The sequence below is a fragment of the Polyangium sorediatum genome, from assembly GCF_029946465.1.
Lineage (GTDB): Bacteria > Myxococcota_A > Polyangia > Polyangiales > Polyangiaceae > Polyangium > Polyangium fumosum.
Genome location: NZ_JARZHI010000007.1, coordinates 286,832 through 342,915 on the forward strand (window position 1 = coordinate 286,832; position 56,084 = coordinate 342,915).

Below are 56,084 nucleotides of genomic sequence, written 5' to 3' on the forward strand. Positions count from 1 at the left end.
CTTTCCTGCCTGCTTGCGGGCGGCCAGGGCTTGCGTGCGCAACCCATTTCCATGGGGATTACGATTGCACACCGCCACGAGGAGCTCCTCCACGACGCGGGGCACGCCGTTCGGCTTCGGCACGAGGACCTTGATGTCGATCGTCTCTCCCTTGACGGCGACTTCGAAACGGTATTTCCCGCCAAGCTCCTCGGCGCAGGCGCCGACGGCCCAGGCGAACAGCCTCGCGATCTCGGCCTCCACCTCCGGTCCATCCTCCCGGTACTGAACCAGGAAATCGTTCCAGTCCCGCTCGAGCCTCTCCTTCTCGATCTTTTCGGCCTTCTCGATGCGCCCCCCGTCCGGAGGAGGGGGAGAAACCACCGGCACGGGTATCCCTGCGAATTCCACGAGCCGGCCTGCATCGATGCACGCCTCGCGAAACCGCTGGCACTCGTCGAGCACGTCGCGGACACGTAGCCCCTCGAGCCGCTGCACGATCGCGCGCGGGAAGGGGTAGATGGGATCCACCGTCCCCGCCCTCGGTTTGACGCCCGAGACCTCGTAGAGGTGTCCGAGTCGATGCGCGATGATCTTCTCGACTTCCTCGGCGCTCCTCGGCGCGAAGAGCTCGACGGGTGGTGGATCCCGCTCGAGGCGATCAAGCGTCGAGCGGGTGAGCCGCGGCTTGACGACCCGGTAATAGTCGCCAAGGCAGGTAATGACGATGATGGAGGAGGGGACCTGATCAGCGACGGCACAGAGCGAGGTCATGACGCGCCGGAATTGCGCCTCGGCGTCATCAGCCACGTAGCCCGTATCCTCGAACTGGTCGACACAAAGAACGAGTGAGCGATTGTCGAATGCAGCGATCAATCGCCCAAGCTGCTCGACGAGCCGCTGTGCGTCCTCCTCGCCGACTCTGGGCGAGATGTCTCCGAGGTATTTCCGGTCCCGCTCCGAGAGCGCCTCACACCGCAAGTATTTGATGACCCGCTTCTTGAGGGCGGGGTCCTGCCGTTGCAGGAAGAGGAGCGCGCGGACGAGGTCCAGGTCCAGGTCGGCGTAGCGTGGATGCGCGATGAGTCGGTCCGCCGCGCGCTCCACGAGGTCGACGATCTCCTGCATGGAGAGGGTCGGGGCCTCGCAGAGCGCTCGGATCGCGTCCACGTCGCCGCACCGGGTGGCGATGGCGGTGGACAGCCGCAAGAGGCCCGATGTCGTCCCCGTGGACTCGTAATAAGCCTGGTCGAGCGAGTCGATCAGGTTGCTGACGAGATAACGGCTGTAGCTCGTGATCGCCGTGGTCATCTGCATGTACCCGACGAACCCGAGCCCGTGGACGTGGACGTGGTTGCGGAAGGCGCGGACGAGGTGGGTCTTCCCGCTGCCCGATTCCCCGAGCAGCAGGAGGATCCGGCCCGAGTCGAGCCCCTGCGGGCCCGTCGCCTGCGCGAGCAGCTTCTGGAACTGCTCGCGCGCCTTCTCGTGCACGCATTCGACGTCGAACGGATCCTCCCGCCAGATCTGGGTCCGGTGCTCCACGGAGTGGAACAGGTCTTTCCTGGTGCTCGACAAGAACACCTCGAGCAGGGCGTCGTGCTCCGTCATGATTTTCATTCCATCCTTTCTTCGTTGTACGGCATCACCACGACAAGCCCGTGGCCCTGCCCGCGCCCCGCTTCAGATACGCACGAAATGGAACGTGGCGCTGAGGTACTTGGCCTCCGAGGCGTCGACGTCCTTGGGATCCATCGCTTCGATGAGATCGGCCCGATTCAGGGACAGGAGCCCCCGGCGATTGACGGAGACGAGCCGATCCTTGAAAACGCCCACGTCGCCGATCGCGAATCCATCCGCATCGAGCTGCCGAAGGACATGCGAGATGAACACCTTGTCGTCGCCGAACCGACCCGTCTTTGTGGCGCGCGCCGCCGCGAGCACACGCTGGGCGAACGCCTGGTCGTCCTCGGGCAGCGGTACCCCTTTGGGCGCCGGCGCCGGCGCCGGTTTCGTGGGGCGCAGGCGCTCGACGAAGCAGATCAGAAAGTATCGCTCCCGGAGGACCTTCCAGTTCGCCTTCGTGGGGGCCGATTTGTACCTCAGGATCACGAGAATGCACCGCTTCCCACTGGGCAGGAGCGCGTACGACGACCGCCTCACCCCTCCAATGAGCCCGGCCGCCTCCAGGGCGCCGAGCTCGTCGGGCAGCAACCGCCGGAGCTCCTCGGGGTCCATGACGCCCTGGAGCACTGCGCGCAGGGCCTTTTCGATCGCAGCCCGCGTCTCGCCGGTGCCCTGCGAGAGCAGCCGCAGGAGGATGAGCTCACCGAGGCACGAGGGCACATTCATTTCCGTCGATTTCATCGTTCAGGCTCCATGGTCTCGCAAATGTTTTCCAGAAACGTCGCGCTCCGCGCGCTCGCGAATGCACTCCCAGGCGTCGGTCGGTTCGAAGGGGTAGCCCACCCGTTTCGGCTCGACACCGCTGGCGAAGCGCTCGCGCATCGTCCGGAGCAGCGTGATCGCGTCGAGGCGCTTCTGGTCCACGCGCCCCTCGCGAAGAAAGGATTGCAATGCGTCGAGTTGCTCGGAGGGCAACCCGACCATGGCCGCACGCCGGAGCAGGATCGGATAACACCGGTCCGGATAGAACAAGCCCTGCGCGATCTCCTCCAATCGAACCCTCGTCGCGGTGGATATCGCGCTGACTTGCTCTGCGGCGCGTAGGGTCGCGCGGATGTTCACCAGCGCCTCGCTCAGCGGGCGGTAGCCCTCCTCGGCAAGCGCGTGGGCCACGGCCACCTCGTCGTCAGCCTGGAGGTCGCCGCGCGCGTACGCCTCGTAAATGGTCCCCACGCCCTCCATGCCGAAGGTCGCGAGCTCGGCCGCGCGCAGCGCACCCATGCTCGCCGCGCCGAGCACATGCACCCCCTGCGCCATGGCCCACAGGATCTCCTTGTGCGAGACCGCAGGGACACGCTCGAAATAACCGTCGATGATGCCAATGGCGACGGGTTTGGCGAGCGCGGCCCGGTAGACGTCGCCCTGGGCTGCGGGCGGGAGAAAGACGGCTTCGAGCCATCGTTCGCCTTCCTTGATGGAAACCGTGGGCCCGGTGAAGATGTAAAACGTCATGACGTACGCTCCGAAAGGCGCCTTTGTGCGCGGGCGCCGGGAATGAGGCCGGGAATCTCGTGAGGCGGCTCGAGGCCGGGGATGACCACGCGCACGACGGGGATCCCGAACTCGGACCGCGTGAGATCGACGGCGACGACCTGATGCAACCCCGCCGCACGCAGGCGGTCGATCTCCCAGGCGACGTCGGTGTCGAAGGTTTCACCCAGATGATCGGGGGCTTCGCGGAATGCACGTCGCCCCGGCGCCTCGCCGTGTTCACGCAGGAAGTGCCGGGCGGCGCGCAAATCGTCCTCGGGGCCATGGCCGCTGGCGCGGACGTCGTCGCGTGCGCCCGTGATCAGCGTGAGCCGTGTCTGGGCCGCCTCGGTGATCGCGCGGAGCAGCGCCACGCCGCGAGCCGGGTGGCAACCAAATCCGGTCATCGGCGCGACGGGCCGAAGCGGATTCGGGTCGCGGTCGACGATCGTGCAGCAGAAGGCCGGGACGCCGATATCGGAGGTGATCTCCCATAAACAGGTGAGTACGTCGGCGTCCTCCAACCGGTCGAGGAGCGTGCGGCAGGTGGCGTCGTCGACGGTCGATGGATCGAGCCGGGTACGCCGCTTCGCCTCGGCCCCCGACAGGTGCCACAAGGTGGCGGCGTCGCGCTCGACGAGCTCGCAGATGGCATGGCTCAACGCCTCGTACAGGTGGTTGCCCGAGGCGAGCCCGTTCGAGCTCATCACGAAGGCCCCGCTCGCGGCGAGCAGCGGCAAAGCGTAATCGGTATGTACGACCTCGAACGGAACCCAGGTGGGCGCGCCGGAAACGAGATCCATACCGGCCACCCAGTACATCCGGAGGTGATCGTGAAACGGCCGGACGGACAGACGCGGCAACCCACCCGCGTCGAGGAGGTGGTGCGAATGCAGCTCGAAGACGCTGCCGAGCTTGAGGGGGAGCAGGATATGCTCCGCGTGCCAATGCTCGATGGATTCCATCACGCCCGACGCTTGCGCGGCGGCCAGGGTCAGCCCCTTTCCGGGGGAGACCGAGATCGAGCGCGAACCGGGGCGAACGACCATGACCACCGGCACGCCGAGGTTGTCGAGGCCGGTGACGTCGGCGATACGGGTGATGCCGAGGGCCGGGAGGAAGGGCCGGACCCGATCCACCGTCTCCTCAGGGGAGACGGTGCGATGGGTGCCGGCCGTGAATCGTTTGGGGACCGCCGGCTGCGCGCCGGGGGAAGGGGGAGGGGGAGACATGGCAGGGCTCGCGGGGGGATCAGCGCGTGAAGCGGGACAGGTTGAGCACGTAGCAGGTGATGCCGAAGCAGGCGGGCTGCGGCGCGGCCTGGTTTGGCGGGAGGGCCTCCTCGGGTTTGTCGGGGCTCATGGAGAGGAAGTCATGCCCGTGGAGCTCCTCCAGCAGGGACAACATCTTCCTCGTGATCTCGACGAAATCGGGACGGTGGGGCTCCTCGACGATGAAACGCCCCCACGTCTGGCAAGGGATGACGTAGTAATCGCCGGCGCGTGTCGTCTGGCTCTCGCCGTTCGCGGCGCGCACCGTGCCTTCTTTGGCCTGGATGACGATGTCGTAGGGGGAGAGCTTTCGCCCGCTCCCGTTCTCCCGGAAGGGATCGACGCTGATCTCCATGTCGGCGAGCTCGGGGAGAATCTTGATGTTCTTCTCGCAGATCACGTACACCCCGACGTCTCCCTGGAGGAAACGCACGAAGGCGCCGGGCTTGCCGGTCTGCTCGAGCTCGACCACCTTGTCGCGGATCGCCTTCGGGATCTCCTTCTCGCTCCACCGATAGGCGTCCTGGGTCCAGGCGCTCGACTCCACCTGGTAGACCGGATCGGCCTCGCGGTTGATGGTGAAGACGAAACCCCTGCGATCATCGATATGCGTAATTTGGCACGTCATGTTCGTTCTCTTTCTTTCGTTCCGATGCAATGGACACACGATCGGTGTCCGAGGCCGCTTCGTTGGGCAAACGGGTGCCGTGCGGCCGTTCAACGGCACCCGTCGAGTCTAGGATTTGGCTTGGCCTGCGCTCAGCTCACGCGTAGCCGAGCTTCCGGAGGACGCGGAACGCCGCGCGGAGGTCGCTCACGGCGCGGTCCTCCTGCTGCTCGGCGAAGGCATCGATCGCTTTCACGAGCACGGACTCAATCGGCGAGGGCAGGCGCTGCTGATTCGGTGCGAGCACGGCCCGAAGCTGCTCCACGGCCCCAGGCAGGTCTCCGCGTGCGAGCAGCGCAGCGAAGAGCGGCAGTCTGGCCAACCATTGGAAGGGGAACGCGAGCTCACCGATGAGCTGCCATTGTGCGAGCGCCGCGCACCCGAGCCGTTCGGCCTCCGCGCAGTCGTCGTTTCGGCGCGCGACCCACGCGAGGTTCGCCAATGCCACCCCGATGTACTCGCGCATCTGCCCCTGCCGGGCCAGCCGGAGGGACTCCTCGGCGCGCTCCCGGGTCAGCTCGGTCTGGGCCTGCCGCCGCGAGATGACCGCGAGGTAGGCCGCGCTGCGCGTCTGGAACTCGTGATACTCTGCTCGCTTGGCACCTTCGAGCACCTGGAGCATCTGGAGGTCGGCTTTCCGGAGCCGCACGCCGAGCCACAGGATGATTCCGAAGTCGAATTCAGCGCCGAGGAGGTCATGCACGTCGCGCCCCTTCCGCGCAGCGGCCACGCTTTGCCGCATGCAGCGCAACGTCTCCTTGGACACCCGGTATCGCTCACATCGGAGGTTGAGCATCGCGCAGCGGTCGTAATAACGCGCGCGGATCTGCGCCGTGCCCCACGCCATCACGTCCGGCTCGACGGCCGCGCGCAGCGCGGCGAGCGCCTGCATGTTGCCTTGGAGGTAGTACACGAAGAGCCGCTCCATCTGGATGCGCAGCCATTCGTTCCACCATGCCCTCGTCCGCGGAGCGCCCGCGAGCGAGGCTTCGGCCCGCTGGTACAACACGAGCGCCAGCGACAACTGCTTGCGGGCCTTCCACGTCTCGCCGCCCTTGCGGAGCCGCCGAGCCCGATCCATGGGCGTGGCCGCCGGGTTCTCGGCCAGCGCCGCATCGTACGCCGAGAGGGCCTCTTCGTGGCGGGCGGCGAGCGCCAGCATGTCGCCTCTCGACTCCAGGAGGCGCGCGAGCTCCGCAGGCTTGCCTTTCGTGTGCGGCGCGCGGCGACGTGCCAGGATGGCCGCCTCGTAGAGGTGAATGGCGTTCGCGTTGGCGAACGTCTCCCGGGCGTGCGTCGCAGCCTGGGTGAAGTATCGCGCGGCCTTGGCGTGCAGACCTGCTCGGTCGAAATGGTGACCCAATTCCGCGGCATGGGTCTTCACCCTGCCAAACCGCGCCTCCAAGACTTCGGCGGCCTGGCGGTGGAGCAGAGTGCGCTTGCTAGGCTCGATCCGCAGATAGGCGATCTCCGCGAGCTTGCCGTGGGCGAACCCCCACGACCCATCCCGTTTGGGTTCGAGGATCCCCCGGAGCGTCAGCGCATCGAGGACCTCCGTGGCCACGTCGCCGTCCTGCACGCCCGCGCGGAAAAGCTCCTCGTCGAACGTCTCCCCCAGCACCGCGGCCCACGCCGTGAACGCCTGCCCCTCTGCGTCCAGCCGATCGAGCCGCCCCGTGATCAGCTCCTCCACCGTATGCGGCAGCGGCAAGGACGCCATCTCCTTCGCCGCGCCGAGCGCATCGAAGCCAAAGTTCCCTGCGGCATCCCGCCGAAGGATTCCCCTCTCGAGGGCCGCGTGCAGGTACTGTGCGACGAAGAAGGGGTTTCCGTTCGCGTGCTTCGTGAGGGCCTCGAGGACGGCGCGGGGCGGCTCGCGCGTCGCCAGCATGCCGACGGCGATGTCGGCGATCTCCCACGGCTTCAGCCGGTCGAGCGGCATTGCGTCGACGCCGGGCATTTTCAGCAGAGCGTCGACCTCGACGCGCGCGGCCTCGCTGCGGTACGTACCGATGAGCAGGACGCCGCAGGTCAAAGGCTCTGCCTTCGCGAAGGCATCGAGCACGCGCAGCGTCAGCTCGTCGGCCCATTGCAGGTCGTCGAGCACGACGAGGAGCGGCTCGCGCTCGCCGAGCGCGACGAGGACCCCGAGCATCGCGGCGATCACGCGCGCCTGGGCCTGTCGCGGCGGCAGGGGCGGCGGATCCTTTTGCTCGGCCTGTCCGGGCAGGTCGAGGAGGGAGGGCTCATAGGGCGCGAGGATCCGGCCGCGCGGGCCAAAGACATGCTCGGCGTCGGCCTGCGAGTTCCGCACGCGGTCGGCCGCGGCGCGCAGGAGCGGCAGGAGCGGGGCGAGCGGCCGCATCCCGACGGTCGCGCCGTCCTTGCCCGCGCTGACGGCCTGGCATTGCGCCGTGAGCACGTTCATGCGCGGCTGTGCGGCTCTGACGAGCTCCATCATGAGCCGCGTCTTGCCGAGGCCACTCTCGCCATGTATGAGCATGAGGCCGCCGCGGTGTTTGTTCTGAAGGGACTCCACGGCGCATCCACAAAGGGCCATCAGGTCCTTGCGTCCCTGAAACGGCGGGCGGTAGAGGTAGGGCCGAGCGCGCGGGCCATCTTCGTCGGCCTCGGCGCCCAGGGCGATGAGCTCTGCGGCGACATCCGCGGCATACCCCATGCGTTTGGCTGGGTCCTTTTCGAGCAGCCGGAGGATGAGCTTCTCGAGCGCCGGAGACACGCCCGGGGCCCGGCGCGAAGGCGGGATGAGCAACTCGTGGACGTGCTTTTCGGCAGTCGCCTTGTTGGAGGCGCCGACGAAGGGGGGCACACCCGTCGCGCACTCGTACAGAATACATCCGAGCGCGTAGAGGTCCGCGCGCGCGTCGACGAGGTTGCCGCTGAACTGCTCCGGCGCCATGTAGAGCGGAGAGCCGGCCCACGGCGGGACATCGAGCTCCTCGCGCGCGGGGGCGCCGGCGAAGTGTCCCGCGATCCCGAGGTCGATCAGCACGGGACGGTCGCCCTGCAGGAGGACGTTCTGGGGCTTGAGGTCGCGGTGTACGAGGCCCTCGCCGTGAAGGAACGCGAGGGACACGCAGAGGCGGCGGATCAAGGTCAGCGTCGGGCGGAGCGCGCGCGGGGACCGCGTCGGCAGCAGGCGCAGGTGATCATGCAACGTGGGGCCCTGAACGAAGGGCATGGCGATCCAGGGGACGCCGTCGTCCGTCACATCGTCTGCGAGGATGGGAATGAGGCCCGGGTGCTGGACGCGCCGGAGCATGCGGATCTCGCGGCGGATGGAGGCGACGTAGGTGGGGTCCGCCGCCTTGATCGTCTTGATGGCCACGACCTCGCGGCTGTCGACATGCATGGCCTTGTAGACCACGCCCATGCCGCCCTCGCCGAAGGCTTGGGCGTCGATCGTCTGGTAAGGCCCGAAGAAGAGGGGAGGGACCGGTTCCGTCTTTCTGTCATCGACCATGGCAAGGCACGATGGTACCGTGGTCGCGTACTGCGTAGAACCCCCAACCTCCGACGACGAACCAGAAGGCAGGGGCATCGTCGCGGAGAGATCACTCGCGTTCATGCCGGAGGCGATAAGCATGAGCCATGCCGTGCCTCGACAACCCGGTTTTACGGGGAAATGCGGGGGGTGACCGGGACAGCCGGCCAAGTTTGGCCGGCCATCGGCCAAACTTGGCTGGGGCTACTTCCGCGGCGGCCTTCGGACCGGCTTCTGGGGAGCCTCGATGCCGAGCTTCTTGATCTTGTTGCTCAACGTGCGGGCAGGGATCCCGAGGATTTCCGCCGCCCTCGCCTGCACCCCCTCGGCCTCCTGGAGTGCGTCTTCGATCTGCTGCTTCTCGGTCCGCGTCAGGTCCTCCTTGAAGCGGCCGCCTTTCGCGCCCTGCTTCTCCGGTTGCCCCTCGCGCATCAGATCTTCTGGCTGGATCAGATCCCCCTCCGCCAAGATGACCGCCCTCTGGATGACGTTCTTCAACTCACGGATGTTTCCAGACCAAGGATCCGCGTGGAGCAGGGCCATGGCCTCGTCCGAGATTCCTTGCGCACGCCGACCAGGCTCCCGGCTCACCTCCCGGAAGAAACGCTCGGCGAGCCGCGGAATCTCGTCCCGACGCTCGCGCAAGGGAGGGATCTTGACCACGATCGTGTTCAGTCGATGGTACAGATCCTCCCGAAAGCGCCTCTCGGCGATCATTGTCTCGATGTCGCAGTTGGTGGCGACAATGACGCGCACGTCGACCTTCGTGGGGGTCGTCGAGCCGACGCGGGTGACGAGGCCGTCCTGTAACACGCGCAAGAGCTTGGCCTGCGCCTGAAGCGACAGGTCCCCAATCTCGTCGAGGAACAGAGTCCCTCCGTCGGCGTCCTCGAATGCACCAATCTGCCGCCTGTCGGCGCTGGTGAAGGCGCCCTTCTCGTGCCCGAAGAGGAAGGCTTCGACGAGGTTCTCCGGAATAGCAGCACAATTGAACGCGTGAAATTTGTTCCTCGCCCTCCCACTGCTTTTGTGAATGTGATTGGCAAGGACGTCCTTGCCCGTGCCGGTCTCGCCAAGCAGCATCATGGGGACGCTCGTCGGAGCGGCCAGTTTGACGATGTGAAGCGCTTGCTTCATTTGCTTGCCGAAGATGGGGGCGTCATCGACGTTGCTCTCCTCCTGCACATCCATCGCCGGCTCACCGGGGCGTGCATGATTCAAGTTCCCGAGGGCCATGCCGATGATCTTTTCGACGCTGCCGGCGACCGGGAAATAACCTCCACCCACGCAGCGCGCGCTGTACGGCGCAGGCATCTTCTGGGCGAGCTTGGTTGCTACCTCCCTGGCTTCCTCCATGTTCCTCTCCGGAAGCATGATCAGTGCGATCGTGGGCGTATAGAGACACAACCGATCGATGGGGAGGAGGTGCTCCCGGAGGCGCGTCACCCACGCACCCGTCGGCGCGTCCGCGGCTTCCTTTTCGCCCGCGCGCACCGCGAGGACGGCAAAGAATCGGCGCGAGAATCGAGCTCGCTCGAGCTCCTCGGCGAGATGGCCGCGGAAAGCCGGCTCGCCAACCAGGCCCGGATCCTGCGCCATGCCGAGGGCGAGCACCAGCACGTGAACCATCCCCAGCATGACGTCGCCGCCGAGGGGAAGCGTCGTACTCTGGACCCACTGCCCCGCGCGCCACGTCCCGTTCTTGGAACCAAGGTCCTCGACGAGGACCCCCTCGTCGAGGAGCGTGAAGCGCGCATGCTCGTGGGAGAGCTTCGGATCCTGAATACGCACATCCGCCTGCGGACCTCGGCCCACAATCAGCGCCCTGCCAGGCGTGAGAGGCGCCGGGTAGAACTTGTCGAGGGAGAAGATCATCAGGGTGACGCCCGCCCGCATCGGGGGAGGGTCTCCTGATCCGCCCAGCGCCATCGGCTCCGTGCTCGTCTGTCCCGTTCCCTCGCTCTGCCCTTCGTCCTGCATCTTCTCGGTCACGCCTACCCCTCACACACCAGCCCCACGCCGGAACACAAGCCTCTACACCGATTCGTGCCCCCTGTCAGATTCCTTGCATGTCAAGCGCCAAAGTACACGAACGGACTTCACTTCATGGGAGAGGGTCCAGAGCTGCACTGAGCGCCGCGCAGGAGTAAGACGTCCGCAGGCAGACGCACTCAACCCGGTTGGCCCCCCGCGACACTCCCGACGTCCTCGTCTACGTGAACGGCCCGCGCCGCGTGCTGCTCGCCATCGAGGCGAAGATGTACGAGATTGTCGGTCCGAACGATCACGTGGGAAACATTGCTCGATGTCTACGCGGACGTGGGCGCGCCGTATTTCGTCGAGGTGCTGCGGGTGGCGCTGGCACGCTACCCAGCCCTCCTGGCCAAACGCGAAATGGTGTTCGGCGCGAATGCGGAAGCCAGGTGGACAGGCGAAGAGATCGTGCGGCAATACCAGGCAGGGACGCTCACGCACCCGTGGATGGGACGACGCAATGGCCTCGCGGGTGCAGAGCTCCGGGAGGACATCACGTCGGGCGCGTGGCGGACGGTCCGGTACGAATGCAGCTCGAAGGGGGTCGACAACCGGAACTGGTTCGCCGTGGCCGAGTTCGTCGCCAGGGTGCAGCCGGCGGTCGCGCCCGGGGGCGGGTGATACCTCTTCACGCGGAGCAGGAAACGAGCGTGGTATCCGAGCACGCGTCGGGTAGGCCGGGGAAGGGGTTGCCTCCGCCGGTCTACCCGACGAACCTCCCCACGCGCCTCCTCGAACAACGCCTCGGCTTCACGTCCCCCGTGCGTCCCCGCACTCCGTCTCGGGCCCGCACGAGCAGCGCGCATCCGCATTCCGGCCGACCCCCGAGACGTGTGCCGCAGTACCCGCATCATCTTCCATCTTCCCTTGGTCTGCCCCGTTCGACTAGGATGCGACCGTGAGCTCAGATCTGCCTGCATCGCGCGAGGGGCGCCGAGCGGCGTTCGTTGGGTTCTCTGCTGCGACGCTCGTCGTGCTGGGCATCTACGTCGGCAGCCGCAGGTTCAAGGACTTCGACACCGCGCTCGTGCCCTACGCGGCCGCGGCCGCGTTTGCCGCTTGCGCGCTCGGGTACCGATACGCCATGTGGCTCGGGCGTCCTCCGACGTACCGCTACTTCCGACAGACCCTCTCGCTCCTCTTCACGCCGGGGAAGATCCTTTCTCGGTGGACCGCCCTCCTTCGGGGCGCTTTCCGGACGGCCGGCTCGCAGCGCTTCGTCTACCGCCGTTCCCCGCTCCGCTGGGCCTCGCACCTTTGCCTCATGTGGGGGTGCCTCCTCTCGTTCGCGATCACGTTCCCGCTCTCTTTTGGCTGGATTCGGTTCGAGACGGCACGGAACTCCCAGGATGTGTACGAGGCGTTCGTCTTCGGCGTGCGCGTCTTCCGGACGAGCCTCGACAGCCCTCTCGCGTCGCTCTTGTTCAACGCGCTCGTCGGCTCGGCAGGGCTCGTGATCGTCGGAGTCATGCTCGCGCTCTATCGGCGCGGGCGCGACCGTGGTGTGCTCGCCATCCAGGACGGCGCGGCGGATCTCGTGCCGCTCGTCCTGCTCTTCGCGGTCTCCGCGACGGGGCTGCTCCTCACCGTTTCGACGCAGTTCATGAACGGCTACAAGTACGATTCGCTCTCGCAGGTGCACGCCGTGACCGTCGTGCTTCTGCTCCTGTACGTGCCCTTCGGCAAGCTGTTTCATCTCGTGCAGCGGCCGACGCAGCTCGGCATTCACGTGTATCGCGAGGTCGCGGCGGCGGGGGAGCAGGCCACGTGCGTGCGTTGCGGGGAGCCGTTCGCCTCCGCGATGCAGATCGCGGATCTGAAGCGAGTGCAGGCGGAGGTGGGGATTCGGTACGCGCTCCGCGCGGGCAAGCATTACCAGGATGTCTGTCCGCCGTGTCGCAGGAAAAACCTCGCCTTGCTCCAGGACGGGCTCTGGCGAGACGCGCGGCGCCCGAACGCCCGCGAGGAGGCTTGATGGCGAAGCTGCCGATCGCAAGCGAGCGGCTCATCGACGAGTTCGGCCCGCACCCGTACAGCCTGCCGCCCGGCGGTTTCTCCGCGGTGGGCGAGCCGGATCGTGTCGTCGAGACACACTGCTGCTTCTGCGGGCAGCAATGCGGGATCAAGCTCAAGGTCAAGGACGAGAAGATCGTCGGCTTCGAGCCCTGGGAAGAGTTTCCATTCAATCAAGGAAAACTCTGCCCCAAGGGCGTCAAGCGATACATGCAGGACGAGCACCCGGATCGGCTGAAGACACCCCTCGTGCGCGCGGAGGGCCGGGGCTTCTCGCCGATCGGGTGGAGCGAGGCGTTCGACCGCGTCGCCCAGGCCCTCCGGCGCGTGCAAGAGGCGCATGGCCCGGATTCGGTTGCCGTGCTCGGAGGCGCGTCGCTGACGAACGAAAAGGCGTACCTCGTCGGCAAGTTCGCGCGTGTGGTGCTGGGCACGGCAAATGTCGATTACAACGGCCGGCTCTGCATGGTCTCCGCGGCGGCGGCGTCGAAAAAGGTCCTCGGCATCGATCGCGCGGCGAACCCCTGGAGCGACATTCCCAAGGCCGAGGTCATCCTCATCGCCGGGGCGAACGTCGCCGAGTGCGCGCCCATCACGACGGATTACCTCTGGCGGGCGCGGGAGAACGGCGCGAAGATCATCGTGCTCGACCCGCGGATGACGCCCATCGCGCGCACGGCCGATCTTTACATCCCCGTCCGGTCGGGCGGCGACATCGGCGTCTTCAACGGGATGCTCCACGTGATGCTCGAGCGCGGGTGGATCGACCGATCGTTCATCGCCGAGCACACGACCGGGTTTTCCGAGCTCGAACGGGTCCTCGCGAAGTACACGCCCGAGTACGCCGGGAAGATCGCGGGGATCCCTCCCAAGCTCATCATCCGCGCGGCGGAGCTCTGGGGACCGGCGAAGTCGAGTTTTTTGCTCCACGCGCGCGGCATCGAGCACCACTCCAAGGGCGTCGACAATTGCATCGCGGCGATCCACCTCTGCGTGGCCACGGGCAGGATCGGCAAGGAGGGCTCGGGGTACGCGATGATCACGGGCCAAGGCAATGGCCAGGGCGGGCGGGAGCAAGGGCAGAAATGTGATCAGCTCCCGGGTGCGCGCGACATCGAGAACCCCGAGCACCGCAAGCACATCGCATCCGTATGGGGCATCGACGAAAAGACCTTGCCGGGCAAGGGCATCTCCGCGATGGAGATCTTCGAGGCCATCCACGCCGGCAAGATCAAGGGCCTCTTCTCGCTCTGCTTCAACCCCATGGTCTCCCTGCCGAACCAGGGGTTCATCCGCGAAGCATTGGAAAAGCTCGAGTTCTTCGGCGCGGTCGATTTCTTCATGTCCGAGACCACGCGCCACGCCGACATCCTCTTGCCGGGCTCGCTCATGGAGGAGGACACGGGCACGACGACGAACGTCGAGGGGCGCGTCATCCTGCACAAGAAGGTCGTTGATCCGCCGGGCGAGGCGCGGCAGGACTGGCGGATCCTCTGCGGCCTGGCCGAGCGCCTCGGGCAAGGCGAGAAGTTCCGATATGGTTCGCCGCAGGAGATCTTCGAGGAGCTCCGCGTCGCTTCGAAGGGCGGCATTGCCGATTACGCTGGCATCACGTACGAAAAAATCGAGAAGAACCACGGCGTGTTCTGGCCGTGCCCGTCGGAGGACCACCCCGGCACACCGAGGCTCTACGAGGGCGGCATCTTCGGGCACGCGGACAAGAAGGCGCATTTCCAGCCCGTCGAATGGAGGCCCGCGGCCGAGGAGCCGGACGAGGAGTACCCGATCGTGCTCACGACGGGCCGGGTCGTCGCCCATTACCTTTCCGGCAACCAGACGCGGCGGATCGGCGGCCTCGTCCGGCAGACCCCCGACCCGTATTGCGAGATGCACCCGCGGCTCGCGCAGAAGCTCGGCGTCTCGGACGGCGAGCCAGTCGAGGTCGAGAGCCGGCGCGGCTCGCTCGTCGTGCGCGCCATGATCGTGAACACCATCCGACCCGATACGGTGTTCGTTCCTTATCACTGGCCGGACGAGCGCGCGGCGAACAGGTGCACGATCCCTGCGCTCGATCCCGTCTCGAAGATCCCGGAATACAAGATCTGCGCGGTCCGCGTGCGTCGCGCTGCGGACCAGACGGACGCTCGGGGCCTGCGCCCCACATCCCGAGAGGGGGCGCGTTGAGCGAGCGGGTGCTCTTCATCGATTACGCACGTTGCATTGGCTGCCAGGCTTGCGTGCAGGCCTGCGAGGAGTGCGATACACACAAGGGGCAGGCGATGATCCACCTCGAGACCATCCGCCGCCGCGACAGCGTTCAGACGGCGCCGCAGGTGTGCATGCACTGCGAGGACCCGATCTGCGCGCGCGTCTGCCCCGCCGACGCCATCAAGCAGACCCCGGACGGCGTCGTGCAAAGCGCACTCGCGCCTCGTTGCATCGGCTGCTCGAATTGCGTACTCGCCTGTCCTTTCGGCGTGCCGAAGTATTTCGCCGAGATCGATCAGATGATGAAATGCGATCTCTGCTACGACCGCACCAGCATCGGCAAGAAGCCGATGTGCGCGACGGTTTGTCCCTCGCAGGCGCTGTCGTTCATGACGAACGACGAATTCGAGCGGACGCGGCGCGGCGTCGCCTTGAACCAATGGGTCTTCGGCGAGGGCGAGGAGGTCCGGACCAAGGTCTCCGTCGTCGTGCCGCGCGGGCGAGACCGCGTGCACGTGGATCTCATCGAGCTCGGCGGCCGGCCGAAGGTGGCCGAGCCTGACGATGTGGCGGCGCTGCTCTCGGAGGACGGCTGATGGCGGAACACGACGACACGAGCGAAGGCAGGCGAGAGCGCTGGCGTGAGGATTTTCCCATCGGCACGCAGGACGATCGATATGTCGCGCGACGCGAGTTTGCAAAATCGCTGACCATCGGCTCGGCGCTGCTCGTCCTCGTCAACGGTGCCATCGCCGCCGTCGCCCGCTGGGTGCGAAAGCCGGCGCAGATGGGCGAGGAGTCGCGGATCGGCAAGGCCTCCGATCTCCCGACGGGCGGCTCCATGCTCTTCCGCTATCCGACGGACGAGGACCCTTGTATCCTCGTGCGCACGCGGAGTGGCTCGTTGCGCGCGTATTCGCAGGTCTGCACGCACCTCTCCTGCGCCGTCGTGCACCAGCCGCAACAGGACGAGCTTCTTTGCCCTTGCCACCGAGGGCGCTTCGACGTGAACGACGGCCGTCCCGTCGCAGGCCCGCCTTTGCGGCGCCTGCCTCGGGTATGGGTCGAGCAGCGCGGCGACGATGTCTTTGCCGTCGGGAGGGACAGCTAGTGCTCTCCGGCCAGGGCTCGACGCTTTTCTCGGGCATCAACGCGATGATCGGCATCCTCTCCGCCATCCAGTTATGGCTCGTCGCGGCCTCGCTCGAGGCCCTTTACAGCAACGACCTCGTGACGCCCCAGGCCGCGTTCGTCGCTTCGTTCATCCTCGCGCTCGTCAATGCGCTGCTCTGCCGGCACGCGCTCTCCTTTGATCGCAGGCGGCGGGAGGAGCGCCGCGCCTCGTCTCTGCGGAGGGATCGGAGGGTAGGCGCGTCGTGAAGCGGATCCCAAAGAGCATCTGCCTTGGGCTGGGTCTGTCCGTGTTCGCCTCTTCGGGGTGCGGCGGCGGGCGTGGCGACGGCAAGCTCTCGCCGCAGGAGATGACCGACACGCTCTTCGCGGTGATCTCCGCCAATCGCGAGGCATACGCGACTGCGGTCGTCGACCGGCTTCAGTATCAAGAGCAGATCATGGAGGCCAAGGAACATTTCCGCGAGGAGAAGGCGCTGCCCTTGCCCGCGCAGATGCTCCGCATGAGCGCCGAAACGATCAACCAGAACAAGGACGCGCTCTTCAGCTATGCGCTCCTCTCACCCTGGCCGCTCAACAAGCAGAACGGCCCGCGCACGGAGAGCGAAAAGGTCGGCCTCCGGAGGGTCGCCGAGACGGGGAAAAGCCATTACACCGAGGAGACGATCGGCGGCAGGACGTATTTCTCTGCGTATTATCCCGACAAGGGTGTCGTCGAGGCTTGCGTCAAGTGTCACAACGATCACCCGGACAGCCCGCGGAAGGATTTCCGGGTCGGCGACATCCTCGGCGGCATCGTGATCCGAGTCCGGATCGACGAGTGAGCGCAGAGCCCATTCCACCAGCAGGAAGGACTCCTGCGCCGGCTCTTCGCGCATTTCTGATCGTGCAGGCGTACCTGCGTGGACATCGTCATGATCGGAAACGGAGCTCCCCTCGTCGTCGGGCCGATCACGCGGTACGCCGAGGTGTGGTGTGTGAGCGACCGGAGTCCGCGCCGCGGCGTTGCCTCAGCAGGCCCGCCGAAGTAGCTCGACGACCCGGTCGACGAGGATCCCTTCATTGCGGAAGAACCGGTCCTTCGAGCCCGGCTCGGGGATCCAGCCGCCGCTATGGTGCACGGCGACCAGCCGCCACTCCTTGTCGAAGACGGGCGAGCCCGAGGAGCCGGGGAGGGTGTCCGTCAGGTACTGCACGCGGCCCTCGCCCACGTACACCACCAGGTTGTGGAAAAACGAGAGCTGTTTCTGGTCGCCGCCGGGGTGCTGAATGCGTTGACCTGCTCGATGGCCCCTGCCAGATCGCCCCGCTCGAACAGCACGGCGCACAGCGGCATTCTGGCCACCCACTGGAAGGGAAACGTGCCCATGCCAGGTTTCCCTGCGCGACCCCGACGTACGCCTGCGCGTTCTCTTCTTGGGAGAAGAGGAGGCTCTCCTGCGCGCGCTTCTCCGTCTGCTCGACCCGGCCCTGGGCCCTCATTACCGTCGCGAGGTAGATCGAGCAACGCGTCTGGAGGTCACGAAGGTGATTGTTTTTGGCCTCGGAGAGTGTATCGATCAGCTCGCGCTCGGCCTTCGCATGCCTGCCGCCCATCCAGTGGATGAGGGCGAGGTTGAACCGCGCCCCGAGCAGCTCGTTTGCATCGCCAAATCTTCGCGCGGCGGCCACGCCTTTTCGGGCGTAATGCGACGTCTCGGCGGAGTACGCATACCGCTCCAGCCGAAGGTTGTGCTGCGTCAGCGCTGCGAAGTAATGCACGCGCACCTTGACCGTCCCCCATGCTTCCATCACCGGCTCGATCGCAGCGCGAAGCCGGGCGGTCTCCTGCACGTTGGCCAGTTGGTAATGGATCGAAATTCGCTCCAGTTGGATCCTCAGCCATTCGTTCCACCACGCCTTCGACCGCGGCCCCTCCCCGAGCGCTGCCTCCGCATCGTCGTACTGCGCGAGCCCCTCGGGCAAGGCTACCTTCAATTGCCAGGCCGTGCCGCGCTTGCGCAGCCGCCGAGCTCGGTCGACAGGCCGCGCTTCCGGGTTCGCCTCCAGCGCGGCGGTGTACGCCGCCCGCGCGTCCTCGTACTTCGCAAGGAGCGTCAGCGCATCCCCACGCCGCTCGTGGAGACGGGCCATTTCGGCCCGCCTGGCCTCCGTGCTCGCCGTCTCCCGCAGCGTGGCAAGAGCCGCCTCGTAGAGGGGAAGGGCGCTGTTGACATCCGGGGCGCACACCGCGGCCCTGGCAAAGTACTTGGTGGCCTTCTCGTACATCCCCGCGCGATCGAAGTGGTGCCCGAGCGTCGCCGCCTTCTCCTTTGCTCGCCCGAAACGCGCCGCGAGCGCCTCCCCCGCGCGCAGGTGCCACGCGGCCCGCGCCTGCAAATCGATCCGCGCATAAGCGATCTCGCGGAGCTTGTCGTGGGCGAAGCGCAGCCGGCCGGCCTGGGTCACCTCCAGGATCCTCCGCGCCAGCAGCATATCGAACGCCTCGATGGCCGCGGCCTTGTCCTTGGCGCCTTCGACGAGGAGCGCCTCGTCAAGATCCTCCCCCAGCACCGCCGCCCATTGCGCGAGCGCCTGCCCCTCAGCGTTCAGCCTGTCGAGGCGGGCCGTGATCAGCTCCTCCACCGTCTCCGGCAGCGGCAGCGAGGCGATGGCCGCGCCGGCGCGATGGGCGTCGAAGCAAAATCGGCCGTCGAGATCCCGCCGCAAAATGCCCCTCTCCAGGGCGGCGTGGAGATACTGCGAAACGAAAAACGGATTGCCGTTCGCCTGGTGCACGAGCGCGTCGAGCACGGCGCGGGGCGGCTCGCGCTGCGCGAGCATCCCGGCCACGATCTTGACCACGCTCCCGGCATCCAGCCGCTCCAACGCGAGGGTCGAGACGTGCCTGTGTTTTGCCAGTTCGCAGATGACGGGGCTCTCTTCCTCGCTGCGGTAGGTGGCCACGAGAAGGGTCCCGTACTGGGCGAGATCGGCGTTTGCGAAAGCTTTGAGCACGTCGAGCGTCAGGTCATCGGCCCATTGCACATCGTCGAGCACGAAGAGAACCGGCCCTTGCGCCGCAAGCGCCCGGAGCACCTCGAGCATCGAGCGGACCACCCGCGCGCGTGCCTTCTCCGGCGCCAGGGGAGGGGGCTCCGGCTGTTCGTCCTGGCCCGGCAACTGGAGCAGCGTGGGCTCATAACGCGAAAGGATACGGCCGCGGGGTCCAAAGACGTGATCCGTTCCCTCCCGGGAGTGCCTCACGAGATCGGCCGCGGCGCGCAGCCAGGGACGGAGGGGCGAGAGCGGGGCTGCGCCCGCGCCGGGGGAGGGGCACGTGGCCGTGAGCACGTTCATCGTGAGGGCGGGGTCATTGCGCAACCGGTTGACCATGGGACCGAGCTCCATGACCAGCCGGGTCTTTCCCATGCCGCTCTCGCCACGAACGAGCCAAAAACCGCCGCGCCTCTCGTGCGCCACGCCGTACACCGCCTTCTCCAGCGCGGCCTTGGCCTCTTTGTGGCCTTCAAACGGCGGCCGATACAGGTAGGGCTGCGACGGCGGCTCGGGCTCTGCCTTGGCGCCCAGGGCGACCAGCGCCGCGCCGACATCGACGGCGTAGCCCAGCCGGTCCTCGGGGGCCTTTTCGAGCAGCCGGAGGATGAGCGTGTCGAGCTCCTGGGGAAGGTCCGGATTTTGGTGCGAGGGCGGGCTCGGCGGGAGGCAGAGGTGCTGAGCGCAGACGACGCTCGTAGGCCCTACGAAAGGAGGTTTGCCCGTCACGCATTCGTGCAGGATGCAGCCGAGCGCATACAGATCTGCGCGCGCGTCGACGAGCTCGCCCCGGAGCTGCTCGGGCGACATGTACGCGAAGGTGCCCGCCCACGTCCCGATATCGAGCTCCTCCCGGCCGGCGGCGCCGCCGAAACGCGTGGCAATCCCGAGGTCGACGAGCACCGGGCGATCGTCGTCTTGGAGGAAGACGTTCCCGGGCTTCAGGTCACGATGCACCAGGCCCTCGCCATGCAGGTAAGCGAGCGGCGCACAGAGGCGGCGGACCAGGGTGAGCAGGTGGGCCAACGCGGGCGAGGCGGCTCTATTTGTCGAAAGCGCGTGAAGGTGGTCGTGCAGGGTGCGCCCGCGGAGGCGCTGCATGGCCATCCACGGCACCCCGTCCTGGTCCCCGTGGTCGACGACGGGCACGATCCCCGGGTGGCGCAGCCGCCGCAGCGCGCGAATCTCGTGGCGGATGGCGTCGAGGTCTTGGGAGGACGCCGCCTGCCCGTGCAACGTCTTGATGGCCACGAGCTCGCCGGTATGGACGTGCGCGGCCTCGTACACCACGCCCATACCGCCCTCGCCGAGCGTCGTGCCGGTCGTCTGATAGGGGCCAAAGAAGGGAGGGGGAGGGGGAGGGGGCGCTTTCAAAGACGGTTCGCTCATGGTAGGAGGCCAGGTGCGCGTGGAGTCAGGCCCTGTCGTGTCCCCAAGCTCCAGCGGCAGGGTCGTCGATACGTCGCTCGCGCTCATGCCCAGGGCGATATGCACCGCGCGTGCCGCCTCCCCCGCTGCGGATTTCCCGGAAAAACGCGGGGGTGGTTGGTCGCGTTGATCAGGTTTGACCAACGGGTCTGTCAGATCTGATCAACTCTCCTCCGGCTTGGGGGGCTTGATGCCGTACTCCTTCATCCGGCGCTGCAGCGTCTCGTAAGAGAGACCCAGCTTCTTTGCCGCCATGCGCCGATTCCAGTTCGTCTCGTGTAACGCCACCAGGATCCGCTGCGTCTCGAGCTGTCGCTTCTGTTGCTTCGTCTCTGCCTTCAACCCGCCGACCGATGGCGTCGCCGGCTCGGGCTGCACCAGGCGTACGGCCTTCGGCAAGTCCTCGGGCTGGATCAGGTCTCCCTCGGCCAGGATGACCGCTCTTACCGCGACGTTCTCCAGCTCGCGCACGTTGCCCGGCCAGCGGTGGCCGCGGAGCTGGGCCATGGCCTCGGCCGAGAAGCCCTGCACGTTCCGGCCATTCTCCCGGTTGGCATTTCTCCGAAAAAGCTCCGCGAGCGGTTCGATCTCGTCTGCCCGCTCGCGCAGCGGCGGGACCTTGACGACGATGACGGTCAGCCGGTAATAGAGGTCCTCACGGAAGCTGCCTTCGTCGACCATTTCTGCCAGGTCCCTGTGCGTCGCCGCGACGATCCGCACGTCGACCTTGTGCGAGCGTGAGGATCCCACGGGGGTGACGGCCTGGTCCTGGAGCACCCGGAGCAGCGTCTTCTGCGCTTCCGACGACAATTCCCCGATCTCGTCAAGGAACAGCGTACCGCCATCGGCCTCCCTGAAGGCGCCCAGCCGATCCTTGTCAGCGCCGGTGAAGGCGCCCTTCTCGTGGCCAAACAGCTCACTCGAGATGAGCGATTCCTGAATCGCGCCGCAATTGATGGGGACGAACGGCTTCTTTGACCGCGACCCGCTGTCATGAAGGCGTTTGGCCAGCACCTCCTTGCCCGTACCGGTCTCGCCGAGGAGGAGCACCGAGGCGCGTGCCTCGACCACGCGTCGCAGCAGGTTCAGCGGCTCCTGCATCTCCTCGCCGAAGATCGGGCCTTCGCCGCCGTCGCTCCCTTCCCGCGTACCCAGCGCGGGCTCCCCTGGGCGCGCCCGACTCAGGTTGTGGCGCGCCACCTCGATGAGCTTGTCGGCCTTGCTCGCGTCGCCTGGATGAAGTGCCATTCCCACGCAGCGGGGACCGATGGCCGGCGGGGCCCCGGCGGCGATGCTTCGCGCAACCCTCTGCGCCTCGGCCGCGTCGATCTCCGGGAGCAGGATCAGCGCGATGTTCGGCACGTAAAGATACTTTCGATGAATCCTGTCCCGAAGATGCTGTTCGAGACGCGTTACCCACGTCCCCCTTGGCCCCTCGGCCGCCTCCTTCTCTCCCGGGCTCACCGCGAGGACCCCAAGGGACCGGCCCGAGAACCGGATTCGCCTCAGCTCCTCCTCGAGCTGGCGTCGGAAGGTCGGCTCTTCGACCAGGTTCGGCTCGGCGGTCATGCCGAGGGCGAAGACCCGCACGATGACCGTGGCCAGGTAAATCTCGTCGCCCGGCACGAGCTTCGCGCTCGGGACCCGCTGCCCCGCACGCCAGACGCCGTTTCTGGACCCGAGGTCCTCGACCAGCACGCCATCCTCGTGGAGCGTGAACCTCGCGTGCGTGTACGAGAGCTGGGCCTCGTAGATGCGCAAGTCCGCCTCCTGGCCTCGGCCCACCACCAGGGGCTTTCCCGGTTCGAGCTGCGCGCGTTCGAGCCCGTCGCGGGTGAAGAAGACGAGTTTGACACCCACCGATAAAGGAGGCGCAGCAGGCGCGCCCGGAGGCATCGGCTCCGTGCTCGTCTGATCAGGTACGTCGTTGTTCTTTTTCGTGGTCATGGCAGCGTGGCGAATCCTACAAAATCCCGCCATACAAGTCAGCTTTTCGTGACGAACCTCAGCATCTCCCCGTGCTGGGTGAGCGTGCGCTCCTCGACGGCGACGCGCGAAGGTCCCCGAAGAGCACGCAAGGTGTTCGTCACGCACGAGCGTCACGACCGGCACGAGCGCCATGGATACGAAAGCGTGGCCCGTCCCATACCCCCGACGAGCCCCTCTCGCGGACGCCTGGTCCCTGTCACGATCCCCAACGACGTCGAGCTAGGTCGGACACGGGAGCGTGGGGGGGCGCAGGCGAGGACAGGTGAACGGGGACACGAGGGAGCGCGCCGAAGGGACGAGGCCGTGTCTCTGGAGACTCGAGATCGTGCCCTTCGGGCTTCGAGGCGAGCTTTCTGGAACACGGTCCCGAGGGGGGTGGGGCACGACGCCGACGCCGCGGGGCCACGGGAGCGTGTCTCCGGAGGCGCGAGGCCGTGCCGTCGCTCCTTCGATCTCGACCAGCCGACGAACGACGACGCCCGCAGCGAAGGACGAGGTCAGCCCGCACGGGCACGGGGTCCTGGCAGGAGCCCGTCTCACGCGACGCTCGCGCCCGTCGGAGGATGGACGCAGGTGTGGAGGAGGCTTTGAAAGAAGGGCGCGGCGACAACCCCCTGCGGGCGCTCTTGCGCAGGCTCACATGCCTCCGGTACGGTTCTACCGTGTCTGGGACGACAGAACTCGACTCGTTGATGGCACGTGCGCGGAGCCGCGTCTGGTCGCTTTATGGCATCGTCGCTGGCATCGTCGCTTTCATCTCGATGTACGTGATGCTCACCTACACGCCCGCGCTCCGATGGTTTCTCATGGCGTTCATCTGGTGTTGTGGGTGCGTGGCCGTTCTCGGGTTGGGCTATCTATGGGTTCGAGCGCGCGTCGCCGCGACACGACGATTGATGCAGCTCGTGTCCGAGGGAGCACTCAGGATCGCGAATATCGATCTCACGAAGATCGAACTCGAATTCTTGCCGTTCGGAGCCGAGGTCGACATCGAAATCACGTCAGGCGAGCACCTCGCCTTCGGGTTTTGGCTGCGCGACGATGCCGATGCGCTGGTTGCGTTGCTGCGGGAGCTTGCCGTGATTGGAGTGGCGTGTCGTCAGTAAGAGCGCGTCGCAGCGAGGGGGGGCGGGCGGCGAAGGAGGGTGACCGCATCTGCGCTGGCGACGTGCGCAAGGTGGGATGCGCTCGGCTGGCCGACATGCGAGGAGGGATACGAGTTGCCCGAGGGAGAGCTGGGGGTCATGGGGGACCTGTGCTTCACGGCACAAAATAGTAAACAAGGGGGGAGCGAAATGCTCTTGCGTTCGGGCTCGGCGAAGGCTAGGGTTCGCGCCCGCTTCACCGGCAGTACCCGTCCCCATCGTCTAGCCCGGCCCAGGACCCAGCCCTTTCAAGGCTGTTACGCGGGTTCGAATCCCGCTGGGGACGCTGAGTTACCAAGTTCGATACCGAACAGTCTGCCAGGGGCCGACACACCGACCAGCCGCATCCGACGCTCTCCGGGCGTCGGGAGCGGTGTGGCGGTCAGACCGTTCGGGAAGAGCTCTTCGATGAACCGCCGCGCCTCGACCGGGTTGCGCACAAGCGTCTCCCGCAGCTCTTCGAGGCGCCGTCGCGCCTCGGCTTCGAGCCGCCGGACCTCGAGGTCCATCGCCACCGGAACCGTCTTGGCCGTCCGGAGCCGCGCTTCGAGCGCCGTCAGCTCCTTCTGACGCTCGCCCACCTTGGCGAAGAAGACCCCCCGCGCCTCCGCGGGCGCTTCGAGGGCGAGCTCGGCGAACTTGTCCACGTCGGCGCGCAGCCTGGCCGCTTCCCGCTCCCAAGCCGCGATCTCATCGCCCTGAGACTTCGCCCGAGCCGTAAGCCGCTCCCGCAGCGCCGCGAGCAACCGGCCGAGGAGCTCCTCCGTCATGATCTCCCGGGAGACCCACGCGAGCACGGCCGTGTCGACCGTCTCGACCTGGCGCCGCAGGGTCGACGCGCAGACCTGCCCGCCCCGATCGCGACGACGGCAGCACGTGTAGACCTTGATCGGGTCGTAGCCCTTCTTCCCGTTCACGACCGTAAGCGGCCCGCCGCACTCGCCGCAGCGCAGGATCCCCGAGAGCAGGTAGCTCGCCGGCCTCCCGCCGTCGGTCGAGTGCCGTTCGTTCGACTGGATCCGCTTCTGGACGGCCTCCCAAAGCTCCTCGGGGACGATCCGAAGGTGCGGAGCGTCGACGACGACCACCTCGTGAACATGCGTCTTCGTCCGGATCTTGGTCCCGGCCTTGTAGGTCTTGTGCGTGTGCCCCCACTCGATCCGCCCGACGTAGAGCGGACGCCGGAGCATCGCGTGGATTGCCGCGGGCGCCCAGGCCCCGAGCCCATCCTTCCGCACCCGCGGAGGCGTGATCCCGCGCTCCGTCAGGTCCTTCGCCACGCTTCGCAGCCCCTCACCGTCCGCGTACCTCGCGAAGATTTCACGGACGACCTCCGCCTGCTCGGGCTCGATCTCACGCACTCGCCCGGAGCCATCCAACGCCGAGACGTTCCGATAGCCGTACACCGCGCCGCCCGCGACGAGGCCCCGCCGCGCCTTGCGCTCGACGCTCTCCCGCGTGCGGCTCGCGATACGCCGTCGTTCGCTCTCCGAGGCAAAACCGCGCATGACCGCGACGAGCCGCGTCATTTCGTTGTCGAGGACCATCTCCTCGCCCGTCGCGTAGAAGAGGATCTTGACTCCGGCGTCCGTCAGCTCTTGCGCGAACGTGGCGACGCGGAGCATGTCGCCGCCAAGCCTTGAGTCGTCGCGAACGACGACCACGTCGAAGTGCCCCGCGAGCGCGGCATCACGCAGCGCCGCGAAGCCCGGCCGCCTGTGAGGAGCGAACTCCGCCCGGCTCGCTGTGTCCGTGAATTCGTGCCCCGCGTCGAGCAAATACCCGCGTTTCAGGGCGCAGCGCCGCGCGTTGTCGAGTTGGGTGTCGAGGCTCTCGACCTGGTGCTCGTCCGTCGAGCGCCGCGCGTAGATTGCGGCACGGATTGTCATGACCGCGGAGGGTACCGCACGAGGTCTGCCTCGACAAGCGCAAGCAGCGCGCCTAGGACCGCATCCTGTCTTTGTCGTGGCAGATCATCCCATGTTCGAGGCCTCGAAGCGGTTGTCGGGCCACCCCCCGCCGACGAACCCGCCCCCTCGTGCTCGCCGCGCGGCCCCCGCGTCTTGCCACCAAAGGCGCGTTCCGTCACGTCGGACGGCTCGCCCCCTTCGGAGGGGGTTCTCGTATCAGGGGAACGTGCTCGCTGCATGGCGGACCGCGAGCAAGGTACCTACCGCGACGAGCACTTTGCACGCGGAAACAGCGCACAGATAGGACAATTTTTGTCATAGAGATCCGCTCGGATCCCGTGCGAACCGTCTGCCACAGTGGGCCCGCTGCCTGGAGCCATGGCTCGTGGGCCCGCTCGTGTTGTCGTAGACGAACTCGTCAACGGTCCACCCGACAGAAAACCCCTTCGATGACAGGCAGATGGCGCTCCCGGGCAAACGGCGCTTGCATCGCGGCCCAAACCGAGCGTAGCTTCGTGTGGTCCCGACATGCCCCGTCGCCTCGCCAGCCTCGCCGCCGTGCTCTGCGGGCTCACCCTCGCATCGCCCGCCCTCGCGGCGAAGCCGAAGGTCGCCTTCCGCTTAGAGTACGCGCCGCCGACGCCGGCCGATGGGTGCCCCGACGCCGAGGAGCTCGCGCTGCTTCTCGCGGGCGAGTTCGGATACTTGGTTGTCAGGACCGACGTCTCGCCCGTCGTCCGGATCGAGGTCCGCCGGGTCGGTCGATCCTTCGAGGCGGAGCTTTGGGCCCCCACCGCGGAGGGAGCCGAGCCCTGGCACGGCCGAACGGATCCGCAGGGGACTTGCCGCGAGCTCGCGTACGATGTCGCGACCCTCGTCGAGGCCCGCCTTGGTGCCCGCGCCTGGGGAAGCGAGGCACCGCCCCCGCACATCGCAGCGCCGCCTGAGATCGAGGTTCAATCCCCCGCGCTTCATGCCTTCGCCTTTCGCCCGTTCGAGTCCCTCGCAGCCCTCGTCCCACAAGCGGCAGCGTCCATCACCAGCTCGACGTCCAACAGCGAGGAACCGCCCTTCCAGGTAGAAGCCGCCGCCGGCCCGGCTGTGTCACTCTACGGCTTGCCCGGAGTCGCTGTTGGCGGAAGCGGCTTGCTCGGCGTGCGATGGCCGCTCTTTGCCTTCTTCGCCGAGGTCCGCGGCTTGATCACGCCCGCGTCTGGCGTTGGAGACAGGGACTTGCCCGGCCGAACCGCTGCTTGGACTGGCTCTGTGCTCCCTTGCCTTGCCTTGAAGCACGTCGACGCGTGCGGCGTGGTCAGCGTCAGTCAACTCCAATTCGACCTTGGTTCAGGCTACGACGTGACGGCCTCGGATGCCTTCTCGGTCGGATTTGGGGGGCGGGTCGATGGCCGGATTCGACTCTCTGAACGCTTCAGGCTGCACGGATACGTGGACCTGAACATGCAGCTCCGAAGCATCGTTGTTGCGCTTGACCCTACAGAGTCTCGCAATGCCGTGACCGATTGGAGATCGCCCCTCTTTCGAATCACTGCTGGTATCACTGTGTCGGCAAACCTATTGGAGTAACATTTATGGGCAAAACGAACTGCGTGCACAGGACGGTTTTTCTCGCCTCCGCCGTCATGGCAGTCCTCGTGACGGGGCTCAACGGTTGTAGTGAGGGACGCGTCACCTACCGCCCTATCGACGGCGAGGGCGGAGGCACGCCCGACGCGGGCGCAGATGCCTCTGATTCCGGCGACGAGGACGCCGACGTTCCAAGTACCGACGGGGTGGTCGACTGCGATTTCCAGTGTCTCGGCGACTGCGCGCCATTTCGCCCCGCCGGCTTCACGTTCCCTTTCCTTGCCTGGATCGGCCCGAACGATGGCACCGCGCCTGATTGCCCGGACGCCGCGCCCGTCGAGCAGTTCACGTGGCACGCCGAGCTCGTGATCCCCCCGAAGAAATGCGGCCCGTGTTCGTGCGGCCCGTCGTCGGGGACCTGCACCTTGCCTACGAACATCACCGCGCACGCGGCCACGTGCTGGCCGCCGGAGGGGACGATCGCGACGCCGACGAATCCCCCGGCCGCGTGGGATGGGTCCTGCGCCGCCGAACAAGCCATCCCCGCCGGCCTCTCTTGTGGTCCTGGCGTGCCTTGCGTGCAGTCGGTCACCATCAGCCCCCTTGGCGTCGAGGGCGAAGCGTGCGCGGCGATCGACCCCTCCAGCAACACGACCACGGCGCCCACGAAGCCTTCATGGTCATCGCTCGTTCGGGTATGTGAAGGGAGCGCGTTCGGCGCGTGCGATTCGGACGAGCACTGCATCCCGGCCGAGCAGAACGGTTATCGCCACTGTGTCGAGCGCCTTGGGATCCACGCATGCCCGGACGTAGACTACACCGAGCGCTTCATCGTTTACGATTCATTCGAGGACCAGCGCATGTGCTCCCCGTGCACGTGCGGCGCGCCCGAAGGGAGCTCTTGCTCCGCGTGGATCACCTTATACGAGGATGCCGTTTGCTCGGCCAAAACGTTCAACATCTCCGTCTCTTCCAGCAAGCCGACATGCCTCGACATCAACCCGGAAGGCCAAGGCATCGCAGCCAAGACAGCGAAGGCCCCGACCTACCATTCCGGGGTTTGCGAGGCTTCCGGGGGCGTGCCCTCGGGCGAGGTGGTCCTCGCTGGCCCCCGGACCTTGTGTTGCCGTCCGTGAATCCGCACCGCGTTTGCCGAAGGACCGAGGAACCACAGCATGGATGCACCTGATCAGGACCCGCTCGCCCTTCTGACGAACTACCAGGACGCCATCGATGCCTGCCTGCGAAAGCACCACATCCCGGCAGCCGACGTGCCGGACCTTCGGCAGGAGGTGTACCGGCTGGCGATCGAGTACCTCGAAACCCACGAGGTCCTGGCCATGGGCGCCTTCCTTCAGCAGATCGCCGCGAGGGTCGCGGCCGATTATTGGAAGAAGCGAGGCATCCAAAGCCGCAAGGCCCCGAAACTCACGGAAGAGGACGTCGCCCCGTCGAATCCCGAGCACGAGTACAACGAGGCCGAGATCCAGCGCCACCTCGACGAGATCCTCGCCGCCCTTGAGGCAAGCGATCCGCGCGGCCGCGCGCTCTTACGGGCTCGGTTTGGCCACAACAAGAAGACCAAGGAGATCGCGGCGGAGTTCCACCTGGCGACGAGCACCGCGCACCACTTGGTCACCAAGGCCGTCGCGACGCTCGCCGAGGAGTTCAAGAAGCGCGGGATCAGGAGCCGCAGCGTCCTGCCCTTCGTCGACAAGAGCCACACGCACGACGGCTCCACGGAGGCGGGCGGCGCGGGGGACAAGGCGGACGCGCCGGTCACCTTCGCGGCCCCCAGCCGGCCCTCCACCGCCCCGCCGAACGACCGAGTTCAACGTGCACTCTCGATGCTCGCCAGCGCCGCCGCCGGGGCCATCATCGTCTTCCTCCTCATGCGTGGCGCCCACCCCGTCGCGCGGCTCTCGCCCATCTTCGTCACGGTCGCGGCCTCGGGGGAGCCGAGCACGCCGCGCGGGATCCTCGAGAACGACCGCGCATGCGTTTGCCCCGAGGTGGTGTCAGCGCCCGTGCCCGCCACGACCCCGCAAGGTGGCGCTCCAGCGGAGGCGGACATCAACGCGACAAACCGCCACCTCGCGCGAATCATCAACGCAGCCGAGGCCCGGGGAGACTGCGAAACCGCGAACAAGTTCCGTCGCCGGCTCACGGGAGCCTTCGCGGCCGCGTTTGCGACCCACGGGCCCTGCAAGCCTACACCGTAACACCTTCCCCCACCCATCCAACACGCGCATGCGGTTTCTTTTGGAAAACCGCGCGCATCCTCCGACTATACAGGCGAGAGACCAAGAGAAGGAGGAGCCGGCGTGGCGCACTGGTCGACGCGCGGCCCTCTTCGCTTGTCGTGTATTTCCCGTGCGGCTCGCAAGGGGACACGTGTCTTTGGGCACCGTGATCCACCCGAGCAGCGGGCATCTATTCGCCTGGAGGTCTTATGTCCGCGCAACCGGTCGACACAATGAAAGAGGACGATCCCGCCGTGATCTCCGCGCGAAGCGCCGCGCCGCCGGCCTCGGGCGTTCGTCCCAGCGCGCCCCCCGAGGACAAGCGCGACACGTTGTACGATCCCCGGCCGCCGGTGCCCTGGCACCGGCGAGGGCTCGATCTCATTTTCGCCTTCGTAGCGCTCCTTGGCACCCCGCTACGACGAGCCCGCGAGCACCTCGCCGCGCGCCTTGACCCGCCGCCCTTGGCGTGCTTCCTGCCGCCTCCGCCGCTGCATCGCAAAGGCGAGATCCCCCTGGAGCACATCGGCGAGATTCTGCTCCATAACATCTTCCGGCTATCGCCCGCGTATCTGAGCGCGGCAGAGCACGTTGTCCGAGAGGCACAGTATATCCAGCGCCTCCCGGATCGCGACAAGCTCCCTTACTTCGTGCTCTTCGCCATCACACGCCTTTGCGCAACCACCCGCGAGCCGGTGCCGGTCGCTTGGGTTCGCGCGCGTCTGCCCGAGGTCCGCCGATCCGATCTGAACCGTGCCCTCGAACAGCTCGAGGAGCAAAAGGTCATCGCGCTCCTTTCCATCGAGACCAACAACCCGCACGAGGTTGCCCTCGGGATCACGAACCTCTTTCGCGGGTGTCTCACGCATATCGAACTCCGCCACCCGCTCTGACGGAGCGCAGCAAGGAAGGTAAAAAACAATGGCAAAGAAGCAGACCCAGCGAGGCGAGCCTGCGCCCTCGACGTCCCCCGAGGAGAAGGAATCGGAGGAGTTGACCACCGAGCTCGCGCTCGGCTCCGATGGCCTTGTCTACGTGAATGCGGAGCACCTGAGCGCCGAGCAGTGCGAGGGACGCCGCATGTTCCAGGGCTACGCATTGACGCCCGAGGAAGCGAAATGCGCAGCAAATGCGATGCACAAGATCGCCTTCAATATCACAGCGGAAGTCCGTCGAACGAACCCGAAGAGCAAGGGGAAGCGCTGACTACGATCCGCCCGGGGCTCCTTCGCCTTAAGGACTCTCCATGCCGCGCCGGAAAACAACCCAACCACTTCTCAAGCCCCTTGGCGACCGCATCCGGGAGTTGCGCCACAACCGGAAAATGTCGTTGGCCAATCTCGCCGATACGAGTGGCGTGAGTAAAGGCTCCTTGTCCAACATCGAGCAAGGGCGCGTCAATCTCACGGTCGAAACCTGCGTGAAGATCGCCGTGGGCCTCGGGGTCCGGGTCCAGGACGTGATTCCCAGCGGGTTGGAGGATCTGCTGTCGAGGGGTCGACAGAGCGACCCGGGAAGCCATGTCAAACGCGCAGGATGATGCCGCAAAACGCGACTTCGTGTGTGCGACGGATGGGCGCGTCTACGTGCGTGGCCGCCCGAAGCGGGATCGACGTTGGTTCATGGGGCTAGCCATTTCTCGACAAGAACTCGCGCGGCTCGGGCATTGGCCTCTCCTGGCGTGGGCAGTTACCGGGGAGATTGCGCTCGGCAGTGATGGGCGTGTTTACGTTTATTGGAGTATGCTGCCCGTCCCCGAAGAGGGAAGAGATATGTTCCTCGGGTACGAGTTGACGAATGAAGACGAGTTCCACCAGACGGTCCGCAGAATGGCGTCTGAGCTCCAGTGGAGCACTTGCCGCTTGATCAAGGGCTGGTCGAAGAAAGACGCCCGACGGGCCAGGCGCCCGAGCTCGTCCCGGAAGACTACCAAATCACCTGCGAAACGCTCCCGCCCCAAGCCGTAGGGCGCCACCGCGCGCCGGTCCCATCGTCGAAGTGCGTGAACTCCGCCCACGCCTGGCCGTTCGGCGGAAAGCCGACCATCGCGCTATCCTGCCGTCGGAACGTCGCCCCGAAGCCCGAGACCGCGAGGCGCACGACCCGGATTCGCCGCGCGCCCCCCGAGGGCTCTGCCAGCGTGTAGGTACGGCTCGCCGTCAGGATCGGCAGGAGGACGACGTTTGCCGTGTTCGCGTCGAGGACAGCGTCAGCATTCGGCGCATTCGCGAAGATCGTGTCCTGCGTCCCCGACTTGAAGGTGACCGGGCCCGCGAACGTGACCGGCCCCGTGAACGTATCCCCGGCGAGCGCAGCCTTCGCCTTCCCGAGCTTGTCCACCGCCTGGATCAGACCGACGAGGGCCGAGCGGACGGTTCCCGTAGGGATCGCGCCATGCTCGAAGAAGCCGATCCGAGACGCGCCGTCATCGACCGTCCCGGTTCCCGTCGCCGTTCCGCTCGGAAGCCCGAGGATCGCCGCCGCCGTCCCGCTCGCCGAGAGCGAGGAGCTCGCGCCCAGCGTCTTCGAGACGAGCACGAGCCGGGTTTCATCGTCGAGGCTCGCGTCCTTGTTTTTCGGCGCGCCGGCCTTGATCTGCTGTGCGATGTCCGCAGGCGTCAACGGAGCCACGAATTGGACCATTTCGGCCGACCCCGAGTCCTCGCCGAGGAGCAAAGTCTTCCCATCGAGCAGCCCGCCCGGCCCGAGCTCCCCGGTAGGGTTCGTCTCCGCGTCATATTGAGTGAACGTGGACAGCCGCTTCGAGCCGAGGAGCGTCGCCCGCGTCCCGTTGGCTACGCCGGCCAGCTCCGCGCGCGCCCGGCCGAGTGCATCGAGGAGGTACGCCGTCCGATCCGCGAGGCGGACCAGCCCGAGACGGTAAAGGGATTCGTGATTGACGAGTTCCCCGTCGTTCAGCATGCGAACGAAGGCATGAAAGACCATCGAGCCCATGAAATCGTAAGCCATGACCGCCTCCGTCAGATGTCGTAACCACCGCCGAGCCGGAAAGGCATCGACATTCCCCCAAGCATGTTCCCCGCGCCGATGGGCCAGAATGCGACGCCGCTCCCTTCCGAGCCGCCGAGCTTGAAGCCGAGCGCGAGCCCGAGACCGAGGATCGGAGCGTCCCGGAACCGGAGGATCACGTGGACGGGGTAGCCGTGCGCGTCCTTCCACTTGAGGATCTGCCGCTTGATTGCGCGGACTTGGTCCACGGTTGCCGTTGTTCCAAGTGTCAGTTCCCCCAACAGGAGCGGCATTCGCAGAGGCTCGATCCCGAGCGTCCCGAAATCCGGGCCGAGGACGACCCAAAACCGCGAATACCAAGACCCTTCAGCGAACCGCCCTTGCCAATCTTCGATCACGAGCACATCCGGGAGCCCGAAGGCCAGCAGACTTTCCTCGATGGCTCCCACCGTCCCCGCCCGTTGATGCGTCTCCCATGCCCGTTCCAGCCGAGCCAAATATTCTTCGTCCGTCTCCCCCTCGAAGCGTTCGATATCGAAGCCTTGGCCATGCCAGCGCAGCGCATCGGGCGGCCCAAGCCCTGGCCAGCGCGCTTTGATGGCCGCCCGGAGCTCGTCCAGCGTGGCGTCCTTGGTCTCGCCGAGCAGAGCCAGGAAGGCTTGCGCGTTCGGGCCGCGAAGCCATTCCGCATCGGTCCATTGCCCACCGTCGGGGATGTTGCCGCGCTGGAGCTCTCGAAACTCGTCCGCCATGCGTCCTCGGTTCGTCAAAGCAAGGTGAGGTGAGGGGAGAAGACGATGGCATCCGTCGCCTTCGGGAGGACGTCCCGCGCAGGCGACACGAGCCGGACGTCCACCGTCCCGCTGGCGATGTCCACGAGCTCCTCGATCAGCCGCGCGCGGTAGAGGGCCTCGCCGAGGGGGTAATCGGATTGCAGGGCGACGAGCCGGCCGATTGCTTCCGCCACAGCATGCGGATTCGTTGGATTCCGCAGGCTCGCGACGATCGGCACCTCGAGCAGCGTCGCCGAGAAGCACCGCAGCGGCCCCGTCCCCACGGCTTTCAGCCCCGCGAGGTAGCCGCGAACGGCCTTCACCTCGGAGGCGGATGCAGGCCCGGCGGGATTGGCGAGGTAGACGTCCACGCTCCCGGGCCCGTTCGGGTTGTCGTCGCGGACGCGGAACCGCGAGACGGAGAGCCCGAAGAGCTCTGCCGCCTTTCGGATCCGGTACCGGACCGCCGCGAGGTTCCCACCTGCGCCGAGGGAACCCCACTTGTCCCGGCACTTCGCGCGGAGGCTCGGATCGCTCTCCTCGTCCGCGCCGGCCCTCGTGATCCACGTGCCCGTCGCCGGCTCCGCCGGGTTGGAGATGCGGACGCCTTGGAGAGGCGTATTCAGAAACGAAATGGTCGACGGGGGGACGTTGTACCGCGCGCCGGGCGCCTCCGCGCGGAAGGTGAGCGCGAGGGTTCCGCCTTTCGGAAGCGTGCCCCCGTCGACATTCACGTACCGGAGCGGATCGGCAAGCTCGGGCCCGAACACCGCTGCGAGCTCACCCGGTTGGATGACGTGGAGAGAGTCGTCGGCAAACTCGGTCAAGACCATCCGCCCTTCGGTTGGAATGGCCTCGCGCCGCAACTCTTGAAACCAACCGAGCGCGACGAGAGCGAGCCACGCGCCAAAGGGGCCGTTTTCGTCGTCCCCGAGATAACCGCCGCGGGTGATCGCGATCCTCGCGGCCTCCCATGCCTCGACCGTTTGCGCCTCGATTTCGAGGAGCACGCGCCCGATCCGCTTTGCGTCCCAGCCCCGCGCGCGCAGCCCAAGCCCGTGAGCCTTTTCGATTAGGTCCTCGAAGATGACGTCCTTCCGGCGAGCCGCGAGCAGCGCCGCGAGCGACGGAGCGCCCATTACGCGGCCTCCCCGAGTGACCGGAACAGGACGCGCCGCGCTTCGCCCGTCTCGACCGTGAGGAGGTAGCTCCCTTCGGCCAGCTCGAGCCGCCCGACGATGAAGAGCACGCCGCCCCGTAGCTCCGCGCGCACCGAGGCCCCGACGACGCCCGGCTCCTGGAGCGCCTCGCCTTCGAGGAGCTCGCCGAGGCGATAAAGGTTCGTCGGCGAGGGGTCCGCGTTGATCATCCGGAGGACGTTGACGCCCTCGGCGGGCGACCAGGGAAGCGCGCCCGAACTCATGAGCCATCGACGCGCCACGGCCTCGAGGACGACGCGCGGCCCTTCTACGACCGCCTCGAAATCGATATCGATCGAGCCGTCCGGCCCGAAGGTGCTCATATCGTCGCCGTAGTCGATGGCCATAGTTATCCCAGCAGCGAGGCGAGCCCGCTCGTGATGATGCCCCGGATCGGCAATTCCACGACGGAAGGCCCGGAGACCTGAACGCCGAGGGCCCCGAGGACGATTGCGACCGCCGAGCCGGGCGGCTTCCATTCGATCGTGCAGAGGGCCGCCGGCTCCGTGACCGTGCGGAGGACGAGCGTCCCCGAATCCGTGGAATCGTCGACCCGTGCAACGGCCTTCGTTCCGCCGCCGAGGACGATCCGGATCATGGCCGCGTCCGTCTCCCATAGCCCCGCGAAGGGCTTGGCCGGATCCCCCTCGGAAAAGCCGACCTTCACGCGGGCGCCCTTCGCCACCTCGACGCGGATCCCTGGCAGACCAAGCCAGACAGGGACGCCCGACAAACCAGGCATGTCCACGCTGTCGAGGCGGAGGTCAAGCGTCCCGTCGGCCCCTTGCGCTACGACCGTGGCATCATGGCTCGCCAGGTATTGCAGCGGAACCGCGAGCGATTGCGCCACGAGCCGCCGCAGGATCTCCCGCTCGCGTTCGGCGCTCATGACGCTTCCTCGAAGAGGACCTCGGTCCGGAAGGCCCCTGCATCGTCGACCCGGTGGACCACGCGCCCGACGCGCCGCCCATCGAACAGGATTCCCGGCTCGATGTCCGGAGCGTCCTGCGCGTACACCGCGCGCGCATGCGCGCCGTCCTCCGAGACGCAGAACGGCCGGCCGGCGTATACTGGCCACGTCTCGACACCCACGAGGATTGTACCGTTCCGCCGAACCCTCCACGAGACACCCGCCCGTCGACAAACCACGTTGAGCGCTTCCGCGGCCCGCGCTCGCACCCGGACCCATCGCGCGAGAACCGGCAGCCCGTCGAGGCCTTCGAGTTCGCCCGCTTCCTCACCGGCCTCGCGGAGGATCGCCGAGACGATGAGCCGAGGCGGAGCGAGTTGATATTGCCGCGGAGGGAGTTCACGCCGGAGGCCTCCACGCCCGCCGACGATGAAGGCCCGCGCGCGACCCTCGAAGGCCCGGCTTTCGAGCACTGTCCCCGAAAACTCGACCGTCGCGGCATCCTCCACGCCCACGGCGATCACGACCGAGCCCGAAAGGGGTTCGGCCGTGTCCACCTCCGCCTCCGCCGTCCACGCCCCCGCGAGCGGCATCGAGAGGCGCAGCGAGATCACTTCGAGCGCGCCGATTTGAACGAGACTCACGGCCGGTTCGCTCCCGCCGCGGCCTTCGCCGCAGCCGTGGCGAAGAGCGCCCCGACGCCCTTGTGGGCAATCGTGCTCCCAGGCTTGACCTCATGCCACGGCTTGTTTTCGTAGGAGACGGCCGTGCTCGGGGTTTGGACCGCGTCAGGCTTCTTCGCCGTTACCTCGGCCGGCGGGGGAGGTGCCCATTCCTTGCAGTGCCAGACGATCGTCCCGACTTGGAACTCGTCCCAATCCGGCCCCTCGTAGGACTCGATGGATACCGCGTTGATCTTCGCAAGTCTGCATTTCGGATGACCGATCTTGTGCGGCCCGCTCCCTGGCTGTAGCCGTTCGATTGCCGCTTCCATGTCGGGCCATAGGGCCTCGGTGAAACGGACCGTGATCGTCACCTCGGCGAGCTCGCGCGCTACGTTCGTCGTGGTTGGCTTCTGTGCGCCGCCCTTCCGCTTCGTATCCAGCTTCGCCTTTGGCTGTACCTTGAGCGTCGCCGTCCCGTCGCGAGGGTTGGGCGGAAGATCGCCCGGTCCGAGGGTCACGGTGTCCCAAACGTCCGGATTATCGCTCGGCGCGGGAATCGGCATATCAGGCAGCCTCCTCGGCGAGACGTTGGAGCTCGGCCCATAGCCCACGGGCGACGGCCTCGCCGTCGCGCTCCGTCGCGCTGCCCTGGACCACGATCTGGATATTGTCGACATTGATCGTCACACGCTCGCCGCCGTACACGGCCCCGCGACCAGGCCGCGCGCCCGCACCCACGGCGATCGCCGCGCCACCGCTGCCGCCCGCCTTCGAGGGGCTGACGATGTTGTCGTTCGCCGCCCGCGTCGCTGCGAACGCCATGGCCTCCGCCGCGCGGACCACGCGCCCCGCCCCGCCCGTGATGCCCACCTCGGCGCCGCTTGCCATGTTCCAGCCGATCCCCTCGAAGACGCGCGAGGGGCTCGCGATACCGAGCGTGCTCTTTGCCGTGGCGATGGCCCCACCGGCCATGCTCTTCACCGCAGCCGCGACCGCAAGCGCACCGGTGCGGATACTGCCTACAAAGCCATCGACGATCGAGGTTCCGGCGGATTCCCCCGCCGCATAGAGTCCCTCGCCAGTGAATATGCTTTCGAGCATTTCGTAGAACGCAACGAGTCCGCCATACATGCCGAGGAGCCCTGCGTAGAAATAGCTGAAGAACGACGCCCACACGCCTGTGGCAATCCCGACCGTGCCGAGCACAACGCCAACCACGCCAGCGATGAGCCCCACACCCTTCGCCACGAGCTCGATCCACGGGAGGTTATCGATTCCCATCCACTTCGCAAACTTTGCGAGCGGACCCGTGGTCAGCGTATCGATTTTATCAAGGATGCCGATGACTCCGCCGAAGCCCGTCCGGAAGCCGGAGAAGGCTGCCGAAATGAGCGGCGCGGCAAGCTCCGCCTTTGCCAATATGCGGTCGATGAACTTCCCTGGATCTTGCTTGTCGAACAGCGTGCCGAACGTCGAGTTCAGCACCTTTCCGAGAACCCGTGTGATCCTGGTCCACCGAGGCCCCGAGGGATCGAGGCTATCGAGCAGGCCGCCCACAAACGACTTGAACGAGCGCATCCCCGGGGTCACGTCGAGATCCATGAGCAGGTTCTCGGGGAGTGCTTGCAGCCTCCCGAAGAGCCCGCTGATATCTTCGAGCGACTTTGCCCGAGCCGCGAGCCCTGGTGCGCGCCCGCCCGCTTGCTCGTTGATCGCCGCGAGGATCGCCTCGATGGTATCCGCCGCCCCGAGCTTCCCCGCGCCTTGCATGCGCTTGATCTCTTCCGCGCTCTTGCCGAGCTTCAGGGCAAGCTGCCCATAGACCTTGTCTGCCGAGAGCCCGGCCTCGGTGAGCATGGCGAGCTCGTCCCCCTGCAAGTACCCCTGGGCCTTGATCTTCCCCATTGCGCGGACGATGCCGTCGACGTTCGCGCTCGGGTTGACGGTGCCAAGATCGGCAATGGATCGGATGATGCGGTCGACTTCGGTGGTATCGAACCCCTTCCCGAGCAGATCCACGAATTGGCCAACCGTCTCGCGGCGCCCCTGACCAATGAAATCCGCGGTTCGGACCGCAGTTTGGTAGACCCGGTCCGCGTCCCCCTGGGTCCGCCGCAGGACGCCGAGCGCCCGCGTCACGTCCTCCCGAAACGCCGCCGCATCGACGGCCGCAGAAGCCATGGCGTAAGCCGCCCGCGCAGCCCCCGCGGCGGCTGCCGTGGCCATCGCCGCAAGCGCCGCCATCGCAGCGGCGCGCCCTCCTCCCGCCCCGTTCTGCCCGTTCCCCTGGCCGCCCTCGCTCTGGTCGTCGAGGCCAGCCCGGGCCTGCTTGCGCATGCTGCGGAGTTGCCGCTCCAGCGTCGCCTCCCGCCGCTCTTGCGCCGGGTTGAATCGCCGAATCGCTTCGGAGAGTCGCCCCTCTGTCTTACTGACGTTGGGGGCAAATCCTTTCCTGCGTCGCGCATCCTCCCGCCCCGCCGCACGCTGCGCCCTCGCAGCACGCTTCTCGGCAGCCGCGTCGACACTCCGGTGCGCCTTTTCTGCCGACGACTGCGCTCGGGCCGCAGAGGTAGCGCGCTTTTTAGCCGTTGCCTCCGCGCGCTCGGCAGCCGCCCGTTGCCGCGCCGCTTTCTCCCCGATCCGTTCCGCTTGCCGCTCCGCGGCCGCTTGCGCGCGCGCCACCGAGGCCGAGCGCTTCTTGGCCGTCTCCTCGCCACGCGCCGCGCTCGCTCGAAGCCGTGCGGCCCTCGTTGCGGCGCGCTCCGCCTCACGCTCCGCCTTGTCGGACTGGGTCCCGTTGTCGCGAAGCCGTGCCGCCCGCGCAGCGGCCTCCTCGGCCTTTTCGGCGGCCTTTGTCGCCCGTTCGCGGAGCTCCGCCGCTTTCTTCGCCGTCGCTGCCGCCCTGTCCTCGGCCTCGCTCGTCGCATTGGCTGCCCGTTCGGCCGCCTCGCGCGCCTTTTCCTCCGTTCTCGTCGCGGCCTCCCGTGTCGCAGCCGCTCGTTTCGCCGCTTCCGTCGCCTTGTCCTGCGCCGCGCTCGCCGCCTTCGCCGTTCGCTCGATCTTCGCCGCCGCACCAGCATCCACGTTCACGGAGCCGAGCCCACCCAGTGCGCCCGTAAGGCGTTCCACGCTCGCCGCCGCTTTTGCCGCGGGACGCGCCACATCTTCGCGCAGAACGACCTTTTCCGAAACCGTCATGGATCAGACCACTTGATGTTCGACTGAAGAAACGCCGCAATCATGAGTGCCGCCGCGCGTGCCGACTCGGAGTCGGCATCGGCGCCGCAGAGTTCGAGGAGCCCGTCCGCGACCAGGCTCGGATCCGTTCGCGCCTGTCGCAGCAGGCTTAGATCCCCCCCACGCGAAGCTTTGCCCCCGCGCCAGCCAGCTCCATCACCACCTCGCCGACGGCGCTCCCGAGCCCCGGCGAGCGCTCGAAGACGGCCGCCACTGCTTCAGCCGTAGGCCATTCGATCGCGTTGAGCGAGAGCCGATAAAGCCCGTCGAAGACCTTGCCTTGCGCGGTCAGCCGCCGCGACGCCGTGTATTGCGAGGAGCTCGGGCACTTCAGCAGCCAGAGCCCCGTCGGCATGCGCACCGCGACGCGTTGCGAGGTCCCGCGCGCCTCCGCCGCGAGCTCGGCGCACCTCGTTTCAGCCAGGCCCGCCGCTGCGAGCGCAATCCAGTCATCGGAACCGAGCTTCGCGAGGGGGATCGTTTGCAGCTCCTCGTCGGGCGCCCCCGCCAGCTCGGCCAGCACAGGCCACGCGAGTTCGGAGAGCGCCGGAACCTCCTCGAGCACCGCCGAGAGCGCCGCCGCGTCGGGCCAGGCCACGCAATCGATCAGCAGGTTGTGGAGCGCATCGGGGCGCCCGGCAGGCTTGGAGAGCCCATCGAACGCCGCCGCCCACGCCTTGCGCGTCGGAGGCTTCACCACGACCGCCACGCCCTCGCGATCCTCGACCTCGATCAGCCGCAGATCCCCGCCGTGTGTCCGCCGGAGCTCTGCCCGCACCTCGTCCGTCAGTTTGCGCATAGTCCTTCAGCTCCTCGGCTTCTTGAACGGATCGATCCCGTTCTTGATCACCTTGAGGCAATTCCCTTCGAGCTTCGTCATCGATGGATCCCCGGCCTGCGACGAGGTTTCATCCCCGAGCGGCAGCCACGTCTCCACGCGATCGATGATGTCCGGCCGGCCCGGGAGCGAATACACGATTTGCAGATCCACCGTCCGATAGATCCAGCCATCCCCCTGTTTTCCGCGAAGCTCGTCCTCCTCGCCGCGGGAAATCTCGATCTCGCATTTCGGCTCGGCCTTCCGGCCCCCGTGCGCCTTCGGCCCGGGTTGCGTCCCGCCGACTGTGCTGGAGGACAGGCCGTTTCCATAGGTGAGTGAGGAACACGTGGTGAACGTGTGTCGCTTGCCGTTGTGGAGGATCGCCGTGATCGTCAGATCATCGTGCGCGAATTCTCCGCGCGGGGTCGTCACGGTATGGCCCATGTCAGCCGCCCTCCTCCTCGTTGTCTGTCAAGAGCCCCGGCCCGAGTTCCGCCGAGACCCCGTAGATTTGCCCGCGAGGGACCACGGTCATCGTCGCCCGAAGGAAGTTCGTCTCGAAGACGTTGTCCGTGCGGACGACGTGCGCACGAACCGCGCTCGCGTGGTCTGGTATCAACGCGCTTGCCAGAGCGTTCGTGACCGCTCGGTCGATCGCGCCCGCGGTGTTCGTTTCGAGCGTGCCGTCCTCGTGCAGCGGTGGATCATTGTTGATCTCGTTGTCGAGGACCGGCTGTGCCGCGAGGTATGCCTCGATCATGACGCGCGTCACGTTCAGATCCCGATAGCGGCTCCGCTCATCCGCCATCGTGAGCCCGCGGGCGAAGTACACGTTCCCCCCGCTCGTATCCATGACCGTAAACCGCGCCGCCCGCAGCTTTACCGTCGCGAGCCCCTCGTCCACGGGAAGCGCGTCAACCTCTTTCAACGGCCCGTCATCGTGGTTGCCGAGGTCCGACGAGAACCGCACCGCAGCCGCCTTGTACGCGGCCGCCCACGATTGTGAGCGCAAGAACGACCCTTGCAGCGTTCCGCCGCGAAGCCACGCGCCGCGAGCACACACGCACACGCGCCGCGACGTGAAGCCCTCGAAGGCCTCCGCGAGCGCCTCGTCCGTCTCGCCGAGGGGCGCGCCGAGGATCGCGACGATCGGCCGCTTGAGCGCTTCGAGCTCGGCGATCTTCGTGTCCAGCGCTTCGGCGAGCGCCCTGGTTTCTGCCGCGTCAGCGAGCTCGCCGACGACGTGCAGGATCCGGAAATCCGCCTTCACCTGGACGAGCTTGTCGAGCGCCTCGATCACGGCCTCGATGGAGATGCCCGGCGCGGTGCAGGCGAACGCATATTCCGTATCCTTGACGAACGCCGCCGCGGAAAACTGGATCGTCACGCCGACGCCCGGAATCGTATGGTCCGCTTCGCGGCCCTTCACATCCGCTTTCGGAAGCCCGAGCAATGCAAGCGCGCTCCCGCCGAGGATCACGAGCCTCGACGCCTCGCCGATCGTCTTGCTCGAAAGCCGCAACTTCGACGCCGGAGCCACGAGCGCCGCCGCGACGTTGTTGACCTTCCCGAGGGCCGCGATGATCGCTGCCGGATCCGCGGGCGGATCCTTGAATTCGACGGTATGCGCCTCGCCCGTGTCTTCCTGTATATCGAGCGTCGCCCCGTCGAGGTCCCCCGGCTCGCCTTGCTTGAGCCCGACCACCAAGCCGAGCGCGCCGAGCGCAGAGCCGCCGAGGAGCTCGATCGTCGCCGCCTTCCCGATCGCCTTCGAGGTCCACACGAGCCGCGCACCCACATCGAGCGAAAACACGCACGCGGAAAACGCGTTCGACAACTGCGCGAGCAGCGCGGCCGCGTCCTTCGGGGCCTCGAGCACGCACGTCACATCAGCGCCGTTGAGCTTGGCCTCGATGTCCTTCCCATCGAGCAAGCCCCCGGGCCCATAGAGTCCCGAGGCCCCGAGGTCTTTGTCCCCTCGGATTTCCGCTGATTTCGCGTACATGAGCCGCGACAGATCCCGTGTGCCTGTCACCTCGGCCGCCTTGCGCGTCGGGATCACGAGTTCCGTTCCGAACCGCGGAACGACCACTGCGCCGGCCGCCGTCCCCGAGATCGAGACGCGGAATCGCCCGACGCCCTGCGCCCCGCTCTTCGTAATGCGCACACGCACGGCCGCCGTGTCCGTCGGAGAGCCCGCGAGCAGCAGCGCCGGCCCCGAGCCGGATTGCGTAAGCGACCCGAGCACGCCCGGAATGCTTGCCTCGATGGGAATCGCGAGCGTGCGCTGCTTTGAAACGCGCACCGCTTGCGCCGAGGCTTCCGTGAGCGGCCCCTCACCGAGCGCTTTCGCGACGGGGGAGGGGACATCGAAGGCATAAACGGTATTCGTCGAGCCCGCCGAGCAGACGCCCACCTTGGCGACCACGCGCGCAGCCGACGCCGGCTCGCCCGCCGGTCCGTATTCGGTGAACGTGATTTCAGCGCTGGGCATCAGAATTCCTCGCGTTTCGAGCCATCATGCGCAGTCGTCTCCCCCTCGGCCGAGGCGTTCAGGATCAGCGCACGCCGCAGCTCGACGTCCACCACCGGGAGGCGGATCGACATCGGGATGACCACCTTGACCCCCGCCGAACCCGCGCGCCCGGCCCCCGCGATCCACTGCACGCGCCCATAACCACGCGCCCGTCGGCTCACCCCGAGCTCCCGCACCGATTGCAACAGGCGGAGGTAGACGCTTTCCGCCTCGACGGGCGAGCTCCCCCAGACCGTGAACGTCGCTTCGATCACGCGGTCCTCGCAGATGTGTTTCCCCGCGCCGCCTTGCTGCGCCGGGGGTTCGAGATCCTCGTGCTCGGGTGCAGAGACGATCAGCCGCGCGGGCGAGGCGAGCCCGCGCCCCTCGTCCTTTCCGATCGCAAGATCGAGGCCCTCGACGTTCATTTTCGCATGGAGCTCCTTGGCGAATCGCCCGAGGCTCGTCTCGTCCCAGCCGCCCATCATTCCCCCTTGACCGCGCGCCGCACCGCGGCGGAAAAGGCGACGCCGACGCCCGCGCGGATGCGCGCAATCCACCCCGGAGGGGGTTGCCCATCCGGAACGAGCGGCCGCTCGGGGTTATGGATGACCCCATGCTGAAGCGTCCCCCGTTGCGCGAAATGGGCGGTCCAGTGATTGACCCGCACCTCGACCGCGCACTCGAAGGGGTTCGGCGGAAGCGGACGATACTCGACATGTGCCGCGAGCGGTTGCAGCGCGAGCGCGCCGTCCGCCGCGCGCTTCGGCCAGGCGTCCCCATCGGGCGAGCGACCGGCCTCGATGCCATCGCGCACGAGCTCGACGGCCTCCTTTCCGAGGCTCCTTTGCACCTCGGTTTGATGCGATCCATTCGAGATCGAGCGCAGCCCCTTGGCCATTTCGAGCAGCCCGCGACCCGCGACCCGTGACAGCTTCATGGCCTCCGCCCTCCTCGCCATCCGCGTTCCCACCCACGCAGCTCCGCCGCGCGCACACGAGGCCCGAGCCGCCGGCCTCCCACCCCCGACTGCCCCACAACGCCCGAAAGCTTTTTCCCGCCGTCGAGCCCTTCGAGCCAGTGGATCTGGTCGAGGTATCTCTGCCGCAGGTTCTTGGAATCGTCGTGCTCGGGATCGAAGCCCGAAGCGGACATGAGCGTGTAGGCAGCAATCGCCGCCGTCGCTTCCACGATCGCCCCGGTGAAGACCGCCAGCGGCGGATGGAGATCCGCGAGGTACGTATCCACTTTGCGCGAAGCCGCGTCGAGCCCTTCGAGTTGGTCCGCCACGGGCACGCGCGCCAGCGCCTCTTTGTTGACGCCGAGGGCGTACAGTTGCGCGAGCGTGGCGTACGTGCTCACGTCTCCCCCGTCGCGCCCGCCGTCGGGACCTTCTCCTCGCCGCTCTCCTTCGGCGCCTTGCCCTTCGTCGCACGCACCTGCTCGACGCCCGGCAGTTCCCGCACCGTGATCCGCTTCCCGGGATCCCGCTTCAGCATGTCGATCTGCTCGCGCGTCAGCGCATCATCCGGGAGCTCGGTCGCCCCGGCCTTCCAGCAGAGCCCGATCCGAACCTTCCTCCCGTCCCGCTCCTCCTCGCGCCAGCCGCAGCGGTACGAGTCATATCCGGGAGGCGGAACACACGTAACGATGATCATCGGCCATCCCTCCGGCCCTACGGGCGGCACTTCGCGATGCTCTGCCAGACGGCCGGCGCCGCATTGCCCCGGCAGTCGACCCCCGCGAGGTATTGGTTATTGACGAACGCGTATTCGCTCCCGTTCATGAGCGCCTGAAACCGCGGCTTCTGCCGTTCCTGCCAGATGATCGGCCGCATCAACTGATTCTTGAGCATGGCGAGGAACCAGACCCCCGGCGAATCGCTCAGCTCATCGATCACGAGGACCTCGGCCGTCCCCTGATTGATGTTGTCCTCCTGCGCGCCGCCGCGGGCGATCGTCTCGGCTTCCACGATCCGCTTCGCCGCGCCCTCCTTCTGCGGGCTCACGATCAGGGTGTCCGGCTTGATCCCGATGCGCCTGCCGTTCACGTCCACGAGCGACCGCATGTTCGCGCGGACGAGTTCGTAATTCTCCGGCGTGAGAGCCATCCCCGAGGGGTAATAGTTCGCCTGGACAGGGGAATCGGGATCGTCTTGATCAACCGGATGCACCTCGGAAAAGACAGGCTGGCCATCGTAGACGACGAGCGAGACCGGCCCGACGAGGGGGTCGAGGTAACTCGTTTGCTCCCCGTACAGGAGGATCGGCGCGATGCAGTCGTCGGGATGCTTCGCGGCCTGCTGCCCGAGGAGGCTCGCATAATCGCCGTACATCCCGTATTTGTCGTCCTCGATCTTCTCCCGCTCGACGCCGAGAGTTTTCTCGAAGGGCTTGTTCTTGATCGTGAAGCTCCGCGAGCGGAGGTTTTCGACCACGCGCGGGCCAACCCAATGTCGGAGGCCCGGGATCGCCGTCAACCAGGAGTAAGTTTCTTCCTCGCCCGTGCTCGGGAGCGTGCGGGCGACCTTCGAGCCCCACGGCTCCGCCATGCCCATTCCGCTCTTGAAGAGGATTTGGAAGCCCTTGAACATCGCCCGCAGGCTTGAACGCGTGATGATCATCGAACGCCCTTCCTCGCGTCACCGCGGCCCAATGGAGACCGCGACGCGGCCCCCGTCGAGCCCCATCATCTTCCCCGCCACCGAGCGTTTGCCGCCGCCGCTCGTCCTCGCGACGCGGCCCCCATTGACAAAAAACACGTCCTTCAGGAAATCGGCCATGGTGACCGCGTCGGCACCGCTCGAATTCTGGAGGAGGAACGTCCCCGGCTCGCAGTTGATCCGCTCGGCGCCGTCCTGGCCCGCGCTGTTGTCCTTCGTCTCGCAGGCCCGCCCGACCGGCCGGAGGTCCGCCGCCTCGATCGCTTCGAGCGCATAGCCCGAGGCATCCACGCAGACGATGTTGCCTTCCTCGATCACCGCGCCGGCCTTCATCCCCGGCGCGAGCCGCTCGACGCAGACGCCGATCCCGTATCGCTTCACGTCACGGACCATGATCCAGCTCCTTCAATCGTCGCCGTCGTCCATCGCGGCGGGATCGAGCCGCAGCGTTTTCGCCACCTGGAGATCAAATTCGCCATTCCGCCGCGTGCGCGCCGCGAGGCTTGCTTGCTGGTAGCGGTTTGCCGGAGGCGAGGGCTTCGCCGCCGGTTTCTTCGGTGGCTCAGCCTTCGGCGGATCCTTTTTCGGTTTCTCCCGCTCGGGATCCTCGCCCGCGCTCCCCACGAGCTCCCGCAGCGCGTCGAGGTCCTTTCGACCGAGCTTGACGAACGCCTCGCGGCCCGCCTCGGGGATGAGCTTCGCCGCGATGCCACGGTCCACGAGCGCGCCGATCTCGTCCTCGATGGCCGACGCGCGCGCCGCTTGCAGCTCCTCGGCCGCGGTCGCGAGCGCCTCGCGCGTCGTCGCCTTCCCGGTCAGCATGCGGATCTGCGCGAGGGCCTCCGCCGCGTCGCTATCTTTCAACGCGTCGTCCCCCTCATCGCCGCCTTCCTCGGCCATGTGATCGTCAAACGCCTTGATCACGTCGTCCTCGGTCGCCTCGTCGGGATCAAGCCCGAGTCCCGAGGCGATATGCGCGAGCGCGCCTTCCAGCATGCCGTTTGCTCCCTGCGAAGCCGCCATGAGCGGCGGTAACCCGTGTGAAGCGGGCAGATTCGTCAGCGCGACGTTGATCAGCCGTGTGATCCGGTTGCTATCGAGCTCGTAATCGACCGCGGGCGAAATGTAGCGATACTTCCGCGCCCGAACCTTCTCCGCGGCCTCCTCGGTCCACCGGACCTCGACGGCCCATAGCGCGCCCTCGCGGACCTCGGGCCGGAACCACGCGGCCGCCTCGCCCGCGCCCTTCGAGAAGCCGAAAAGGGAGGCGTGATCGTAGTCGAAGAAGAGCTCCGCGCCGTGCGCCTCGAAGTCAGCGAGGACGCGGCGCGCGGCTTCCTCATCGAAGAGGAGGAGGCCTTTGTACGACTTGTTCACGCCCGCGCGGAAGAGCAGCACCTCGCCCGGAGGATCCCCCGAGAGGTCAACGAGTCCAAGCGTGGCGCGAGCCTTGCGTCCCATGGGTCGACGGCTCCACAGAATGGAGCGCCTCTACCCTTGGAATTTCATCAGCCAGGGATGGCTCATTCTGGCTTATTTAGCGAAGCGACCGAGAACAAGCACGAAATCGACGCCGAATCGTGTCCGGTGCCACGCATTTCACTCTGCGGCAGGCAAGCGTTCCTTCAAATGCTCCGCATTCATGGCCTCACACCATGTACCGAAGTCCTCGCTTTCCCCACCCCATGCGAGCTCCTCGGCTGTCTCTTCGAGGGGGACATTCCGAACGAGCGTGGCGAGCTCGCGGTAAAGGAGCGCGTCCTCCCGACGGGACTTCAGCGCCGCCGCGACACGCTCCGCCCCCCACACCTCGACGTCCCAATCCGTTGCATCTTCCGGGATATCTTCGATGTGACCGTATCGCGACAAAAGCGCGGTCGCCGCCTCGATGCCCACGCCATCGAGCCCCGGGATCTGGTCGGCTGTATCGCCCACGAGTCCCAGCAGATCGGGGATGCTTTCGGGGTCCACGCCGAAGCGATCCCGCACGCCATCCGCCGCGAGCTCCCGCGCGCGAGCGCGATCCACGAGCACGATACCCGAACGCGTCAGGCATTGCGCTAGATCCTTGTCCGGCGAGAGCACGCGGATCGACGCGAAGTCATGCGCGTACTTCTGGCACGCCGTGGCCAGCGCGTCGTCCGCCTCGAACTCGCCCATGGACCAGACCACGGCCCCGAGCGCGCGTACCGCCGTTTCCGCGTCCTCGAACTGCGCGCGCAGGGCCGCCGGGACGACGGAATCGTCCTTGTATCCCTCGAACAGCTTGTTTCGGAAGCTCGTGATCGGGTTGTCGAAGGCGACCGCAAGATGCGTAACCTCGCCAGCTTCGAGCAGGGTCATGAGGGATGCCACCATGCCGACTGTCGCCTTGACATCCTTCCCATCGACCACGCGCCGCCGGCCCCTCGAAAAGTGGGCTCGAAAGAGCTCGTACGTGCCATCCACGACGTAGAGTGTTTTCCCGCCGCCCGACAACGCGCGGCGCCCGAGCTCCCGCGGCTTCGACTTGCCCGCCGGAGCCAGGGGGAGCCCCTCGTCCTTCGCCAGCGCGTCCCAATCCACGCGGCTCGCGAGCGAGCTCGCGCCAAGCGCAGCGACCGCGCCCGCGATTCGTTCGAGTGTCTCAGCACGGAGCTTTGTAGCCTCGGCCTCCGCGATGGCTTCCGCCCGCTTCGCCTCAGCGACTGCCCGCCGTGCCTCCGCCTCTGCTTTCGCCACGTCCGCGCGCCGCCGAGCTTCGAGCACCTCGGCCTCCGCCTGCGCCTCACGTTCCTCCGGCGTCCTCGTGTCCCACTTCGGCCACGGCGCGAGGCGTTCGTCCCCGTAATTGAACAGCGCCCACGGCCGGAGCACCTGGAAATGCCCCGTCGTCGCGAGCCCTTCGGTATCCGCCCGCTTCCCCTCATGCCGGACCGCGTTGTGGACCTTTCCGAGCGCATGCGAGCCTATCGGCGCAGGTTCCATGGTGAGCGTCTGCCGGAGGATCGCCATCGCCGCCGCGCTGTCGCAGTATCGGATCCCGCGCTCGAACACTTCGACCGCGCTCGCGCCGTCCGCCTGGACAAGCTCGTACCCCCAACCCGCAGCCGCCTTCCCCTCGCTATCGATGTCCACCGGGAGCATGATCACCGGTGATTTGCCCGCGTTGACGAGCGCGTCCTGGTACGCGTCTCGCTCCCGCGCCGTCTCGTCGGCTTCATCGAGGGCCGCGGGATACCGACCGACGCGCGTGGGATGGCCGTAGACCTCGGAGTAATGGGCCCAATCCGTGAACATCTGTTGTTTCGCGAGGTAGTACATGGCGACCCGCCGGACCGCGCCATTCATCCAAGGGGTCTGGCTCCCCGACGCGAAAATCGCCCACTTGTGCGGATCCGCGCCAAGCGCGATCTGCGTGGTCGGAGTGCCGACCTTGTATGTGACCTCGTGCCCATCGAACCACAGATCCCGCGGATGCCAGACTTCGAGCAGCGGCAGCCATTGCTCGCGCTCCTCGGTCCAATTCAGTTGCACGACCGCGACGCCGAGCATGATCAACCACTTGAGCACGTCCCGCAGCACGGGCTCGGGGCAGAAGCGCCACCACACCTCCGCGGCCTCCCGTTGCGCGAGTTCCGCCGCGTCTGTGTCGCCCGTCTCGGTGGACACCTCGAAGGAGAGCGGCAACGCGAGCAGCCCGTCGATCCGTTGCTGGAGAGCGCCATCGAGTCGCTCGTCCGTCAAGAGCGCTTCCGCGAGGTCCGCTGACTCGCGGAAATCCCCGGCTTCATGCCGTTCGAGCGCTTGCCGCACGCGGTCGTTATCCCAGCCCATGAGCGGCGCGAACACGTGTTGCGCGTACCGAACGCGAGGAGCGCGATTCATCGGGTGTACCTCGTCAGCTTCACCGGTCGCTTGTTCGCCGCGGAGAACGACCCCGCGATCCGCCCCGCAGGCGAGGAGAGCAGGTCATGCGCGGCGGCGCCGGCGTCGACCTGGTCGTCCTCGTCGTCGTCCTGCCCTGTGAATCGAAGATGCTCCGCGAGGAAGACGTTGACCCACGAATCCGGGCCGACGTCTTGAGGGAGAAGCACGCGGCCGTCATTCCAGGATGCCGCGTACGGCTGCGCGCGCGTGAACTTGTCCGCCTTCACGCGGCGCGCCTCGACCGTGAAGCCCCGATCGGACATGAAGGGCACGATCATCTTTTCAAACACCGTGACGTAGCCCATGGCTTTGCATCCCCCGTGCGCCCGTTGCAGCCGCGCCCCGTCCGCCGCGAACTCGGGCGCGAGGACCTGCTTTCGCAGGCATTCGAGCACGTAATACACGCGCCGCCCGCGCTCCGGTTCGTGCGAGCGCATGACGACCGCGGACGAGTAATCCGCATGCTTCCGTGCGGTATACGCGAAATCCACGCCGATCCCATCGCGGTACTCCCGCACCTCGCCGAGGGCGGCCTCGGGCGTGTAGAGAGCCGGCTCCGCGTTGAAAACGGCCCCGCCCCGTGGCCTCGGGACACCCTGGTAAAGCGAGGCCCACGTGTATTCCCCGACCTCGCGCCGCCGTTGTTGCAGCTCCTCGGCGGGCCAGCGTTCGGGCCACAGCGCGCGCCCGTCGTCGGACAGCGCTGGGAGGCGGAGGTATTGCCAGCCCTGGGAGATCAGCCGCCCGGAGAGGTCCTCGGGATGCCACCGCGTGGCAAGGACAATCGCGCTCCCGCCTGGCTCGACGCGGTTGATCGTCGAGCCCTGCCAGAGGTCCCATATCCGCGAACGGTACGTGGGGCTTTCGGCCTGGATTCGGTTCTTGAAAGGGTCGTCCACGAAGAGGACGCGGAACCCCTTGCCCGTCAGCGAGCCATTTAGCGCCGTGAATACGGCGCGCCCGCCCTCGCGTGTGCGCCACTCGCCGACGCCCTTCGCCCCGGCATCGAGTTCGACGCCGGCCGAGCGCGCCATCGCCCGCGCGTCGCGGCTCTTGCTGTTGGCCAGCTCGATCCCGTATGTCGCATACGCGATCGGGAGGGTCGGATCCTTTCGCAAGTACCACGCGATCGCATGGAGGATCGTGTCCGTCTTCCCGTGGCGCGGCGGAGCGTGGATCACCGCGCGGACAGGCTCGCGCCGCGCGCGCTCGAGGAGCTCGATCAGCGGACCAAGATGATCCGGCCGCGCATACCCCGGCGTAACGGCCGGGATGAACGCCGCGAGGCCCTCGGAGGGGGCCGCAGCTATCCGACCGTGCTCCTTGAACGAGAAATCGCCCACCCGATAGCCGAAAGCCCTCGCCATCGAGCTATTCCCCGAGGTACGGCTCGGGGTTTGCCCTGAGCTCGGCCAAGAGTTTTTCGAGCGCCGCTATCTGCTCAGGCCTCCCGATCTCGCCCGTCGCCCAGTAGATTTCGAGCTCCCGACAAGCCTTCCGATCCTTCCAACCGCTCTTCGCGCCCGCATCCCACGCGGCGCGGAGCTCCTTGGGGAGCGTTGGGGGGCGAGCGACGTCAACATGCACGTTGCCATCGACCCGCGTATGCCTGCGGTTCCACTTCTCGGGATACCGCGCGCGCAGGATATCGAGCGCGAGGCGTGGATCGTCCGCGGCCCCTTGCGTCGCGATCGAGGCGAGCCGCGCTTCGCCCTTCGCCTCCGCGGCCCGGATCGCCGCATCGAACGCCGGATCCTGCTTTCGCCAATCTCGCAGCGTGCGCGGTTTGATCCCGACGAGCGCGCACACCGTCGGCCGGTGAAGTTGACCGAGCCGGAGCGCGTCGAGGATCTGCTTTTCGACCTCGGGGGTTCGGAGGGTCGGGCGGCCGCCGTTCATGGTCTACTCCAGCAGGTTCCGGAAATCGTCGAATTCGTCCCGAGGCTTGGCCCCTCCGTTCGCGCTCCCCTCGAAGCGCCCTGGCTCGGGAGCCGTTGCCGTGCGCGAGGAGAGGCGCCCTTCGCGGATGGCAATCGCGTCGAGGAGCCGATGCACATCGCGCAGGATCACGCTCGTTTCGGGGAAGACGATCCGCCGCTCCCGCTCGATGCGCACAGCTTCCTTGAGGCGGCGTTTCTCGACGCGGAGGAGCCAGCGGAGGGTCTTGACGTCCGCGTCCATCTTCGGCGCGTCCGGGTTCGGTGCGGGCCGCCCTTCGGCGGAAGCGCGCTCGGCTGCCTCGGGCGTCAACGATTGAGCGCGATCCCGCGACCTTTCGCTGCTTTGGTCCATGACGGCCTCCGGATTAGGGGGTGCATGAGCATGTGACAATCGTTGCAGATCACGATCAGATTCGCGGGATCGAAGATGAGCTCCGAGGCGATCCCCGAGATGGAGCAGGGGATGATGTGGTGAACGTGCCGCGCGGGAATGCCGCAGCACTCGCAGAAGCGGCCGCGAGCGTCGAGGACTTCGCGGACGACACGTCGGTAACGGCTTTGAGGGGTCGCGGCGCTGGGCTGTGCCATCTCACCCTTACGTCGGGACCGGGTCATTTTCGGCTCGTTTTCGGTCGCATTGTCGACGCTGGGCCGCCGTTCTCGCGTTCGACCGCCGCGAGCCGCTGCTCCAAGGCGACGCACCGTTCGCGGAGGTCCTGTATTGCCAGCGTCGTGGCGACGGGAATCGGGCAAGCTTCGCGCAGGCCTTCGAGCCGGACGATCGTCCCCCGGCGCCCGCGTTGCGGAACGAGGATCTCGACCTGGTGCAACCGCTCGAGGGACCGGAACCGCCGTTGGACCCTTCGCCGCCATCCCGGACGCGTGACAGATTCTCCGATCATCGCAGCAGCTTCCGCCAGCCCGACGCAGCCAAGCGCGTGTGATTGGAGTGCTTTGCCGAGCGAGGCGTCGCGGGTATGCGTCACGCCTACATTGACCACCGCCTCCCAATTCGACCCAAGCCCCATAAGTTACCTCCTTTGCGAGATGTCGCTCCGTTCGGGCCGATGGGAAAGGGTAAAAATAAAATGTCGAGCGCGGTCAGGGCGCCTCGACCCCGGGGAAGATTTTCGCCGAGGGCCGGCCGACTCGCCGAGGGGCCCTCGACCCCTTACGCGCGCCGTGCTCGACGCCCTCGACGCCGCCCGGCCTCGCCGTCGCCCTCGACCACGCCGCGATCACCTGCCTCGACGCCGGCCCCCGCGGCATCGTGCGGCTCCGACGAACCGACGATCGAGCCCTCGACGTCGAGCCCCGCGACGCTCGCCGACGAGCTCGACGCAGAGGGTTTCCGCCGCCTTGGTTTCCGCCACTCTGACCCCCCCGGATGCGGGGGTGGCGGAAATACGACGTCGAGCGCGGTCGGGGTGCCTCGACCTCGGGGAAGATTTTCGCCGAGGCCCGGCCGGCCCGGCGAGGGGCCCTCGACCCCTTACGCGCGCCGTGCTCGACGCCCTCGACGCCCTCGACGCGACCCCGGCCTCCCGTCGCCCTCGACCTCAACAGGATCGCCCGTCTCGACCTCGCCCCCCGCGGCAACGTGCGGCTCGGCCGACCCCCTCGGCGAGGCCCTCGCGTCGAGCCTCGCGCCCCTCGCCGAGGAACTCGCCGCGCGTCGATTCCGCCGCCTTCATTTCCGCCACTCGGCCCCCCGGATGCGGGGGTGGCGGAACTGCGACATCGAGACGATGTGGTCTGCGACACGTATAGTACAAGACTCTTGCAACAGTGTGGCAAAGGTGAGATCGTCCCCCCCGTTCCACCCCACATTCAGTTCCGACATCGGTGACAAAGATCTCGCTGGTTAACGGTCGACTCCAGTGAGCCATTATTCAAGGTAGAGAGAAGCTGCGATGAGTGTTACTCCCCGTGGTATGAGCGTTCAGGAAGCATATCGCGAATACCGAGACGGAAACTTTCGTGTCAATCGACGATACCAGCGCAAGCTCGTCTGGACTCTCAACGAAAAGCGTAAACTCATCGACAGTCTTCTTCATGGATACCCAATTCCTCTTTTTCTGTTCGCAGTATCGGGGCGACCAAATGGGAAACGGGCATACGAAATCGTTGACGGCATGCAGCGCCTCAACGCCATATTTGACTTCATCGAAAATTCGTACGACCTCAACGGGCGATACTTTGACGTGGATCAGCTGTCCCGGGCAAAGCAGTTGGCGGCTCAGAACGTGTTCGACGTAAAGGCAACTGCTGGCAACATCCTACATGCGAAAGAATGTGCCGATCTGCTTGACTATCAGCTTGCGGTTACCGAGTTCCCCGGCGCGAACGAGGAGTCGGTAAATGACATCTTTGGGCGCATCAATGCGTTCGGGCGTCATCTTAGTGATCAGGAACGTCGACAGGCTGGGGTGGGGACAATGTTTGCCACCACGGTTCGAGAATTGGCCGCCCAGTTGAGGGGCGATGAATCCATGGAGGTCCTTGACTTGGCCTCCATGCCTAAGATTAGTATCGACGTCGATGGTGATCACGAGAGCTACGGTATCGCCGCGAATGACACCTTCTGGTGCAAGCAGGGTATTCTTAGGAAAAGTCAGCTGCGGGAAAGCGAGGATGAGCAGCTGATCGCGGATCTCCTGGTGTCGATTCTCGACGAACAGGCGTTTGCATTCAGCGGCAAGAACCTGGATATAATCTATGATCCAGAAAGCTCCGAGTCGAAGCGGCTCAACGACCTCTTGGCGTCTTACGGTACAGAGCGCGTCAAGAGTGAAGTGGCGGCTACCATATCAATCATCAAGTCCTGCATTGAGAGTATAGATCCTGAACCCAATGCGCTACGGCGTGTTGTTCATCCCACTAGCAACACTAACCCCATCAAGACTGCGTTCTACGCGGTGTTCATGGCTTTCTTCGACCTGTGTGTGAGGCGAAAAAAGGCGCCTGCTAACTCGAAGGCGATTCTGAGATCGCTGCACGATCTTCAATCCAAGTTGCATGTTAGCGCCGGAGCCGTCCGCTCTGAGCCTAGGCAGCAGAATGTCGACCTCACCCGAGGTCTCATTCAAAAACATTTTGAGCCAGCGCAGCCTCCAATAATCTCTCGCGGCGCAGGCACTATAATACGGTTCGAGAATGCGATCCGGCGCTCGAAGGTGGAAACGTCCACATTTGAGTGCAAGCAGGGCTTACTCGCTCTCGACGACAAGAGGAAGCCTGCCCCGGGGTTGCTGGAAAAGATCGTAGAGACTGTTTGTGCAATTGCCAATACGGCTGTCATTGGTCCCGATGGGTTCACTGGTGCATTATTTGTTGGCGTTGCTGACAAGGATGCTGACGTGAGGCGGATTGAGAACCTCGATGGGGTGCAGGCTCATCGCGTGGGGAGCCGCTACTGTGTCGGTGTTGATCGGGAGTTGGTTCACCTAGGGATCGACATGGAGGCATACAAGCGACGAATCGTTAGCCATATCTCGTCATCCAATCTCAGCCAGCCCCTGAAGACTGCTGTCCTTAGTAACGTAGACTGTATAACGTACAAGGGGCTTTCGGTAATATGTATTTGGATCCCGACCCAACGAGCGGTCTCCGCCGTGGACGACGTCGTGTACGTACGTGAGGATTCAAATAACAAAAAGGTCGAGGGACTTACTCAGACACAGGCAGTAATGTCACTCTTCCGCTGAGCAATGGCGCGGCATCATCGTACGCATTGCGATATCGAAAATAGCGTCCGCCCCGCCCAACCCCCCACGCCCCGCCATGGCCCTCCGCTTCCACAAGAACATCAAAATATCCGGAGGCTTCCGCGTCAACCTGAGCTCCCGCGGCATCGGCGCATCCTGGGGCGTCCCCGGCTTCCGCGTCAGCACCGGCCCCGCCGGCTCCCGCGCCCACTTCGGCGTCCCCGGCACCGGCCTCCACTGGAGCCAGAACCTCGGCGCCGGCCAGCGCGTCGGCTCCTCGGCCGGCGCGCAGTGCCACCAGATGCTCGCGGTCCAGCACGACCCGAGCCGCGCACCCTACTTCGACCCGAACCGCCACGAGGTCGAACTCCACGAGCAGCACATCCGCGCCCTGACCACGCTTCACCACGAGGGGTGGTCCCCCTGGGACTGGCACCGGATCGCCGCATCGCCCCCGCCCCCGCAGCCGTACCGGCAGAACCACCGCGAAGCCGCCGCCCTCCAGGCCCTCCAGGCGCACCGCCCCGGCGTCCTCGGGAAGCTCACCGGAGCCGATCGCCGCCTCGAAGAACTCCAGCAAGCCGTCCACGTCGCCCGCGCCCAGGATGAGCAGGAGTACGGCGCCCATTACGCCGCATACATGAACGAGGTCGAGCGCTGGAAATGGTTTCAGCGCGCCGCGCAAGGCGTCCTTTCCGGCGATCCGGAAGCCTGCCAGGCGGTCCTCGACCACCTCGGCCCCTTCCAAGCCTTCCAGCAGCTCGGATCCTCGCTGAACGTGTGCATCACCCGCCCGTGGTGCGTGGAGGCGTGGCTCACCGCGAACGATCAAAGCGTCCTGCCTGCCGAGGCGGTCTCCTACACGTCGACGGGTAGGATCTCCCGGAAAACGATGCCGACCCAGCGGTATTGGTCGATCTACCAGGACCATGTGTGCAGCGCCGCCCTCCGCATCGCCCGTGAGGTCTTCGCGATCCTCCGGATCCCCGTCACGCTGGTCCACGTCGCCTACCCGTGGACGAACACCCGGACGGGCCTCCCGGATCGCTACCCCATTCTTTCCGTAGCGTTCGACATCGAGTCCTTCTTCCAGCTCAGGCTCGAAGCGATCGACCCCTCCGATTCGATGGCCAATTTCGAGCACCGCATGGAGCACAAGAAGAACTCGGGCCTCGACCCGATCGAGCCCCTCACCCCCGACGACATCGAGCAGAACCAGGGGTGAGCCTCGCCTATCAAGGGAGGCCCGGCTTCCACGTCGCGGGCCCCTCCGCCTCCGTTTCCTCCTGGTACTCGACCCACGCGAGCTCTTCCGCGGTCGGCGGAGCGAGCGGAGCGTCCTGGATCGCCGGTAACACCTCGCCCACCCCCGTCTGGACGCCGCCCCGCCCCCGTGGCAGGCGCCGCGAGCACGCGCATCCGGGCCTGCCACCGCGCGCCAACGGGCTTCGACAGCAAGCACCGCGCAGACGCCTGCG

48 protein-coding genes, 1 tRNA gene and 2 pseudogenes (1 of these 51 cut by a window edge) are annotated in these 56,084 nt (G+C 66.6%); 17 read left to right on the forward strand and 34 right to left on the reverse strand.

Going from position 1 to position 56,084, the window contains the following annotated elements; translation table 11 throughout:
* From QHF89_RS11865 to QHF89_RS11895, 7 genes are all read right to left on the reverse strand, one after another.
* Positions 1-1,599, reverse strand: the 5' portion of a protein-coding gene (locus tag QHF89_RS11865) for an ATP-binding protein (RefSeq protein ID WP_136969444.1). It extends 276 nt beyond the left edge of the window; the window shows 1,599 of its 1,875 coding nt (coding positions 1-1,599); it begins with the start codon at positions 1,597-1,599; the stop codon falls past the left edge of the window.
* A 63-nt stretch (positions 1,600-1,662) separates the two neighbouring features.
* A complete protein-coding gene (locus QHF89_RS11870) occupies positions 1,663-2,346 on the reverse strand; it encodes a hypothetical protein (protein ID WP_136969445.1) in 684 nt (227 codons plus the stop codon).
* A gap of 3 nt (positions 2,347-2,349) precedes the next feature.
* A complete protein-coding gene (locus tag QHF89_RS11875) occupies positions 2,350-3,117 on the reverse strand; it encodes a TfuA-like protein (protein ID WP_136969446.1) in 768 nt (255 codons plus the stop codon).
* Positions 3,114-4,367 (reverse strand): YcaO-like family protein, encoded by a 1,254-nt coding sequence (locus tag QHF89_RS11880; RefSeq protein ID WP_136969447.1) that lies wholly within the window; start codon positions 4,365-4,367, stop codon positions 3,114-3,116. Before QHF89_RS11880 ends, QHF89_RS11875 begins: the two co-directional genes overlap by 4 nt.
* 19 nt (positions 4,368-4,386) lie before the next feature.
* Positions 4,387-5,034 carry a hypothetical protein gene (locus tag QHF89_RS11885; RefSeq protein WP_136969448.1) on the reverse strand — a complete coding sequence of 216 codons (648 nt, stop codon included), beginning with the start codon at positions 5,032-5,034 and terminating at the stop codon, positions 4,387-4,389.
* Between the two features lie 136 nt (positions 5,035-5,170).
* Positions 5,171-8,557: a serine/threonine-protein kinase gene (locus tag QHF89_RS11890; RefSeq protein ID WP_284720388.1), complete on the reverse strand. Its 3,387-nt coding sequence runs from the start codon at positions 8,555-8,557 to the stop codon at positions 5,171-5,173.
* Positions 8,558-8,782: 225 nt separating this feature from the next.
* Positions 8,783-10,570 (reverse strand): sigma 54-interacting transcriptional regulator, encoded by a 1,788-nt coding sequence (locus tag QHF89_RS11895; RefSeq protein WP_136969450.1) that lies wholly within the window; start codon positions 10,568-10,570, stop codon positions 8,783-8,785.
* A gap of 276 nt (positions 10,571-10,846) precedes the next feature.
* On the opposite strand from QHF89_RS11895, the gene QHF89_RS11900 reads away from it, so the two are divergent.
* The 7 genes from QHF89_RS11900 (at position 10,847) to QHF89_RS11930 (ending at position 16,788) form a co-directional block, all read left to right on the forward strand.
* A complete protein-coding gene (locus tag QHF89_RS11900) occupies positions 10,847-11,233 on the forward strand; it encodes a hypothetical protein (protein ID WP_136969451.1) in 387 nt (128 codons plus the stop codon).
* 277 nt (positions 11,234-11,510) lie between these two features.
* Positions 11,511-12,587: an MFS transporter gene (locus tag QHF89_RS11905; RefSeq protein ID WP_136969452.1), complete on the forward strand. Its 1,077-nt coding sequence runs from the start codon at positions 11,511-11,513 to the stop codon at positions 12,585-12,587.
* Positions 12,587-14,809: a molybdopterin oxidoreductase family protein gene (locus QHF89_RS11910; protein ID WP_136969453.1), complete on the forward strand. Its 2,223-nt coding sequence runs from the start codon at positions 12,587-12,589 to the stop codon at positions 14,807-14,809. The genes QHF89_RS11905 and QHF89_RS11910 overlap by 1 nt, the downstream gene beginning before the upstream one ends.
* Positions 14,806-15,429, forward strand: a complete 624-nt coding sequence (locus QHF89_RS11915) for a 4Fe-4S dicluster domain-containing protein (RefSeq protein ID WP_170229361.1) — start codon at positions 14,806-14,808, stop codon at positions 15,427-15,429. Before QHF89_RS11910 ends, QHF89_RS11915 begins: the two co-directional genes overlap by 4 nt.
* Positions 15,429-15,944, forward strand: a complete 516-nt coding sequence (locus tag QHF89_RS11920; RefSeq protein WP_136931712.1) for a QcrA and Rieske domain-containing protein — start codon at positions 15,429-15,431, stop codon at positions 15,942-15,944. The genes QHF89_RS11915 and QHF89_RS11920 overlap by 1 nt, the downstream gene beginning before the upstream one ends.
* Positions 15,944-16,213, forward strand: coding sequence for a DUF6755 family protein (locus QHF89_RS11925; protein ID WP_136969454.1), 270 nt, complete (start codon positions 15,944-15,946; stop codon positions 16,211-16,213). The genes QHF89_RS11920 and QHF89_RS11925 overlap by 1 nt, the downstream gene beginning before the upstream one ends.
* Positions 16,210-16,788 (forward strand): Tll0287-like domain-containing protein, encoded by a 579-nt coding sequence (locus QHF89_RS11930; RefSeq protein ID WP_284720389.1) that lies wholly within the window; start codon positions 16,210-16,212, stop codon positions 16,786-16,788. Before QHF89_RS11925 ends, QHF89_RS11930 begins: the two co-directional genes overlap by 4 nt.
* A 354-nt stretch (positions 16,789-17,142) precedes the next feature.
* Here QHF89_RS11930 and QHF89_RS49955 read toward each other — a convergent pair.
* From QHF89_RS49955 to QHF89_RS11940, 3 genes and pseudogenes are all read right to left on the reverse strand, one after another.
* Positions 17,143-17,313 (reverse strand): annotated as a pseudogene (locus QHF89_RS49955) (hypothetical protein); the annotation flags it as partial.
* Between the two features lie 1,636 nt (positions 17,314-18,949).
* Positions 18,950-20,476: pseudogene (locus QHF89_RS49960) on the reverse strand (serine/threonine-protein kinase); the annotation flags it as partial.
* Positions 20,477-20,590: 114 nt separating this feature from the next.
* On the reverse strand, positions 20,591-22,549 hold the full coding sequence (locus QHF89_RS11940) for a sigma 54-interacting transcriptional regulator (RefSeq protein WP_136969457.1): 1,959 nt from the start codon (positions 22,547-22,549) through the stop codon (positions 20,591-20,593).
* Positions 22,550-23,079: 530 nt separating this feature from the next.
* On the opposite strand from QHF89_RS11940, the gene QHF89_RS11945 reads away from it, so the two are divergent.
* The gene (locus QHF89_RS11945) at positions 23,080-23,523 is read left to right on the forward strand and encodes a hypothetical protein (protein ID WP_136969458.1); all 444 of its coding nucleotides are present in this window, start codon (positions 23,080-23,082) and stop codon (positions 23,521-23,523) included.
* Positions 23,524-23,773: 250 nt separating this feature from the next.
* Positions 23,774-23,848: transfer RNA gene (locus QHF89_RS11950), tRNA-Glu, on the forward strand.
* Here QHF89_RS11950 and QHF89_RS11955 read toward each other — a convergent pair.
* On the reverse strand, positions 23,820-25,451 hold the full coding sequence (locus QHF89_RS11955; protein WP_136969459.1) for a recombinase family protein: 1,632 nt from the start codon (positions 25,449-25,451) through the stop codon (positions 23,820-23,822). The two genes, QHF89_RS11950 and QHF89_RS11955, sit on opposite strands and share 29 nt — an antisense overlap.
* 549 nt (positions 25,452-26,000) lie before the next feature.
* On the opposite strand from QHF89_RS11955, the gene QHF89_RS11960 reads away from it, so the two are divergent.
* The 6 genes from QHF89_RS11960 to QHF89_RS11985 all read left to right on the forward strand — a co-directional run bounded on the left by QHF89_RS11960 (position 26,001) and on the right by QHF89_RS11985 (position 30,839).
* Entirely contained in the window at positions 26,001-27,056 is a 1,056-nt protein-coding gene (locus QHF89_RS11960) for a hypothetical protein (protein WP_136969460.1), read from the forward strand.
* Positions 27,057-27,061: 5 nt separating this feature from the next.
* Entirely contained in the window at positions 27,062-28,192 is a 1,131-nt protein-coding gene (locus QHF89_RS11965; protein WP_136969461.1) for a hypothetical protein, read from the forward strand.
* Between the two features lie 39 nt (positions 28,193-28,231).
* Positions 28,232-29,278, forward strand: a complete 1,047-nt coding sequence (locus tag QHF89_RS11970; protein ID WP_136969462.1) for an RNA polymerase sigma factor — start codon at positions 28,232-28,234, stop codon at positions 29,276-29,278.
* A 275-nt stretch (positions 29,279-29,553) separates the two neighbouring features.
* Positions 29,554-30,192 (forward strand): hypothetical protein, encoded by a 639-nt coding sequence (locus tag QHF89_RS11975; RefSeq protein WP_136969463.1) that lies wholly within the window; start codon positions 29,554-29,556, stop codon positions 30,190-30,192.
* A gap of 28 nt (positions 30,193-30,220) precedes the next feature.
* Positions 30,221-30,505, forward strand: coding sequence for a hypothetical protein (locus QHF89_RS11980; RefSeq protein ID WP_136931805.1), 285 nt, complete (start codon positions 30,221-30,223; stop codon positions 30,503-30,505).
* 40 nt (positions 30,506-30,545) lie between these two features.
* Positions 30,546-30,839 (forward strand): helix-turn-helix domain-containing protein, encoded by a 294-nt coding sequence (locus tag QHF89_RS11985; RefSeq protein WP_136969464.1) that lies wholly within the window; start codon positions 30,546-30,548, stop codon positions 30,837-30,839.
* A gap of 386 nt (positions 30,840-31,225) precedes the next feature.
* Here QHF89_RS11985 and QHF89_RS11990 read toward each other — a convergent pair whose 3' ends face one another.
* The 23 genes from QHF89_RS11990 to QHF89_RS50160 form a co-directional block, all read right to left on the reverse strand.
* Positions 31,226-32,269: a hypothetical protein gene (locus tag QHF89_RS11990; RefSeq protein ID WP_136969465.1), complete on the reverse strand. Its 1,044-nt coding sequence runs from the start codon at positions 32,267-32,269 to the stop codon at positions 31,226-31,228.
* 11 nt (positions 32,270-32,280) lie between these two features.
* A complete protein-coding gene (locus QHF89_RS11995) occupies positions 32,281-33,021 on the reverse strand; it encodes a phage tail protein (protein WP_136969466.1) in 741 nt (246 codons plus the stop codon).
* 14 nt (positions 33,022-33,035) lie between these two features.
* Positions 33,036-34,181: a baseplate J/gp47 family protein gene (locus tag QHF89_RS12000; RefSeq protein WP_284720391.1), complete on the reverse strand. Its 1,146-nt coding sequence runs from the start codon at positions 34,179-34,181 to the stop codon at positions 33,036-33,038.
* Positions 34,181-34,588: a hypothetical protein gene (locus QHF89_RS12005; protein ID WP_284720392.1), complete on the reverse strand. Its 408-nt coding sequence runs from the start codon at positions 34,586-34,588 to the stop codon at positions 34,181-34,183. The genes QHF89_RS12000 and QHF89_RS12005 overlap by 1 nt, the downstream gene beginning before the upstream one ends.
* Before the next feature lie 2 nt (positions 34,589-34,590).
* Positions 34,591-35,130 (reverse strand): hypothetical protein, encoded by a 540-nt coding sequence (locus QHF89_RS12010; protein WP_136969468.1) that lies wholly within the window; start codon positions 35,128-35,130, stop codon positions 34,591-34,593.
* Positions 35,127-35,795: a hypothetical protein gene (locus QHF89_RS12015; RefSeq protein ID WP_136969469.1), complete on the reverse strand. Its 669-nt coding sequence runs from the start codon at positions 35,793-35,795 to the stop codon at positions 35,127-35,129. The genes QHF89_RS12010 and QHF89_RS12015 overlap by 4 nt, the downstream gene beginning before the upstream one ends.
* On the reverse strand, positions 35,792-36,379 hold the full coding sequence (locus tag QHF89_RS12020) for a hypothetical protein (protein ID WP_136969470.1): 588 nt from the start codon (positions 36,377-36,379) through the stop codon (positions 35,792-35,794). Before QHF89_RS12020 ends, QHF89_RS12015 begins: the two co-directional genes overlap by 4 nt.
* 1 nt (position 36,380) lies before the next feature.
* Complete coding sequence (locus tag QHF89_RS12025) at positions 36,381-38,498, reverse strand: tape measure protein (RefSeq protein ID WP_136969471.1); 2,118 nt, start codon at positions 38,496-38,498, stop codon at positions 36,381-36,383.
* Between the two features lie 664 nt (positions 38,499-39,162).
* Positions 39,163-39,852, reverse strand: coding sequence for a hypothetical protein (locus QHF89_RS12030; protein WP_136969472.1), 690 nt, complete (start codon positions 39,850-39,852; stop codon positions 39,163-39,165).
* Positions 39,853-39,858: 6 nt separating this feature from the next.
* Positions 39,859-40,317, reverse strand: a complete 459-nt coding sequence (locus QHF89_RS12035; RefSeq protein ID WP_136969473.1) for a hypothetical protein — start codon at positions 40,315-40,317, stop codon at positions 39,859-39,861.
* Position 40,318: 1 nt separating this feature from the next.
* Positions 40,319-42,367 (reverse strand): DUF2586 family protein, encoded by a 2,049-nt coding sequence (locus QHF89_RS12040; protein WP_136969474.1) that lies wholly within the window; start codon positions 42,365-42,367, stop codon positions 40,319-40,321.
* Positions 42,367-42,876: a hypothetical protein gene (locus QHF89_RS12045; protein ID WP_136969475.1), complete on the reverse strand. Its 510-nt coding sequence runs from the start codon at positions 42,874-42,876 to the stop codon at positions 42,367-42,369. Before QHF89_RS12045 ends, QHF89_RS12040 begins: the two co-directional genes overlap by 1 nt.
* A complete protein-coding gene (locus QHF89_RS12050) occupies positions 42,873-43,328 on the reverse strand; it encodes a phage virion morphogenesis protein (protein WP_136969476.1) in 456 nt (151 codons plus the stop codon). Before QHF89_RS12050 ends, QHF89_RS12045 begins: the two co-directional genes overlap by 4 nt.
* Entirely contained in the window at positions 43,325-43,750 is a 426-nt protein-coding gene (locus QHF89_RS12055; protein WP_136969477.1) for a phage protein Gp36 family protein, read from the reverse strand. Before QHF89_RS12055 ends, QHF89_RS12050 begins: the two co-directional genes overlap by 4 nt.
* Entirely contained in the window at positions 43,747-44,046 is a 300-nt protein-coding gene (locus QHF89_RS12060) for a hypothetical protein (RefSeq protein WP_136969478.1), read from the reverse strand. Before QHF89_RS12060 ends, QHF89_RS12055 begins: the two co-directional genes overlap by 4 nt.
* 17 nt (positions 44,047-44,063) lie before the next feature.
* A complete protein-coding gene (locus QHF89_RS12065; protein WP_136969479.1) occupies positions 44,064-45,011 on the reverse strand; it encodes a Mu-like prophage major head subunit gpT family protein in 948 nt (315 codons plus the stop codon).
* An 18-nt stretch (positions 45,012-45,029) separates the two neighbouring features.
* On the reverse strand, positions 45,030-45,443 hold the full coding sequence (locus QHF89_RS12070) for a hypothetical protein (RefSeq protein WP_136969480.1): 414 nt from the start codon (positions 45,441-45,443) through the stop codon (positions 45,030-45,032).
* Positions 45,444-45,455: 12 nt separating this feature from the next.
* The gene (locus QHF89_RS12075) at positions 45,456-46,511 is read right to left on the reverse strand and encodes a phage protease (protein WP_136969481.1); all 1,056 of its coding nucleotides are present in this window, start codon (positions 46,509-46,511) and stop codon (positions 45,456-45,458) included.
* A gap of 138 nt (positions 46,512-46,649) precedes the next feature.
* Positions 46,650-48,917 carry a phage portal protein family protein gene (locus QHF89_RS12080; protein ID WP_136969482.1) on the reverse strand — a complete coding sequence of 756 codons (2,268 nt, stop codon included), beginning with the start codon at positions 48,915-48,917 and terminating at the stop codon, positions 46,650-46,652.
* On the reverse strand, positions 48,914-50,326 hold the full coding sequence (locus QHF89_RS12085) for a terminase large subunit domain-containing protein (RefSeq protein WP_136969483.1): 1,413 nt from the start codon (positions 50,324-50,326) through the stop codon (positions 48,914-48,916). Before QHF89_RS12085 ends, QHF89_RS12080 begins: the two co-directional genes overlap by 4 nt.
* Before the next feature lie 4 nt (positions 50,327-50,330).
* Positions 50,331-50,858: a hypothetical protein gene (locus tag QHF89_RS12090; RefSeq protein WP_136969484.1), complete on the reverse strand. Its 528-nt coding sequence runs from the start codon at positions 50,856-50,858 to the stop codon at positions 50,331-50,333.
* A gap of 3 nt (positions 50,859-50,861) precedes the next feature.
* The gene (locus QHF89_RS12095) at positions 50,862-51,251 is read right to left on the reverse strand and encodes a hypothetical protein (RefSeq protein WP_136969485.1); all 390 of its coding nucleotides are present in this window, start codon (positions 51,249-51,251) and stop codon (positions 50,862-50,864) included.
* Complete coding sequence (locus QHF89_RS50160) at positions 51,206-51,772, reverse strand: HNH endonuclease (RefSeq protein WP_425440840.1); 567 nt, start codon at positions 51,770-51,772, stop codon at positions 51,206-51,208. The genes QHF89_RS12095 and QHF89_RS50160 overlap by 46 nt, the downstream gene beginning before the upstream one ends.
* 1,061 nt (positions 51,773-52,833) lie before the next feature.
* On the opposite strand from QHF89_RS50160, the gene QHF89_RS12100 reads away from it, so the two are divergent.
* Positions 52,834-54,606 carry a GmrSD restriction endonuclease domain-containing protein gene (locus QHF89_RS12100; protein ID WP_284720394.1) on the forward strand — a complete coding sequence of 591 codons (1,773 nt, stop codon included), beginning with the start codon at positions 52,834-52,836 and terminating at the stop codon, positions 54,604-54,606.
* Between the two features lie 76 nt (positions 54,607-54,682).
* Complete coding sequence (locus tag QHF89_RS12105) at positions 54,683-55,831, forward strand: DUF4236 domain-containing protein (RefSeq protein WP_136969487.1); 1,149 nt, start codon at positions 54,683-54,685, stop codon at positions 55,829-55,831.
* The last annotated feature ends 253 nt before the right edge of the window (positions 55,832-56,084 follow it).

What these genes read in the sequence shown, in the direction of transcription:
- QHF89_RS11870 (WP_136969445.1), bottom strand. Translation starts at nt 2,346, where the DNA reads ATGAAATCGACGGAAATGAATGTGCCCTCGTGCCTCGGTGAGCTCATC.
- QHF89_RS11875 (WP_136969446.1), bottom strand. Translation starts at nt 3,117, where the DNA reads ATGACGTTTTACATCTTCACCGGGCCCACGGTTTCCATCAAGGAAGGC.
- QHF89_RS11880 (WP_136969447.1), bottom strand. Translation starts at nt 4,367, where the DNA reads ATGTCTCCCCCTCCCCCTTCCCCCGGCGCGCAGCCGGCGGTCCCCAAA.
- QHF89_RS11885 (WP_136969448.1), bottom strand. Translation starts at nt 5,034, where the DNA reads ATGACGTGCCAAATTACGCATATCGATGATCGCAGGGGTTTCGTCTTC.
- QHF89_RS11890 (WP_284720388.1), bottom strand. Translation starts at nt 8,557, where the DNA reads ATGGTCGATGACAGAAAGACGGAACCGGTCCCTCCCCTCTTCTTCGGG.
- QHF89_RS11910 (WP_136969453.1), top strand. Translation starts at nt 12,587, where the DNA reads ATGGCGAAGCTGCCGATCGCAAGCGAGCGGCTCATCGACGAGTTCGGC.
- QHF89_RS11920 (WP_136931712.1), top strand. Translation starts at nt 15,429, where the DNA reads ATGGCGGAACACGACGACACGAGCGAAGGCAGGCGAGAGCGCTGGCGT.
- QHF89_RS11940 (WP_136969457.1), bottom strand. Translation starts at nt 22,549, where the DNA reads ATGGCGCTCGTGCCGGTCGTGACGCTCGTGCGTGACGAACACCTTGCG.
- QHF89_RS11955 (WP_136969459.1), bottom strand. Translation starts at nt 25,451, where the DNA reads ATGACAATCCGTGCCGCAATCTACGCGCGGCGCTCGACGGACGAGCAC.
- QHF89_RS11960 (WP_136969460.1), top strand. Translation starts at nt 26,001, where the DNA reads ATGCCCCGTCGCCTCGCCAGCCTCGCCGCCGTGCTCTGCGGGCTCACC.
- QHF89_RS11965 (WP_136969461.1), top strand. Translation starts at nt 27,062, where the DNA reads ATGGGCAAAACGAACTGCGTGCACAGGACGGTTTTTCTCGCCTCCGCC.
- QHF89_RS11970 (WP_136969462.1), top strand. Translation starts at nt 28,232, where the DNA reads ATGGATGCACCTGATCAGGACCCGCTCGCCCTTCTGACGAACTACCAG.
- QHF89_RS11980 (WP_136931805.1), top strand. Translation starts at nt 30,221, where the DNA reads ATGGCAAAGAAGCAGACCCAGCGAGGCGAGCCTGCGCCCTCGACGTCC.
- QHF89_RS11985 (WP_136969464.1), top strand. Translation starts at nt 30,546, where the DNA reads ATGCCGCGCCGGAAAACAACCCAACCACTTCTCAAGCCCCTTGGCGAC.
- QHF89_RS11990 (WP_136969465.1), bottom strand. Translation starts at nt 32,269, where the DNA reads ATGGCTTACGATTTCATGGGCTCGATGGTCTTTCATGCCTTCGTTCGC.
- QHF89_RS11995 (WP_136969466.1), bottom strand. Translation starts at nt 33,021, where the DNA reads ATGGCGGACGAGTTTCGAGAGCTCCAGCGCGGCAACATCCCCGACGGT.
- QHF89_RS12000 (WP_284720391.1), bottom strand. Translation starts at nt 34,181, where the DNA reads ATGGGCGCTCCGTCGCTCGCGGCGCTGCTCGCGGCTCGCCGGAAGGAC.
- QHF89_RS12005 (WP_284720392.1), bottom strand. Translation starts at nt 34,588, where the DNA reads ATGGCCATCGACTACGGCGACGATATGAGCACCTTCGGGCCGGACGGC.
- QHF89_RS12010 (WP_136969468.1), bottom strand. Translation starts at nt 35,130, where the DNA reads ATGAGCGCCGAACGCGAGCGGGAGATCCTGCGGCGGCTCGTGGCGCAA.
- QHF89_RS12020 (WP_136969470.1), bottom strand. Translation starts at nt 36,379, where the DNA reads ATGCCGATTCCCGCGCCGAGCGATAATCCGGACGTTTGGGACACCGTG.
- QHF89_RS12030 (WP_136969472.1), bottom strand. Translation starts at nt 39,852, where the DNA reads ATGCGCAAACTGACGGACGAGGTGCGGGCAGAGCTCCGGCGGACACAC.
- QHF89_RS12035 (WP_136969473.1), bottom strand. Translation starts at nt 40,317, where the DNA reads ATGGGCCATACCGTGACGACCCCGCGCGGAGAATTCGCGCACGATGAT.
- QHF89_RS12040 (WP_136969474.1), bottom strand. Translation starts at nt 42,367, where the DNA reads ATGCCCAGCGCTGAAATCACGTTCACCGAATACGGACCGGCGGGCGAG.
- QHF89_RS12045 (WP_136969475.1), bottom strand. Translation starts at nt 42,876, where the DNA reads ATGATGGGCGGCTGGGACGAGACGAGCCTCGGGCGATTCGCCAAGGAG.
- QHF89_RS12050 (WP_136969476.1), bottom strand. Translation starts at nt 43,328, where the DNA reads ATGAAGCTGTCACGGGTCGCGGGTCGCGGGCTGCTCGAAATGGCCAAG.
- QHF89_RS12060 (WP_136969478.1), bottom strand. Translation starts at nt 44,046, where the DNA reads ATGATCATCGTTACGTGTGTTCCGCCTCCCGGATATGACTCGTACCGC.
- QHF89_RS12065 (WP_136969479.1), bottom strand. Translation starts at nt 45,011, where the DNA reads ATGATCATCACGCGTTCAAGCCTGCGGGCGATGTTCAAGGGCTTCCAA.
- QHF89_RS12070 (WP_136969480.1), bottom strand. Translation starts at nt 45,443, where the DNA reads ATGGTCCGTGACGTGAAGCGATACGGGATCGGCGTCTGCGTCGAGCGG.
- QHF89_RS12075 (WP_136969481.1), bottom strand. Translation starts at nt 46,511, where the DNA reads ATGGGACGCAAGGCTCGCGCCACGCTTGGACTCGTTGACCTCTCGGGG.
- QHF89_RS12080 (WP_136969482.1), bottom strand. Translation starts at nt 48,917, where the DNA reads ATGAATCGCGCTCCTCGCGTTCGGTACGCGCAACACGTGTTCGCGCCG.
- QHF89_RS12085 (WP_136969483.1), bottom strand. Translation starts at nt 50,326, where the DNA reads ATGGCGAGGGCTTTCGGCTATCGGGTGGGCGATTTCTCGTTCAAGGAG.
- QHF89_RS12090 (WP_136969484.1), bottom strand. Translation starts at nt 50,858, where the DNA reads ATGAACGGCGGCCGCCCGACCCTCCGAACCCCCGAGGTCGAAAAGCAG.
- QHF89_RS12095 (WP_136969485.1), bottom strand. Translation starts at nt 51,251, where the DNA reads ATGGACCAAAGCAGCGAAAGGTCGCGGGATCGCGCTCAATCGTTGACG.
- QHF89_RS50160 (WP_425440840.1), bottom strand. Translation starts at nt 51,772, where the DNA reads ATGGCGGCGAAGGGTCCAACGGCGGTTCCGGTCCCTCGAGCGGTTGCA.
- QHF89_RS12100 (WP_284720394.1), top strand. Translation starts at nt 52,834, where the DNA reads ATGAGCGTTCAGGAAGCATATCGCGAATACCGAGACGGAAACTTTCGT.
- QHF89_RS12105 (WP_136969487.1), top strand. Translation starts at nt 54,683, where the DNA reads ATGGCCCTCCGCTTCCACAAGAACATCAAAATATCCGGAGGCTTCCGC.